Source organism: Micromonospora sp. LOL_021 (assembly GCF_048060215.1).
GTDB lineage: Bacteria > Actinomycetota > Actinomycetes > Mycobacteriales > Micromonosporaceae > Micromonospora_E.
The window spans coordinates 1-51,148 of record NZ_JBHMIN010000048.1 but is presented as its reverse complement, the minus strand read 5'-3'; the positions used below and the strand labels follow the sequence as shown (position 1 = coordinate 51,148).

At 70.3% G+C, this 51,148-nt stretch carries 50 protein-coding genes and 1 pseudogene; 28 read left to right on the top strand and 23 right to left on the bottom strand.

What is annotated here, in order from left to right:
• Positions 1 to 54 precede the first annotated feature (54 nt).
• Both ACFHWT_RS24995 and ACFHWT_RS24990 read left to right on the top strand, forming a co-directional pair.
• A complete protein-coding gene (locus tag ACFHWT_RS24995) occupies positions 55 to 1,353 on the top strand; it encodes a sensor histidine kinase (protein ID WP_416597137.1) in 1,299 nt (432 codons plus the stop codon).
• Positions 1,354 to 1,377: 24 nt separating this feature from the next.
• Positions 1,378 to 2,022 (top strand): response regulator transcription factor, encoded by a 645-nt coding sequence (locus tag ACFHWT_RS24990; protein ID WP_278174643.1) that lies wholly within the window; start codon positions 1,378 to 1,380, stop codon positions 2,020 to 2,022.
• A 57-nt stretch (positions 2,023 to 2,079) separates the two neighbouring features.
• On the opposite strand, the gene ACFHWT_RS24985 is transcribed toward ACFHWT_RS24990, so the two are convergent.
• Together ACFHWT_RS24985 and ACFHWT_RS24980 are read right to left on the bottom strand one after the other, a co-directional pair.
• Positions 2,080 to 2,727 carry an HAD family hydrolase gene (locus ACFHWT_RS24985; protein ID WP_416597132.1) on the bottom strand — a complete coding sequence of 216 codons (648 nt, stop codon included), beginning with the start codon at positions 2,725 to 2,727 and terminating at the stop codon, positions 2,080 to 2,082.
• 83 nt (positions 2,728 to 2,810) lie between these two features.
• Complete coding sequence (locus ACFHWT_RS24980) at positions 2,811 to 3,068, bottom strand: glutaredoxin family protein (protein WP_416597130.1); 258 nt, start codon at positions 3,066 to 3,068, stop codon at positions 2,811 to 2,813.
• Positions 3,069 to 3,275: 207 nt separating this feature from the next.
• On the opposite strand from ACFHWT_RS24980, the gene ACFHWT_RS24975 reads away from it, so the two are divergent.
• The 5 genes and pseudogenes from ACFHWT_RS24975 (at position 3,276) to ACFHWT_RS24955 (ending at position 7,958) form a co-directional block, all read left to right on the top strand.
• Entirely contained in the window at positions 3,276 to 3,443 is a 168-nt protein-coding gene (locus ACFHWT_RS24975) for a hypothetical protein (RefSeq protein WP_416597129.1), read from the top strand.
• Between the two features lie 98 nt (positions 3,444 to 3,541).
• On the top strand, positions 3,542 to 4,378 hold the full coding sequence (locus tag ACFHWT_RS24970) for an ECF subfamily RNA polymerase sigma factor, BldN family (RefSeq protein WP_416597136.1): 837 nt from the start codon (positions 3,542 to 3,544) through the stop codon (positions 4,376 to 4,378).
• Between the two features lie 244 nt (positions 4,379 to 4,622).
• A pseudogene (locus ACFHWT_RS24965) lies at positions 4,623 to 5,507 on the top strand (DUF5667 domain-containing protein); the annotation flags it as partial.
• Positions 5,508 to 5,823: 316 nt separating this feature from the next.
• Positions 5,824 to 6,699: an HAD family hydrolase gene (locus ACFHWT_RS24960; RefSeq protein ID WP_416597128.1), complete on the top strand. Its 876-nt coding sequence runs from the start codon at positions 5,824 to 5,826 to the stop codon at positions 6,697 to 6,699.
• Positions 6,700 to 6,788: 89 nt separating this feature from the next.
• Entirely contained in the window at positions 6,789 to 7,958 is a 1,170-nt protein-coding gene (locus tag ACFHWT_RS24955) for a hypothetical protein (protein ID WP_416597127.1), read from the top strand.
• A 33-nt stretch (positions 7,959 to 7,991) separates the two neighbouring features.
• Here the strand turns inward: ACFHWT_RS24955 and ACFHWT_RS24950 are convergent, their stop codons facing one another.
• From ACFHWT_RS24950 to ACFHWT_RS24925, 6 genes are all read right to left on the bottom strand, one after another.
• Positions 7,992 to 8,855 carry a lysophospholipid acyltransferase family protein gene (locus tag ACFHWT_RS24950; RefSeq protein WP_416597125.1) on the bottom strand — a complete coding sequence of 288 codons (864 nt, stop codon included), beginning with the start codon at positions 8,853 to 8,855 and terminating at the stop codon, positions 7,992 to 7,994.
• Positions 8,852 to 9,919, bottom strand: coding sequence for an NAD-dependent epimerase/dehydratase family protein (locus ACFHWT_RS24945; protein WP_416597124.1), 1,068 nt, complete (start codon positions 9,917 to 9,919; stop codon positions 8,852 to 8,854). The genes ACFHWT_RS24950 and ACFHWT_RS24945 overlap by 4 nt, the downstream gene beginning before the upstream one ends.
• Before the next feature lie 64 nt (positions 9,920 to 9,983).
• Positions 9,984 to 10,085 (bottom strand): 30S ribosomal protein bS22, encoded by a 102-nt coding sequence (locus tag ACFHWT_RS24940; protein WP_007465623.1) that lies wholly within the window; start codon positions 10,083 to 10,085, stop codon positions 9,984 to 9,986.
• Between the two features lie 221 nt (positions 10,086 to 10,306).
• On the bottom strand, positions 10,307 to 10,519 hold the full coding sequence (locus ACFHWT_RS24935; protein WP_123605749.1) for a helix-turn-helix domain-containing protein: 213 nt from the start codon (positions 10,517 to 10,519) through the stop codon (positions 10,307 to 10,309).
• Positions 10,520 to 10,715: 196 nt separating this feature from the next.
• Complete coding sequence (locus ACFHWT_RS24930; RefSeq protein ID WP_416597123.1) at positions 10,716 to 12,374, bottom strand: hypothetical protein; 1,659 nt, start codon at positions 12,372 to 12,374, stop codon at positions 10,716 to 10,718.
• 72 nt (positions 12,375 to 12,446) lie between these two features.
• The gene (locus ACFHWT_RS24925; RefSeq protein WP_416597122.1) at positions 12,447 to 13,367 is read right to left on the bottom strand and encodes a proline dehydrogenase family protein; all 921 of its coding nucleotides are present in this window, start codon (positions 13,365 to 13,367) and stop codon (positions 12,447 to 12,449) included.
• 110 nt (positions 13,368 to 13,477) lie between these two features.
• On the opposite strand from ACFHWT_RS24925, the gene ACFHWT_RS24920 reads away from it, so the two are divergent.
• The 3 genes from ACFHWT_RS24920 to ACFHWT_RS24910 are packed head-to-tail and all read left to right on the top strand — an operon-like array spanning position 13,478 to position 15,522.
• Entirely contained in the window at positions 13,478 to 13,783 is a 306-nt protein-coding gene (locus ACFHWT_RS24920) for a hypothetical protein (RefSeq protein ID WP_416597121.1), read from the top strand.
• 2 nt (positions 13,784 to 13,785) lie between these two features.
• Positions 13,786 to 14,952: a glutathionylspermidine synthase family protein gene (locus tag ACFHWT_RS24915; RefSeq protein ID WP_416597120.1), complete on the top strand. Its 1,167-nt coding sequence runs from the start codon at positions 13,786 to 13,788 to the stop codon at positions 14,950 to 14,952.
• An 18-nt stretch (positions 14,953 to 14,970) separates the two neighbouring features.
• Positions 14,971 to 15,522, top strand: coding sequence for a CGNR zinc finger domain-containing protein (locus ACFHWT_RS24910; protein WP_416597118.1), 552 nt, complete (start codon positions 14,971 to 14,973; stop codon positions 15,520 to 15,522).
• A 62-nt stretch (positions 15,523 to 15,584) separates the two neighbouring features.
• On the opposite strand, the gene ACFHWT_RS24905 is transcribed toward ACFHWT_RS24910, so the two are convergent.
• Both ACFHWT_RS24905 and ACFHWT_RS24900 read right to left on the bottom strand, forming a co-directional pair.
• The gene (locus ACFHWT_RS24905; protein ID WP_416597117.1) at positions 15,585 to 16,424 is read right to left on the bottom strand and encodes a sugar phosphate isomerase/epimerase family protein; all 840 of its coding nucleotides are present in this window, start codon (positions 16,422 to 16,424) and stop codon (positions 15,585 to 15,587) included.
• A gap of 10 nt (positions 16,425 to 16,434) precedes the next feature.
• On the bottom strand, positions 16,435 to 17,433 hold the full coding sequence (locus tag ACFHWT_RS24900; protein WP_416597116.1) for a Ppx/GppA phosphatase family protein: 999 nt from the start codon (positions 17,431 to 17,433) through the stop codon (positions 16,435 to 16,437).
• A gap of 100 nt (positions 17,434 to 17,533) precedes the next feature.
• Between ACFHWT_RS24900 and ACFHWT_RS24895 the strand changes: the two genes are divergently transcribed.
• Positions 17,534 to 18,349: a hypothetical protein gene (locus ACFHWT_RS24895; RefSeq protein ID WP_416597135.1), complete on the top strand. Its 816-nt coding sequence runs from the start codon at positions 17,534 to 17,536 to the stop codon at positions 18,347 to 18,349.
• Positions 18,350 to 18,405: 56 nt separating this feature from the next.
• Here ACFHWT_RS24895 and ACFHWT_RS24890 read toward each other — a convergent pair whose 3' ends face one another.
• A complete protein-coding gene (locus tag ACFHWT_RS24890; RefSeq protein WP_123605755.1) occupies positions 18,406 to 19,089 on the bottom strand; it encodes a response regulator transcription factor in 684 nt (227 codons plus the stop codon).
• Positions 19,090 to 19,123: 34 nt separating this feature from the next.
• The gene (locus tag ACFHWT_RS24885) at positions 19,124 to 20,446 is read right to left on the bottom strand and encodes a sensor histidine kinase (protein ID WP_416597114.1); all 1,323 of its coding nucleotides are present in this window, start codon (positions 20,444 to 20,446) and stop codon (positions 19,124 to 19,126) included.
• 198 nt (positions 20,447 to 20,644) lie between these two features.
• Between ACFHWT_RS24885 and phoU the strand changes: the two genes are divergently transcribed.
• Positions 20,645 to 21,292: a phosphate signaling complex protein PhoU gene (gene phoU / locus ACFHWT_RS24880; protein WP_123605756.1), complete on the top strand. Its 648-nt coding sequence runs from the start codon at positions 20,645 to 20,647 to the stop codon at positions 21,290 to 21,292.
• An 88-nt stretch (positions 21,293 to 21,380) separates the two neighbouring features.
• On the opposite strand, the gene ACFHWT_RS24875 is transcribed toward phoU, so the two are convergent.
• Positions 21,381 to 22,130: a phosphoglyceromutase gene (locus ACFHWT_RS24875; protein WP_233606528.1), complete on the bottom strand. Its 750-nt coding sequence runs from the start codon at positions 22,128 to 22,130 to the stop codon at positions 21,381 to 21,383.
• Positions 22,131 to 22,295: 165 nt separating this feature from the next.
• On the opposite strand from ACFHWT_RS24875, the gene ACFHWT_RS24870 reads away from it, so the two are divergent.
• Positions 22,296 to 23,639 (top strand): MDR family MFS transporter, encoded by a 1,344-nt coding sequence (locus tag ACFHWT_RS24870; RefSeq protein ID WP_416597113.1) that lies wholly within the window; start codon positions 22,296 to 22,298, stop codon positions 23,637 to 23,639.
• 321 nt (positions 23,640 to 23,960) lie between these two features.
• Here the strand turns inward: ACFHWT_RS24870 and ACFHWT_RS24865 are convergent, their stop codons facing one another.
• From ACFHWT_RS24865 to mshA, 3 genes are all read right to left on the bottom strand, one after another.
• A complete protein-coding gene (locus ACFHWT_RS24865) occupies positions 23,961 to 24,983 on the bottom strand; it encodes a hypothetical protein (protein WP_416597112.1) in 1,023 nt (340 codons plus the stop codon).
• An 86-nt stretch (positions 24,984 to 25,069) separates the two neighbouring features.
• Positions 25,070 to 25,585, bottom strand: a complete 516-nt coding sequence (locus tag ACFHWT_RS24860) for a YbjN domain-containing protein (protein ID WP_416597111.1) — start codon at positions 25,583 to 25,585, stop codon at positions 25,070 to 25,072.
• A gap of 11 nt (positions 25,586 to 25,596) precedes the next feature.
• Positions 25,597 to 26,964, bottom strand: coding sequence for a D-inositol-3-phosphate glycosyltransferase (gene mshA / locus ACFHWT_RS24855; RefSeq protein WP_416597110.1), 1,368 nt, complete (start codon positions 26,962 to 26,964; stop codon positions 25,597 to 25,599).
• Between the two features lie 186 nt (positions 26,965 to 27,150).
• Here mshA and ACFHWT_RS24850 point away from each other — a divergent pair, with 186 nt between their 5' ends.
• A complete protein-coding gene (locus ACFHWT_RS24850; protein WP_416597109.1) occupies positions 27,151 to 27,939 on the top strand; it encodes an SDR family oxidoreductase in 789 nt (262 codons plus the stop codon).
• Positions 27,936 to 28,787: a class I SAM-dependent methyltransferase gene (locus ACFHWT_RS24845; protein ID WP_416597108.1), complete on the top strand. Its 852-nt coding sequence runs from the start codon at positions 27,936 to 27,938 to the stop codon at positions 28,785 to 28,787. Before ACFHWT_RS24850 ends, ACFHWT_RS24845 begins: the two co-directional genes overlap by 4 nt.
• A gap of 25 nt (positions 28,788 to 28,812) precedes the next feature.
• Here the strand turns inward: ACFHWT_RS24845 and ACFHWT_RS24840 are convergent, their stop codons facing one another.
• Positions 28,813 to 29,934: a UDP-N-acetylmuramate dehydrogenase gene (locus tag ACFHWT_RS24840; protein WP_416597107.1), complete on the bottom strand. Its 1,122-nt coding sequence runs from the start codon at positions 29,932 to 29,934 to the stop codon at positions 28,813 to 28,815.
• A gap of 69 nt (positions 29,935 to 30,003) precedes the next feature.
• Between ACFHWT_RS24840 and ACFHWT_RS24835 the strand changes: the two genes are divergently transcribed.
• The 10 genes from ACFHWT_RS24835 to ACFHWT_RS24790 all read left to right on the top strand — a co-directional run bounded on the left by ACFHWT_RS24835 (position 30,004) and on the right by ACFHWT_RS24790 (position 41,067).
• Entirely contained in the window at positions 30,004 to 30,765 is a 762-nt protein-coding gene (locus tag ACFHWT_RS24835; protein ID WP_416597106.1) for a maleylpyruvate isomerase N-terminal domain-containing protein, read from the top strand.
• 225 nt (positions 30,766 to 30,990) lie between these two features.
• Positions 30,991 to 32,295 carry an ABC transporter substrate-binding protein gene (locus tag ACFHWT_RS24830; RefSeq protein WP_416597104.1) on the top strand — a complete coding sequence of 435 codons (1,305 nt, stop codon included), beginning with the start codon at positions 30,991 to 30,993 and terminating at the stop codon, positions 32,293 to 32,295.
• Positions 32,296 to 32,306: 11 nt separating this feature from the next.
• A complete protein-coding gene (locus ACFHWT_RS24825; protein WP_416597134.1) occupies positions 32,307 to 33,308 on the top strand; it encodes a carbohydrate ABC transporter permease in 1,002 nt (333 codons plus the stop codon).
• 74 nt (positions 33,309 to 33,382) lie between these two features.
• Positions 33,383 to 34,156 (top strand): carbohydrate ABC transporter permease, encoded by a 774-nt coding sequence (locus ACFHWT_RS24820; RefSeq protein ID WP_123607253.1) that lies wholly within the window; start codon positions 33,383 to 33,385, stop codon positions 34,154 to 34,156.
• Complete coding sequence (locus tag ACFHWT_RS24815; RefSeq protein WP_416597103.1) at positions 34,153 to 35,535, top strand: GH1 family beta-glucosidase; 1,383 nt, start codon at positions 34,153 to 34,155, stop codon at positions 35,533 to 35,535. The genes ACFHWT_RS24820 and ACFHWT_RS24815 overlap by 4 nt, the downstream gene beginning before the upstream one ends.
• A 59-nt stretch (positions 35,536 to 35,594) precedes the next feature.
• Complete coding sequence (locus tag ACFHWT_RS24810) at positions 35,595 to 36,605, top strand: LacI family DNA-binding transcriptional regulator (RefSeq protein ID WP_416597133.1); 1,011 nt, start codon at positions 35,595 to 35,597, stop codon at positions 36,603 to 36,605.
• A 257-nt stretch (positions 36,606 to 36,862) separates the two neighbouring features.
• Positions 36,863 to 37,186 (top strand): hypothetical protein, encoded by a 324-nt coding sequence (locus ACFHWT_RS24805; protein ID WP_416597102.1) that lies wholly within the window; start codon positions 36,863 to 36,865, stop codon positions 37,184 to 37,186.
• Between the two features lie 435 nt (positions 37,187 to 37,621).
• A complete protein-coding gene (locus tag ACFHWT_RS24800; RefSeq protein ID WP_416597101.1) occupies positions 37,622 to 38,314 on the top strand; it encodes a GntR family transcriptional regulator in 693 nt (230 codons plus the stop codon).
• A gap of 183 nt (positions 38,315 to 38,497) precedes the next feature.
• Complete coding sequence (locus tag ACFHWT_RS24795; RefSeq protein ID WP_416597100.1) at positions 38,498 to 39,769, top strand: MFS transporter; 1,272 nt, start codon at positions 38,498 to 38,500, stop codon at positions 39,767 to 39,769.
• On the top strand, positions 39,766 to 41,067 hold the full coding sequence (locus ACFHWT_RS24790; protein WP_416597099.1) for an MFS transporter: 1,302 nt from the start codon (positions 39,766 to 39,768) through the stop codon (positions 41,065 to 41,067). The genes ACFHWT_RS24795 and ACFHWT_RS24790 overlap by 4 nt, the downstream gene beginning before the upstream one ends.
• 25 nt (positions 41,068 to 41,092) lie before the next feature.
• Here ACFHWT_RS24790 and ACFHWT_RS24785 read toward each other — a convergent pair whose 3' ends face one another.
• The 6 genes from ACFHWT_RS24785 to ACFHWT_RS24760 form a co-directional block, all read right to left on the bottom strand.
• Positions 41,093 to 42,958: a dipeptide ABC transporter ATP-binding protein gene (locus tag ACFHWT_RS24785; protein ID WP_416597098.1), complete on the bottom strand. Its 1,866-nt coding sequence runs from the start codon at positions 42,956 to 42,958 to the stop codon at positions 41,093 to 41,095.
• Complete coding sequence (gene speB, locus ACFHWT_RS24780) at positions 42,955 to 43,926, bottom strand: agmatinase (protein WP_416597097.1); 972 nt, start codon at positions 43,924 to 43,926, stop codon at positions 42,955 to 42,957. The genes ACFHWT_RS24785 and speB overlap by 4 nt, the downstream gene beginning before the upstream one ends.
• A 63-nt stretch (positions 43,927 to 43,989) precedes the next feature.
• Complete coding sequence (locus tag ACFHWT_RS24775; RefSeq protein WP_416597096.1) at positions 43,990 to 44,844, bottom strand: ABC transporter permease; 855 nt, start codon at positions 44,842 to 44,844, stop codon at positions 43,990 to 43,992.
• Positions 44,845 to 44,893: 49 nt separating this feature from the next.
• Positions 44,894 to 45,847 (bottom strand): ABC transporter permease, encoded by a 954-nt coding sequence (locus ACFHWT_RS24770; RefSeq protein WP_416597095.1) that lies wholly within the window; start codon positions 45,845 to 45,847, stop codon positions 44,894 to 44,896.
• A gap of 28 nt (positions 45,848 to 45,875) precedes the next feature.
• Positions 45,876 to 47,393: an ABC transporter substrate-binding protein gene (locus ACFHWT_RS24765; RefSeq protein ID WP_416597094.1), complete on the bottom strand. Its 1,518-nt coding sequence runs from the start codon at positions 47,391 to 47,393 to the stop codon at positions 45,876 to 45,878.
• 100 nt (positions 47,394 to 47,493) lie between these two features.
• On the bottom strand, positions 47,494 to 48,468 hold the full coding sequence (locus ACFHWT_RS24760) for a Gfo/Idh/MocA family protein (protein ID WP_416597093.1): 975 nt from the start codon (positions 48,466 to 48,468) through the stop codon (positions 47,494 to 47,496).
• 388 nt (positions 48,469 to 48,856) lie between these two features.
• On the opposite strand from ACFHWT_RS24760, the gene ACFHWT_RS24755 reads away from it, so the two are divergent.
• From ACFHWT_RS24755 to ACFHWT_RS24745, 3 genes are all read left to right on the top strand, one after another.
• On the top strand, positions 48,857 to 49,807 hold the full coding sequence (locus ACFHWT_RS24755; protein ID WP_416597092.1) for an ATP-binding cassette domain-containing protein: 951 nt from the start codon (positions 48,857 to 48,859) through the stop codon (positions 49,805 to 49,807).
• Complete coding sequence (locus tag ACFHWT_RS24750; protein WP_416597091.1) at positions 49,804 to 50,625, top strand: ABC transporter permease; 822 nt, start codon at positions 49,804 to 49,806, stop codon at positions 50,623 to 50,625. Before ACFHWT_RS24755 ends, ACFHWT_RS24750 begins: the two co-directional genes overlap by 4 nt.
• A gap of 108 nt (positions 50,626 to 50,733) precedes the next feature.
• The coding region (locus ACFHWT_RS24745; RefSeq protein WP_416597090.1) for a hypothetical protein at positions 50,734 to 51,148 on the top strand (415 nt) is incomplete at its 3' end.

The window sequence follows — 51,148 nt, the reverse complement described above, 5'->3', positions numbered from 1 at the left end:
GGGGTTCCGTTTCCTCCCCGGCCGCAACGCCGACGTATCCACGGAAGGACTCTGATGACCGCAGTCGGCATTCCGCCCGCCTTCGCACCGGCCAGCAGGCCGACGACGTTGCGCCGGCTCGCCAGCGACTCCCTGTACGTACTCACCAGCCTGCCGCTCGCGCTGGCGAACTTCGTCGTCGGCGTCGTCGGTTTCGCACTCGGCGTCGGCCTGGTGGTCACCGTCGTCGGCCTGCCGGTGCTCAGCGGCACGCTGGCCACCGCCCGCGCGTTCGCCCAACTCGAACGGCACCGGATGGCCGGCGTCCTGGCCGCCGCCCGGGTGCAGCCGCGATACGTGACGCCGGGGCCGGACGCCGGCACCTGGCGACGGGTCCTCGCCCCACTCACCGACCCCCAGTCCTGGCTCGATCTGGCATTCGGTGTGCTGCGCCTGCCGGTGGCCCTGATCGCCGTACCGGTCACCGTCACCTGGTGGACCGGGGCGCTGGCCGGCTCGCTCTACTGGACGTACGACTGGTTGCTGCCCGCCGACCCGGACGGCGGTCTGGCGCCGCTACTCGGCCTCGGCGACGCACCGGGCACCCGGATCGCGTTGTACACCGCGATCGGACTGTTCTTCCTGGTCACCCTGCCGATCGTTGTCCGCGGTTGCGCGTTGCTGCAGGCCGGCTTCGCCCGCGGCCTGCTCACCGGGGTGGCGCAGATGCGCGACCGGATCACCGACCTGGAGGAGCAGCGGCAGGCCGCGGTCAGCGCGGAGGCGACCGCGCTACGCCGGCTGGAACGCGACATCCACGACGGGCCGCAGCAGCGACTCGTCCGGCTCGCGATGGACCTGGGGCGGGCCTGCGAGCAGTTGGCAGCCGACCCGGACGCCGCCCGGCGCACGCTGGACGAGGCGCTGGACCAGACCCGGGAGACGCTGGCCGAGCTACGCGCCCTGTCCCGTGGCATCGCACCGCCGATCCTGGTCGACCGAGGGCTGCCCAGTGCAATCGCCGCCCTGGCCGGACGCGGCGTGATACCGGTCGACCTGTCGGTCGACCCCCGGCTCGGCGCGGCCGCGACGCGGCCCGACCCGGCGGTGGAGAGCAGCGCCTACTTCGTGGTGGCCGAGGCGCTGACCAACATCGCCAAGCACAGCGGGGCGACCAGCTGCAGTGTCGGCGTGCACCGCCGGGACGGCGGGTTGACGATCGTGGTCGCCGACGACGGGACCGGCGGTGCCCACCTCGCCAAAGGGCACGGACTGGCCGGACTCGCCGACCGGGTGCGGGCGCACGGCGGCACCCTCGCGGTGCACAGCCCGCCGGGCGGGCCCACCGAGATCCGTGCCGAACTTCCCGGCTGAGCCGTGATGGTAGACATGGCACCCATGCGAGTGGTGATCGCCGACGACGCCGTACTGCTGCGGGAGGGCCTGGTCCGACTGCTCAGCGAGCACGGCCACCGGGTGGTGGCCGCGGTCGGCGACGGCCCGGCCCTGGTCGAGGCGGTCACCGAACACCGTCCGGACGTCTCGATCGTCGACGTACGCATGCCGCCGACGCACACCGACGAAGGGTTGCGGGCGGCGGTACGGATCCGCGAACTGGTCCCGGGAGCGCCGGTGCTGGTGCTGTCCCAGTACGTCGAGGTGTCGTACGCCGACGATCTGCTCGCCGACCGGGCCGGCGCCGTCGGCTACCTGCTCAAGGACCGGGTCGCCGCGATCGCCGAGTTCCTCGACGCCCTCGCCCGGGTGGCCGCCGGCGGTACGGTGCTCGACCCGGAGGTGGTCGGTCAGCTGCTGGTCCGGCGCCGCCGCGACGACCCGCTGCGCCAGCTCACCCCGCGGGAACGGGAGGTGCTCGGGCTGATGGCCGAGGGGCGGTCCAACACCGCCATCGCCCGGCTGCTGGTGGTCACCGACGGGGCCGTCGAGAAGCACATCCACAACATCTTCAACAAGCTCCAGCTGGCGCCGGACACCGAGCAGCACCGTCGGGTGCTCGCCGTACTGACCTACCTGCGCGGCTGACCGGGCCGAGCCGGCTTGCCGCAGAGCCGACCCGGCTGGGCCGGCTTCCTCAGCGGATCAGTGGTCGGCCGCCAGCCGTACCGCCTCGGTGAGGGACTCCGCGACCGGCACGCCGCGGGCCCGGAGCCGGCCCGGGTCGGTGAAGCCGCCGGTGTACAGGATGCAACTTGCACCTACCGCCTCGGCGGCGTCCGCGTCGTCGATCGAGTCGCCGATCAGCACGGTCCGGGCCGGGTCCACACCCAGCGCGGCCAGGTGCCGGTCGAGATGCCCGGCCTTGCGGTCGCCGCCGACCGCCGTCCGCAGTCCGTCGATGCGCCGGAAGGTACGGGTCAGGCCGTACGTGTCGACCAGCGGGACCAGCTCGTCGTGGAACCACATCGAGAGCAGCGACTGGCTACCCGACCAGCTGAGCAGCGCCCGTTCGGCGTCTTCGGCGAGGGCGCAAGTGGTCAGACCGGCCCGGTACGCGGCGTGGAAGATCTGGTCCAGCCGACCGAACTCCTCAGCGTCGACCGCCCGGCCGAGAACGTCTGCGTAGTAGTCGGCGACCGGCCGGCGGAAGGCCACCCGGTGCTGCTCGGGGGTGAGCACGGGTCCGTCGACGGTGGCGATCGCGTGGTTGGTCGAGGTGACGACCAGCGCCAGGTCATTGAGCAGGGTGCCGTTCCAGTCCCATACCAGATGGGTGTCAAGCGGGTCCACGGCGGCACGATACCGGCCATCGGCACGGCCGGACCAGCAGGTCAGCCGACCGGCCGGCCGCAGCCGCTCGACCGGTCACCAGGTCAGTCGACCGGTCGGCGCAGATCATCGAGCAGCCGCTGCTCCTCGACCCGCCAGTACCCGTGTTCCCGCCCGTCGAGCAGCACCACCGGGAGCCGTTCGCCGTAGTCGCGCTCCAGCTCGATGTCAGCGGTGACGTCCTGCTCCACCCATTCGTCGCCGGTCTGCCCCGCCACCCGGGCGATCGCGACACGGGCGTCGTCGCAGAGGTGGCAGCCAGGGCGGGTGATCAAGGTGATTCTGGGCTGGCGGCGCGACACGCCGGGGAGCTTACCGCTTCCCGACAACCAATGCGTCGGGTAACCGACAGCGGACAGCCAGTGCGACATGGGCACGCCGTCCTGCGGAAATACTTCGTCGTTGTGTAACGGACTCCACACGCGTGGGTGACGTTGGCCCTATCATCGCCTTGGGTCGACTCACCCGTTTTGCCGTGAGTCGCCACCCCTCAGCCCGAGGAGGCCGCCGTGCCCGTTGTCGCACCGCACCAGCACCTCAGGAGGGTGCGCCGGTCCATGGCGCTCACCACCGACCTGCCGGACCGCGCCGGTATCAGCACCCAGCTCACCGACCCAGGTGCCCGGGCCCAGCAACGAGCCGGGTCGCCGCAGGCACGAACGGAGGACGCCCAATGAGTGTCTACTCCCCGCAGATCGTTCTCCCGTCGGCCAGCCGCGAGGTAATTGCCGCCCGGATCGCCCTCGCCGAAGGGTTATCGCTGCTACGCACGTCGATGCATGAGATGCTCAGCATCACGATGCGCGGCGACGGCGGCACCCGAGGAACCAGGCCACGCACCCAGCCCAACGAGGGGCCGAGCCGACGCCAGCCCGGCGCCAACACCAAGCCGATGGGCGGCGCGGTGGCCGCCCCGGCCCGACCCACCATGCCGACCCAGCCGGACGGCAACGAGGCGGAGACCACCGTGCTGCCGGTCATCCCCGACCAGGGCAGCCGGTCCGGCGCACCGCCAGGCGGCTACCCGGACCGGCCGGACCCGTCCGATCCCGCCCGCGAGGTCTGGACGCTGGTGGAACGGGCCCAGGCGGGCGAGACCGAGGCGTTCGGTCTGATCTACGACCGGTACGTGGACACCGTGTTCCGGTTCGTCTATTTCCGGGTGGGCAACCGGCAACTCGCCGAGGACCTCACATCGGACACCTTCCTGCGCGCCCTGAAGCGGATTGGCAGCTTCACCTGGCAGGGCCGTGACCTCGGGGCCTGGCTGGTGACCATCGCCCGCAACCTGGTCGCGGACCACTTCAAGTCGGGGCGGTACCGACTGGAAGTTACTACGGGTGATGTAATGGATGCGGAGCGCGAGGATCGCGGGCCGGAAGGGAGCCCCGAGGCAGCGGTCGTCGACCACATCACCAACGTCGCCCTGCTGACCGCCGTCAAGCAGCTCAACCCGGAGCAGCAGGAGTGCATCGTTCTCCGCTTCCTGCAAGGCTTCTCGGTCGCCGAGACCGCCCGGGCGATGGGCAAGAACGAGGGGGCGATCAAGGCCCTGCAGTACCGGGCAGTACGGGCGCTGGCCCGGCTCCTGCCCGACGGTTTCCAACCGTGATCGCGCCCACACGGACAGCAACAACAGTCACGCGTAGTGATGAATCTCGCCACCGGCCCGTAACCCAACTGACCGCTCAGGCGTTTCTTGGGGTGCGACCGATGGTGCCAGCACCTCGCCAGCCATCAGGCAGCGTGCCAGGACCCGCAACGGGTCACCTCCCCAGCGACCCTGGCCGTGGTCGCACCGGATAGTGGCGACACCCGCCGCTGAAGCCGTGACCTGCGAAGGGAGGTGTCCGCTGATGAGCAAGCTCAATCTCTTCCGCCGACGCGCCGAACGATTCGCACAACTTCTCGACCGTGCCGAGAGCGGAGGGCGGCACCATGTCCGCGATCCGCTGGACGACGAGCTGGCCGGGCTCACGGCACTCGGGCGCCGAATGTCTGAGATGCCGAAGTCACCGGACAGCGGCGTGGACCCGGACTACCGGGCGCACCTGCGCGCTGTGCTGATCGCCACCGCCGAACGGGAAGGCATCGGCGCCAGCGCACCGACAACTCCGTACCGCCGCCTGCCCGAACGGCCCCGGTCCCGCTGGTTCGCCGCCCGGGCGGCGGGGGCCCGCGCGGCGACGGCCGCCGGCCGGGCCCGGACCCGCGCGGTCATCATCGCCACCGTCGCGTTCGGGGCGATCACCGTCTCCGGCATGTCCGCCGCCACCGAGCAGGCGGTGCCGGGCGACACCCTGTACGGAATGAAACGGTCCACCGAACGTGCCCAGCTCGCCCTGGCCCAGTCCGACTCCTCCCGCGGACAGCTGTTCCTCGGCTTCGCGGAGGTACGGATGGGCGAAGCCCTCATCGTGTACGACGAGCCCGCCGCGTTCAGCGCGGTGCTGGACGACATGGACGGCCAGACCCGGGAAGGCGTCCGACTGCTCACCTCCGCCGCCGTTGTCGGCGGTGACGGGGCACCGCTGGACGTGATCGACTCGTTCGTGTCCACGCAGCGTCCCACGTTGCGGCAACTCGCCGACGGGTCGGCGGCGAACCGGGGCCGGATTGGCGAGTCACTCACCCTCCTCGACCGGGTCCGTGCCCGGACCACGGCGTTGCGCAACGAGCTGACCTGCTCGGCTCAGGCCAGCAGCGACAGCGACGAACTCGGCCCGCTGCCGGCCAGCTGCGTATCGGCCGAGCCGGCCGGTAGCATTCGTGTCCCGGGCGGCCTGGTCGGGCCGCCCGCCGGTGAGTCGTCGGTCGACGAGGGGCGCGCCGACGTAGCGCCCGCCCCCGCCGCAGGTGCCGACTCGCCAGTCGACCCGGGGCCCGGCGACCGGCCGTCGACCAGTCCGCAGCAGTCGAGCCTCGCCGAGCCACAGATCGGCGAGGCCACCGAGACGGATCTGCCGGGCCCGCGCCCGGCGGTCAAGGACAACCCGGCCGCTGACCGGTGACCTGACCGGGCCGGTGGCGCCGCCCGACGGGAGAGGTGATGCCGGCGTGCCCCGCACCCGCAAGGTGACCATCAGTACCGACGCTGCCGGTCACACCACGGGTTGGGCGACCACCGGGTTGACCGCCGCGACACCGGCGGACCCCGACCACCGGGCAGCGGCGTTCTTCGACGTCGACAACACCATGCTGCGTGGCGCGTCGATCTACTGGTTGGCGCGCGGCCTGGCCGCCCGCAACTACTTCACCACCACCGACCTTGCCCAGTTCGCCTGGCGGCAGGCACGGTTCCGGCTGCTCGCCGCGGAACACGCCGGGGACATGTCGCACGCCCGGGAGGCGGCCCTGGCGTTCGTCGCCGGCTGGCGGGTCAGCGATGTGGAACGCCTCACCGAGGAAATCTTCGACGAGTTGATGGCGTCGCGGATCTGGCCCGGCAGCCGGGCCCTGGCGCAGGTGCACCTCGATGCCGGACAACGGGTGTGGCTGGTCAGCGCGACTCCGGTCGAGGTCGGCCGGGTGATCGCCCAGCGTCTCGGGTTGACCGGTGCGCTCGGTACCGTCGCCGAGGTCGTCGACGGTACGTACACCGGCCGGCTGGCCGGCGAGCTGATGCACGGCCCGGCGAAGGCGGAGGCAATCGTGCGGCTCGCCGCAGTCGAAGGGCTCGAGCTCGCCTGCTGCAGCGCGTACAGCGACTCCGCCAACGACCTGCCGATGCTCACCGCCGTCGGACACCCGGTCGCGGTCAACCCGGACACCGCGCTGCGCCGCCAGGCACGGGACCAGGGCTGGCAGGTCCGGGACTTCCGGACCGGTCGCAAGGCGGCGCGGATCGCGGTACCGTCGACGGTCGCCGCCGGTTTCCTGGCCGGCGCGGTGGCGGCCGGCCTGGCCATCCGCCGCCGCCGGGCAACCGGCTGACCAGGACAGAGCCATCCGGCTCACCCGGGGGCGGGCAGCCGGCCCACCCGGGGGCGGCAACGCCGGCATCGGATCAGGAAGGCATCGGTGTGACGGTCACCGCACGCCCGGTCGAGTCGACCGGGGCGCCCAGCCACCCACCGGGTCGGCACCGCCGCCACCGTCCGTGGCACCTGGCCGGACTGGCCGGGGCGCTGGCTGCCGCGGTCCTGCTGGTCATGTTGCCGCAGGCCAGCCCGACGACCAGCGCGGACGAGCCGGGCCGGCTGCGTACCGTCGCCGAGGTCTGGCCGGCCGCCGAGATCACCGAGATACCCGCCAACCTCGCCGACGGGCCGGCGTACAGCCCGGTGCTCTTCGTCGACGGCGCCACCTCGGTCGGCACCGCGCCGAGCCCGGACGGCACCGCGCTGCGGCTGGTCGTGCGGGCCGCCGACGGATCGGTACGGGAACTGCGCCGGCTCCCGCTCGGCGCTACCCCGCAGTTCGGTGGGTTCACCACCGACGGGGACACGTTGGCCTGGTCCGAGTCGGTCGCGGACGAGGACGGCCGGGGGCGGACCGAGATGTGGGCCGCCGGCTGGGCCGACGCCGCCGAGCCACACCGGCTCACCACCGACACCGGCGACGTGGTCTTCTTCAACTCCCAGTACGACATGGTGATCAACGAGGGCAGCCTGTACTGGGTCGCCGTGGCACCCGGCACCGAACCGGCGACCGAACTGCGATCGGTCCCGCTGGCCGGCGGCGAGGTGACCGTACGCACCGATCCGGGCGCCTGGGCGTTGTCCCGGTGGCCGACGATGGTCAGCGCCGGCAGCGGCGAGACCGGCCCGATCCGGATCCGTGACCTGGTCGAACGCCGGATCACCGACGTCCCCGCCGGCCCGACCGAACTGGTCACCTGCGGTCCCACCTGGTGCCGGGTGCTGGTGCTGGCGGCGGACGGCCCGGGCCGCATCGACCTGATGCGCCCGGACGGTACGGACCGGCGGCGCATCGGCGACGGCACGGTGACCGCCAGCACCATCGACGTCGCCGTGCTGGACCGGTTCGAGGTGCTGTCGCTGTCGTCGGCACCCACCTCACTGACCAACTCACAGCAGTTGATCATTTACGATCTGCAGCTCGACGAGGCGTTCGTGGTCAGCGACGACGTGGGCATGGTGCTCTGCCGGGGCGGTGTGCTGTGGTGGTCGGTCGGCGACGACAGCTCTGCCGCCTGGCAGGTGCTGGATCTGCGAAGCTTGACGGACTGACCGCTTGCCGGCCGAGCGGCCCGGCTGGCCGGCTCACCGGCCGAACGGGTCCGGCCGGCGCTCCAGCAGCCGGTGCAGGGCCTGCTGGATCGTCTCCCGCACCTGGTCGGCCAGGTTGAACACGACCAGCGGGTCATCGGCGTGGTCGGCGAACTGGGTGGTCGGGATCGGCGGACAGAACTCGATCAGCCACTTGCTCGGCAACGGCACCAGGCCGAGCGGCCCCAGCCACGGAAACGTCGGCGTCACCGGGAAGTACGGCAGGCCGAGGATCCGGGCGAGCGGGGCGATGTTCGCCAGCATCGGATAGGTCTCCTCGGCGCCGACGATCGCCACCGGAACGATCGGCGATCCGGTACGGATGGCCGCCGACACAAACCCACCCCGACCGAACCGTTGCAGTTTGTAGCGCTGCGAGTACGGCTTTCCAACTCCCTTGAAGCCCTCCGGGAAGACCCCGACCAGTTCCCCGCCACCGAGCAACCGCTCGGCGTCCGGGTTGCAGGCGACGGTGCCGCCGAACTTGCGGGTCAGTTCGGACAGGAACGGCAACCGGAAGACCAGGTCGGCGCTGAGCAGCCGCAGGTGCCGGTGCCGCGGATGCTCGTCGTGCAGGATCGCGGTGAGCACGGCCGCGTCCAGCGCGACCGTGCCGGAGTGGTTGCCGACCACGAGTCCGGCACCGTTCACCGGCAGGTGTTCGACCCCGGACACCTCGGTGCGGAACCATTCGCGGTAGAGCGCCCGCAGCACCGGCAGGAACACGCCTTCGGTGAGATCGGGATCGAAGCCGAACTCGTCCACCTCGTACTCGCCGGCCAACCGGCGGCGCAGAAACGACAGGCCGGCGGCCACCCGCTGGTCCCAGACGTCGCCGGGTCGGTCCGGCACGGTCATGCCAGCTCCCGCTGATCGCCGGCGCGGGCAGCGCGGACCCGGCGGATGCCGTCCAGGATCGCCTGTTCGGCGGCGGCCAGTCGGTCGCCGGCGAGCAGCGCCCCGTCCGGGTGGGCGCGCAGGAAATCGTCGAAGGCGGCCTGCGTCGACCGCGGCTCGAACCCGAACTCGCGGACCAACCGGGAGGTGTCGACCACCCGGCCATGGACGAACAGGTCGATCTGGTCGAACCCGTAGCGCCCGACGCCGAAGGCCCGGGTGACGCCGGCGGCACTCGACAGCCCCGGCTCCAGCACCGGTACCGCGACCCGGCCGGCCCGCCGGATCGCCTGGGAGAGGGTGAGCACGCCCGGGCCGGCGACGTTGAACGTGCCGGGACGGTCCTCCACCACGGCCCGGTGCAGCACCTCGAGCGCGTCGTCGACGTGCACGAACTGCAGCCGGGGGTCCCGGCCGAAGACGGTCGGCACCAGCGGCTGGGCGAAGTAGCGGGTCAGACTGGTCTCGGCGGTCGAGCCGATGAACGGGGCGAACCGCAACACGGTGGCAGTGACGTCGGGCCGCCGGCGGCGGAAGCCGCGCACGTACGCCTCGATGTCCAGGATGTCGCGGGCGAACCCGCCGCGCGGCACCTCACGGGGCTCCGTGTCCTCGGTGAAGACCGCCGGATCACGGAACGAGGCACCGTACGCCGCCGTCGACGAGCGCACCACCAGCTTGCGCAGACCGGACGCCCGCTGGCAGGCGGCGAGCAGCTGCATGGTGCCGATGACGTTCTGTTCCTTCATCGCGGCGCGGCCGCCGTACTGCTGGTCCGGTCCGCTGACCACGGCCAGGTGCACGACGGCTGACGCGTCGAGGTCCGCGATGATGCCGCTGGCCGCGGCAGCGTCGGCGCGGACCTGGTCGACGTCGCGCAACAGATCCGCGAAGTCCGGCGCCGGTGTGGCGGTGTCCAGCCCGACGACCCGGCCGACCCGAGGGTCGGCGGCGAGTCGACCGGCGACGCGGGCACCGATGAATCGGCTCGTCCCGGTTACCACCACGGTCGGGGACCTCACCATAGGGCCCTCCAAGTGCCGGCGGGTGACCGGAGCGTTGCTGAGCCGGGCCTGGGCCCGGCCGCGGTCACTTGCCGAGACGTCGACGCTGGACGCGGGTCTTGCGCAGCAGCTTGCGGTGCTTCTTCTTGGCCATACGCTTGCGGCGCTTCTTGACCACCGAGCCCATACGAAAGCCTTTCCAACGAACGTTCGGGTCGGCCCGTGCGCAGCGTGCGGTGTGGCTGACGCGTGGACCGAACTGGACAACCGGCCGGGCCGGCGGGCGGACTCGCCCGCGCATGCGACGGCACGGCCGGCGTCAAGCCTAGCCCGCGCGTGTCATCAGCACCAACGCGGCCCCGGCGCCGGCCGGGGGACGCGTAGGTGCTGGGCGTCTCCGGATACCCGCTAGGCGGTCTCCCGGAAAGCGCCTCGCAGGTACTCGTGCACCGCGTGTTCCGGCACCCGGAACGACCGGCCGACCCGTACCGCGGAGAGTTCACCGGAGTGCACGAGTCGATAGACGGTCATCTTGGACACCCGCATCACCCTCGCCACCTCGGCGACGGTCAGGAACTTGACCTCCGACAGCCTGTCCTCGGACTGTGGTGATCCTGCCATGGTTCACCAATCCATCCCATTTCCCCGGCGCGTGCCGCCCAGCGGGACCCCTTCCGCGCCGCGACGGGCAACGCACGTGTTACCAGTACGGTAACGGGGTCGCTGTGACCGGCGCGATCCGTTCCGTCATTTGATCCCTACAGCGGGGCGGCCGACACCCGTACGGGCTACCGGCACGACGGCTGCGGGTGACGGCTCAGCCGACCGCCCGCCGGACGTAGTCGACGCACGCCGCCTGCAGGCCCTCCCAGGATTCACCGAACTGCGTCTGGGCGGCCTCGTCGAGACCCACACCGTCATGCAGCACGGAACGGAAGAACGCCAGGGTCCGCTCCTCGCCGAACCGGTCGACCAGGTGCCGGACCGCCAGGTAACCCACCCCGTACCCGGCACCGACCTGCCAGTCCTCGGCGTCCGCGGTCGGCTCGACGCTGCTCAGCGGCCCCTGCCAGTCCTGTTCCAGGACCAGCCGGCGGACGTCGTCCAGCCCTTCGTAGCGGACCACCGGCCGGCCGCCGGCCGCCGCGTGCTCCGCCAGTCCTTCGATCAGCCACCAGGCGGCTCGCTCCCGGTTCCCGCCGTCCGGCAGCGACGCGGCGTGGGTCAGCTCGTGACGCAGCAGGTCCGGCCGGACCACGTCGCGCAGGTTCGTGCCGTTGAGCACGACCTCGTAGTGTCCGCCGCCGACCGCCACCGCGTACCCGGCGGTCCAGTCCGGACGGTTCCCGCCGTACCAACTGCCCCATTCGTCGGCGCCGGCGTAGAAGACCCGGTACCGGTCCGGGGCAGTGCCGGAGACCGCGTACCGGTCCGCGACCGCCGCCGCCTCCTCCGCGTCGCGCAGCAGGTCGGGCAGCAGATCCCGGTGCTGCGGGGTGGTTGCCACCAGGGTCCGGTTGCCGGTCGCCACGACCAGTTCGCTGACTTCCCAGGGCCGGGGCCCGTCCTGCAGGGTCAGCGACGGCTCGACCGCGACGAGGCGCAGCCGGCCGCCTTCGGTGCTCCAGCGCTGACCGACCACCACCTCGCTGGTCTCACAGGACGGCACCACGAAGCAGTGCTGATAGCTGACCAGCAGCCGCCATTCGGTGCCGAGCGCCGCCGGGCCGATCGGTGCCGGGCCGGTCGGTGCCGGTGACGGGCTCGCGGTGACCGTCGGCGTGGCAGTCGCCGTCGGCGTGGCAGTCGGCGTGGCAGTCGGGGCGGTGGTGGCCGTCGTCGCCGTCGGCGTGGCCGACCCGGTGGCCGCCGGCGTTGGCGTGGCCGTGGCGGTCGGGTCGAACTCGACCGGCAGCGTACTGACCGACGGGCGCCACGCCGTCACCTGCATCGCGCGCAGGGTCTGGAACTGGCGGGCCAGATCGTCGTGGGCGGCCGAGCCGGGTTCGGCGACCGCGAGGAACCCCCGTTCGTCGCCGGCGATCAGCGCGGCGGCCTGCTGGTCGAGCAGGGCGTTGATCTGAGTACGCAGCCAGGCCTGGGTAGCGGCCGGCGGATCGCCCGGCACCGGGCTGGCCGGCGGGCCGGTCGGCGGGGTGACCGTCGGCTCGATCACCGGCGGTTCCGGGCTGGGCAACCGGTCGATCAGCGCCACCGCACCGACCACCGGCACGGCGCAGAACAACACCGTCGCGACGATGCCGAGCACCGGCCAGAACGACCAGCGCCGCTCCGGCGGCGGGGTCACCGGGACCGGCGCGGGATCCGGCCGCTGCGGCTGGTCCTTCGGCGACGAACCCGGCTGGTCCGATCCGTCGGACTCCGGCCGATCCGCCGAACTGTCCGGCTCTCGCCGATCCGCCGAACTGTCCGGCTCCGGCTGGTCGGTCGGTACGGAGTCCTGCCGGTCGGTCACCCGCCGAATGATACGGGGACCGGAACCATCCCGGTCCAGCCCGGGTTGAGCGGCAGCACAGGGGTGCCGGCGTCAGTCGCGGGAGCGCAGCGCCCGGCCCAGAAACGCCACGTTGGCCGGGCGTTCGGCCAGCCGGCGCATCAGGTAGCCGTACCAGTCGGTGCCGTAGGGCAGATAGACCCGCATGGTGTAGCCCTCCCCCGCGAGCCGGGCCTGTTCGGCCGGTCGGACCCCGTACAGCATCTGGAACTCGAACTCCTCCGGCGCCCGGTCGAACCAACGGGCCCGGTCCTCGGCGATCGCGATCAGACGCGGGTCGTGGGTGGCCAGCATCGGGTAACCGGCGCCGGAGAACAGGATGTTGAGGCACCGCACGAAGGACTTGTCGACGTCGATCGCCGCCTGGTAGGCGACCGACTCCGGCTCGGCGTACGCCCCCTTGCACAGCCGCACCCGGGAACCGGCGGTGGCCAGCTCCCGGCAGTCCGCCTCGGTACGTCGCAGGTACGCCTGCAGCACCGCACCGGTGGACGGATGGTCGGCACGCAACGTCTGCAGGATGTCCAGGGTCGAGTCGGTGGTGGTGTGGTCCTCCATGTCGAGGGTGACGGTGCCGCCGACGGCGGCCGCCGCCGCGCAGATCGCCCGGGCGTGCCCGGTCGCCGCCGGCTCGTCGAACCGCTGTCCGAGCGCGGAGAGCTTCACGCTGACATCGGCGCCGGCGGCGAGACCGGCCCGATCCAGCGCGTCCAGCAGGGCCAGGTACTCCGCCCGCACCGCGCTGGCCTGCTCAGCGGTGGTGGTGTCCTCACCGAGGTGGTCGATGCTGATCACCAGGCCGGTACCGGTGAGCTCGGCCGCGGCGGTCAACGCCTCGTCGATGGTGGTGCCGCCGACGAATCGGCGTACCACGTCACGGCTGAACGGGGCGGCGGCGACCAGCCGTTCGATCGTGGTCGACCGGGACGCGGCGAGGATGACCGAGCGAAGCATGGGGCGAGCGTATCGCCCTTGACCACGACCGGCCCGGCCAGTGGCCGAGGTCCGGTGACGGCCCGGGGCCCGGCCGCTGGCCGAGGTCCGGCGACGCCGGGCGTGCGTCGGTGAGCTACAACAGTGCTGTGGACAAGATCTCCCCGCGCCGGCTCCGGTCGACCAGTGTCCAGCTCGGTGCGCTGACCGCGCTGGCGCTCTCCCTCTCCGGCTGCAACCTGGTTTCGGACGACGACTGCGACGACGACCGGTCGATGGGTGCCGGCTCCGGCGGCGGCACGACGGTGCTGGCGATGGCCGCCGACGGTACCGGGGCGGTCGTCGCCCGTACCGCGCCGGAAGCTCCGGCCGGGACCACCGCGGTCGTGCCTGACCGGGGCGGGTTCGGCACCCACCTCGCCTCCTGCGGCGGCTGACCATGCGACGCGAAACCTGCCGGCCCCGGCCGGACTGGGACGCGACGGTACGGCAGCAGGGCCTGGTGTACGCCGACACCGAACTGCCCAACGGCTCGGTGATGTCCTACTGGGACGAATCCGCCTGCTACGCCTTCGACCTGCCGGAGGTGCTGCGGTTGGAGGAGGCGACCGAGGAGCTGCACCGGATGGCGGTGACGGCGGCCGAGCACGTGGTGACGCACCGGCGGTACGCCGACTTCGGCATCCCAGGATGGGCCGCCGACGCCGTCGCCCGGTCGTTGCGCGAGCGGCCACCGAGTCTGTACGGCCGGTTCGACCTCCGGTACGACGGATCCTGGCCGCCGAAGCTGTTGGAGTACAACGCCGACACCCCCACCGCCCTGGTCGAAGCCGCGATCGTGCAGTGGTACTGGCTGGAGGACACCCGCCCGCAGCTCGACCAGTGGAACAGCCTGCACGAACGGCTGGTGGCGGGCTGGGCGCAGATCAAGGCCGGGATGTACCACCCGACGCTGCACGTCACCTGGTCGAGCGAGGAGGAGACCGGCGAGGATCTGATGACCGCCGGCTACCTCGCCGAGACGGCCCGCCAGGCCGGGCTGACCGCCGAGCTGCTGCCGATGCTTAACGTCGGCTGGGACGGCCGGCGCTTCGTCGACGCCGCCGACCAGCCGATCACCACCTGCTTCAAGCTCTACCCGTGGGAGTGGATGCTGGCCGAGCCGTACGGTCGGTTGGCGCTCGAACCGGGCACCCCGACCACCTGGATCGAGCCGGCGTGGAAGCTGCTGCTGTCGAACAAGGCGCTGCTGGCGGTGCTCTGGGAGCTGTTTCCGGACCACCCGTACCTGCTGCCCGCGTACCTGGACGGACCGCGCGGGATGCCGGAGTACGTCGCCAAGCCGCTGCTCGGCCGGGAAGGCGCGGCGGTGCGGATCGTGACCGCTGCCGGCGAGATCGAGAATTCGGGCGACTACGGCGCCGAAGGCTGGTGTTACCAGGAGTTCCGGGCGTTGCCGGCGTTCGACGGCAACCATCTGGTGCTGGGTAGCTGGGTGGTGGACGGCGAGTCGGCCGGTGCCGGGCTGCGGGAGAGTTCCGGTTTGATAACCGACGGGTACGCCCGGTTTCTACCGCACTACGTGGCCGCCCACCGGGCGATCTGAATCGTCTACGGTTGTCAGGTGGACTTCGACGCCTACGCGCGGACCGCAGTTGATCTGGTCAACTCCCCGTTGGCTGACCTCGACGACCTGAGGGCGCTGTTCCACGGCGACCATGTCTGGATGTGCGACGAGGTCTGTGATCGCGACCTGGCGGTGTTCCGGCGGGCCGGTAGACGCCTGCGGGATGTCTTCGAGTACGGCACCACCGGGCGCGACGCCGAAGCGGTCGCCGAGCTCAACTCGCTGCTCGCGGCGTTTCCGGTGCAGCCGCGAATCTCCGGCCACGACTCCAACGACTGGCACATGCACGTGACCGGCCGGGGCGCCTCGGTCAGCGCCGAGTATCTGGCCGGGGCGGTGTGGGGGCTGTCGGTCTGGCTGTGCGAGTACGGCAGTGCCCGGTTCGGCGTCTGCGCCGACGGCCGCTGCGGCAACGTCTACCTGGACACGTCGTCGAACTGCTGCCGGCGGTTCTGCTCGGAGCGCTGCGCTACCCGCTCGCACGTGGCCGCGCACCGGGCCCGCAAACGCGCCGCGGTCGAGGACAAGCCGCTGCTGCCGGTCAGCTGACCGGTCGTCCCCGGCTCCAGCCGACCGGTCTTTCCTGGCACAGCCGGCCAGTCTTCCCTGGCTCAGCCGGCCGGCTGGTCGGCGGTCGCCGACCGACCAGGGCTGCCGCCGTCGATGGTGGCCAGGTGCCGGCGGGCGAACGCCAACGACTCGCGCAGGTCGGCCTCGCGCACCGTACGGCTGCGGGCGCCCCGGGTGGCGACCTCGACCGCCACCGCACCCTGGAAGCCGCTGCCGGCCAGCGAGCTGAGCAGCTCACCGCACGGCTGGTTGCCCCGGCCGGGGACCAGATGCTCGTCGCGGCCGAGGCCGCTGCCGTCGCCGAGGTGCACGTGCTCCAGCCGGTCGCCCATCGCGTCGGCGAGGGCGAGCGCGTCGGCCCGCGACGCGGCGCAGTGCGACAGGTCAAGGGTGTACGCGTCGTATCCGACCTCGGTTGGATCCCAGCCGGGCTGGTACGGGACGAACTCGCGGCCGGCCATCCGGACCGGGAACATGTTCTCCACCGCGAACCGCACCTGTGGGTGGGCGTCGCGCAGGGTGCGCAGCCCGTCGGCGAAGGTACGGGCGTAGTCGCGTTGCCAGCTGAACGGTGGGTGCACCACGACGGTCGGCGCGCCGAGCGTCTCGGCCAGTACGGCGGAGCGGCGCAGCCGTTCCCACGGGTCGGAGCTCCAGACCCGCTGGGTGACCAGCAGGCAGGGGGCGTGCACAGCGAGTACCGGCACACCGTAGTGCGCGGCGAGCCCGCGCAACGCGCCGGCGTCCTGGCTGACCGCATCGGTCCAGACCATCACCTCGATGCCGTCGTAGCCGAGCGCGGCAGCCAGCTCGAAGGCGGCCGCCGTCGGCTCGGGAAACACCGATGAGCTGGAGAGCAGCACGGGTACCGCGGAGGTCACGTCGCCCAGCCTAGCCCGGCCGGCGCAGACCTGCCGGATCGGTGACCGCGCCCAGGTCACCGGCAGAAGTCAGCTCCAGCTGCGCCATCCGGCGCAGGATCACCCCTTCCCGCAGCGCCCACGGACAGATGTCCAGCGACTCGATGCCCAACTGCCGCATGACCGACTCGGCCACCACCGCCCCCGCCAGCAACTGGTGCCCCCGGCTGGCGCTGACCCCTTCGAGTTCGTGCAACTCGGCGGGCGGGATGTGGCGGATGAACCCGGTCACCTGGCGCAGCCCGCTACGGGTCAGCCGTCGGGGCGCCCACAGCCCGGCGCTGGACGGCGCGGCCCCGGTCAGCCGGGCCAGGGTGCGGAACGTCTTGGAGGTGCCGACCGCCCGGTCCCAGCCCTGCGCCTGCAGCAGCGGGACCATCGTCTGCACCTGGGCGTCGACATACTCCCGCAGGTCGGTGACGAACTGTGCGGCCGGCGGGCTGACGGTGAACGGGGTGACACCGAGCCGTTCCCGGGTCAACCGGCCGGCCCCGAGCGGCAGCGACTGGGCCAGGTGCGGCTCCTCGTCGACCCCGGCGGCCAGCTCCAGGGAGCCGCCCCCGATGTCCAGCACCAGCAGCCGGCCGGCGGACCAGCCGAACCAGCGGCGGACCGCGAGGAAGGTCATCCGGGCCTCGTCGGCGCCGGAGAGCACCTGCAGGTGCACGCCGGTCTCGGCGCGGACCCGGGCCAGCACCGCCGCCGAGTTGGTGGCGTCGCGCACCGCCGAGGTGGCGAACGCGATCAGGTCGCTGGTCTGCCAGTGGTCGGCCGCGGCCCGCGCGGCGGCCACCGCCTCGACCAGGGCGTCCGCCCCGGCCGGGGTGAGCGCGCCGTCCGGTCCGATCTGTTCGGCGAGCCGCAGCAGCGACTTCTCCGAGTGTGCCGGCCACGGGTGGGCGCCGGGGTGTGCGTCCACCACGAGCAGATGCACGGTGTTGGAACCGACGTCGAGCACACCCAGTCGCATGTGATCACCCTAGGCCAACCCGGCGTACCGGCCCGCTTGCCCGGTCCGCCGCAGGTGGCAGGCGTACGCTGGCCGGGTGGCACCCCGTGACGAGCTCCGGATCCTGGTCGAGACCCCGGCCGACCCCCGCGGTCGGGAGGTCGAGCTGGACTTTCCCCGTGAGTGGATCGAGTTCGTCGACCCGGCCGACGCCGCGCATCTGATCCGGGCCGACCTGACCTGGCTGCTGTCCCGCTGGACCTGTGTGTTCGGTGGGTCCTGCCACGGCATCATCGCCGGGCGGGCCGGGGACGGCTGCTGTTCGCACGGTGCCTTCTTCACCGACAGCGACGACGAGAACCGGGTCAAGGCGGCCGCGAAGCGGCTCACCCCGCAGACCTGGCAGCACTACCGGCGCGGGTTCAAGAACTACACCGAGATGGACACCGTCGACGGCAGGAATCCGGCGCGGCGGACCGCCACCCGCAGCGCCGACGGGCCGTGCGTGTTTCACAACGACGCCGACTTCCCTGGCGGCGGCGGCTGTGCGCTGCACGCCCAGGCGCTGCGCGACGGGGTGCATCCGCTGGAGTACAAGCCGGACGTCTGCTGGCAGTTGCCGATCCGCCGGGACCAGGAGTGGACCAAACGCCCGGACGGCAGCAAGGTGCTGGTCTCCACGCTGACCGAGTTCGACCGGCGGGGCTGGGGTGCCGGTGGGCACGACCTGGACTGGTGGTGCACCTCGTCGCCGGAGGCGCACGTCGGGGGCGAGCCGATGTACCGGTCGTACGAGCCGGAGCTGACCGCGCTGGTCGGCAAGGCGGCGTACGCCCGCCTGGCCGAGCTGTGCGCGGCACGGGCCCGGCGCGGCCTGGTGGCGGCCCACCCGGCCACGCCGCGCCGGCGGGCGCCGAACGCCCGCCGGTCGGACTGACACCGACGCGACCGGTGCCACCGGCACCGGCGTAGGCCCCGGCCCCCAACGTTTGGTCAGGACTCGAACTTGTAGCCCAGCCCACGCACGGTAACGATGAAGCGCGGGGCCGACGGCTCCGGTTCGATCTTGGAACGCAGCCGCTTGACGTGTACGTCGAGAGTCTTGGTGTCCCCGACGTAGTCGGCACCCCACACCCGGTCGATCAGTTGCCCCCGGGTGAGCACCCGCCCGGCGTTGCGCAGCAGCAGCTCGAGTAGCTCGAACTCCTTCAGCGGCAGCTGGACCGAGTCACCGTCGACGGTGACCACGTGCCGCTCGACATCCATCCGGACCGGTCCGGCGGTCAGCGTCGCGGTGGACGGCTCGATCACCTCGGTGCTCTGTCGACGCAGCACCGCCCGGATCCGGGCGACCAGTTCCCGCGGCGAGTACGGCTTGGTGACGTAGTCGTCGGCGCCGATCTCCAGACCCACCACCTTGTCGATCTCGCTGTCCCGGGCGGTCACCATGATGATCGGCACCCGGGAGCGTTGCCGCAGTTCACGGCAGACCTCGGTGCCGGACATCTCGGGCAGCATCAGGTCGAGCAGCACGATGTCCGCTCCGGTGCGGTCGAACTCGGTGAGCGCGTCGGTGCCGGTTGGCGCCACCGACACCTCGAACCCCTCTTTGCGCAACATGTAGGAGAGCGCGTCGGAGAAGGACTCCTCGTCCTCCACCACGAGTACCCGGGCCACTTGTCGTTCCTTCCCTGTGTCCGGCCTGATCCGCTCAGACCTGCTCGTGCGCGGCCGGATCGGTATCGATCTCAACCGATTCGGGTAGCGGCAGTGCGGCGTCCGGCGGGCTGGCAGGCAGCCGCAGCGTGAACGTCGACCCTCCACCCAGCGTGCTGGACACCTCGACCCGACCGCCATGGTTGGTGACGATGTGCTTGACGATGGCCAGGCCCAGCCCGGTGCCGCCGGTGCTGCGTGAGCGTGCCTGGTCGGCCCGGTAGAACCGTTCGAAGATCCGGTCGACCTCGTCGGGGGCGATGCCGATGCCCTGGTCCGCGACGGCGATGTCGATGAAACCATCGGCCCGGGAGACGGTCACCGTGACCCGGGTGTCCTCGCCGGAGTAGGCGATCGCGTTCTCCACCAGGTTCGCCAACGCGGTGGCGATCTGGCTGTCGCGACCGTACACGGTCAGCCCGCGTTCGCCCGCCACCGCCACCTCGACCCGGCGGGCCGCTGCCGGGGTACGGGTCCGGTCCACGACCTCGGCGAGCACCCAGTCGACGGCGATCGGGTCGGGGGCCGGCAGCGGCTCGGCCCCTTGCAGCCGGGTGAGTTCGAGCAGCTCGTTGACCAGCCGACCGAGCCGGGTCGACTCGTGCTGGATCCGTTCGGCGAACCGGCGGGCGGCGGCCACGTCCTCGGTCGGGTCGGTGACCGCGCTGTCCGGATCGGTGGCGTCCAGCAACGCCTCGGCGAGCAGCTGCAGGGCACCGATCGGGGTCTTCAGCTCGTGGCTGACGTTGGCGACGAAGTCCCGGCGGACCCGGGCCACCCGGTGCGACTCGGTGACGTCGGCGGCTTCGACCGCCACGTGGTTGTCGCGCAGGCCGACGGCCCGCAGGTGCACCCCGAGCGGGTCCTGGGTGCCGCCTTCGCGGCCCCGGGGCAGGTCGAGCTCCACTTCGCGGCGCACGCCGGTGCGGCGGACCTGCCCGGCCAGGGTACGGATGATCGGGTGCGCGGTGACGCTGCCCGGCGTCGGCCCGGCCCGGAGCATGCCCATCGCCCGGGCCGCCGGGTTGACCAGCACCGGCACGTCGGCGCCGTCGAGCACCACCACGCCGACCCGCAACGAGTCCAGGCTCCGTCGGGCCAGCGACTCGATGAGGCTGCGGTCCGGGGACGGGGGTGCCGCAGCGGCGTCGTTCGCGACGATCGGCGGCCTCCCGTTGCTGGACGTACGCTGCCCGCCCCGGTGTTCGACCGAGGCGGAAGCCAGTTGTCGTGCCCGGGCTCGCGCCAGGAGCAGACCGGCGACGAGCCCGCCGCCAGTGCCGACGGCCGTACCGCCGGCCAGAACCGCCCAATCCACGGGGCGATCGTAGGGTCATTGTTAACCTGGTCAGCCACCCGAACAGGACATATCTCACCGCAATCGCCAGATGTTCATACTGCCGCCCCGCTCTGTTCACCCCTGTTCATCTGGCTGCCGGCAAGCCGCCATACGGTGTGGGCGACACCGGGCGGGACCAGGACCGGAGACCTCCCACCACGACGACGGAAGGCCACCATGCGCGAGGAGTTCCAGGCCGAGCTGCAGGAAATCAGCGAGCTGCTGGTATCGATGGCGGAAGCCGCTCAGACGGCGCTGCGCCGGGCGACCGGCGCGCTGCTCACCGCCGACCGCGAGGCCGGCGAGCTGGTACTGGTCAACGATGCCGAGATCGATGCCCTCTACCGCACGGTGGAGGAGCGGGTGAGCGATCTGCTGGCCCGGCAGGCACCGGTCGCCTCCGACCTGCGGATGGCGATCACCGCGCTGCACGTGGCCTCCGGGTTGGAGCGGATGGGCGACCTCGCCGACCACGTGGCCAAGACCGCGCTGCGGCGACACCCGTCACCGGCGGTCCCGGCCGAGCTACGCGGAGTCTTCTCGGAGATGGCCGAGGTCGCCGACCGTATGATCGCGAAGGTGGTCGGAGTGCTGCGTACCCCGGACGCGAAGACCGCCGCCGAGCTCGACAGCGACGACGACGCGATGGACGAGCTGCACCGCAAGCTGTTCCGGGTGCTGCTGGGCAAGGACTGGCCGTACGGTGCGGAGACCGCCATCGACGGCGCGCTGCTGGGCCGGTTCTACGAGCGGTACGCCGACCACGCGGTCAACGCCGGCCGGCGGGTCGTCTACCACGTGACCGGGGTGAACCCGAACGACTGACCGGCCGCCGGGCAGCGCGGGCCCGGCTTGCCGTGACCAGGGCCAGGGGTACGGGGCGGACAGTGTCCCGTACCCCTGGCCTGCTGACTCAGCGGCCCTGGTTGGCGACCGCGGCGGCGGCTGCCGCGGCGGCGTCCGGGTCCAGGTAGTCACCGCCGACGTTGACCGGCCGCAGCGCGCCGTCCAGGTCGTAGCGCAGCGGGATGCCGGTCGGGATGTTCAGCTTGGCGATCGCCTCGTCGGAAATCCCGTCGAGGTGCTTCACCAGCGCCCGCAGCGAGTTGCCGTGCGCCGCGACCAGTACCTGCTTGCCGGCGAGCAGGTCCGGCACGATCGCGTCGTACCAGTACGGCAGCATCCGCCGCACCACGTCGGCCAGGCATTCGGTCCGGGGCATCAGCTCGGGCGGCAGCTCCCGGTACCGCGGCTCGCCGACCTGCGACCAGTCGTCGTCGTCGGCGATCGGCGGCGGCGGGGTGTCGTAGGATCGGCGCCAGAGCATGAACTGCTCCTCGCCGTACTCCTCCAGGGTCTGCTTCTTGTTCTTGCCCTGCAGCGCGCCGTAGTGGCGCTCGTTGAGCCGCCACGAGCGGCGCACCGGGATCCAGCCCCGGTCCGCGGTGTGCAGCGCCAACTCGCTGGTCCGGATGGCCCGCCGCAGCACGCTGGTGTGCACCACGTCCGGCAGCAGGTTGTGCTGCGCCAGCAGCTCGCCGCCGCGCCGTGCCTCGGCCTCGCCCTTGGCGGTCAGATCCACGTCGACCCAACCGGTGAAGAGGTTCTTCGCGTTCCACTCGCTCTCGCCGTGCCGGAGCAGCACCAGTGTCCCCACAGTCATGTCGTCCATCCTGCCGGACCCGGCGGTCGGAGATTAACCGGCCCGGGGCACCGACCGGCCGGGGTGACGACCACCACGAGGAAATTCACCTGCTCGACACGCCGCCCGACCCCTAGCGTGTAAGGCACCGATCCTGGACTGTTCATTACTGCACGGGGGTGGCCGATGTCGGGCGCGCGGAGATGGCTGCAGCAGACCACCAGCGGCCTGCCCCGGGCCTTCTGGTACCTGTGGACCGGCAGCCTGATCAACCGGCTCGGCTCGTTCGTCGTGATCTTCCTGGCCGTCTACCTGACCGCCGGGCGCGGCCTGTCCGGCTCCCAGGCCGGTCTGGTGCTGGGCGCATGGGGCGCCGGCGGAGCCGTCGGCACCCTGCTCGGCGGGACGCTCGCCGACCGCTGGGGGCGCCGTCCGACGCTGCTCACCGGACAGGTGGGCGCTGCCACCATGCTGATCGTCCTCGGGTTGGCCGACCGGTGGTGGCTGCTGCTGGTGGGTGCCGCACTGCTCGGCATGTTCAACGAGGGCACCCGGCCGGCGTACGGGGCGATGATGATCGACGTGGTCCCGGCCGCCGACCGGCTGCGGGCCTTTTCGCTCAACTACTGGGCCATCAACCTGGGGTACTCGTTCGCGGCGGTGCTCGCCGGACTCGCCGCGCAGGTCGACTACTTCCTGCTGTTCGCGGTGAACGCGAGCACCACCCTGGCCACCGCCGCGCTGGTCTTCGTCAAGGTCGGTGAGACCCGGCCGACGACCCGACCGACGACCCGGACGGCGGCCCAGACGGCGGCACCGCTCGGCCCGACCGCGGTCGCGGCCCGACCGGCCGGGTTGCTGGTTGTCGTCACCGACCGGGTCTTCCTCGGCTTCGTCGGGCTGAACGTGCTGCTGGCCATGGTGTTCATGCAGCACGGCGCGATGTTGCCGATCGCGATGGCCGACGACGGGCTGTCCCCCACCACGTTCGGTGTGGTGATGGCGCTCAACGGCGTCCTCATCGTGGTCGGGCAGCTCTTCGTACCCCGGCTGATCACCGGCCGCAACCGCTCGCACGTGCTGGCTCTGGCGGCGGTGATCGTCGGGGTCGGCTTCGGCCTGACCGCCGTCGCCGACGTGGCCTGGTTGTACGCGGTGACCGTGCTGATCTGGACCGCTGGCGAGATGCTCAACTCGCCGTCGAACGCGACGCTGATCGCCGAGCTGACCCCGGCCGCACTGCGCGGCCGCTACCAGGGTGTCTTCTCGCTGTCCTGGTCGGTCGCCGCCTTCGCCGCGCCGATCACCGGCGGCTTCGTCTGGCAGTACGCGGGAAACACCGCGCTGTGGCTCGGCTGCGCCGCGATCGGCGGGGTGGTCGCGGTGGGTCAGCTGATCGCCGGACCGGCCCGAGAACGGCGGGCCGCCGAGCTGCGGACGGGCGCTTCGGCCATGACCCTGCCGGCCCGGTCCCAGCTGGCGAAGCCGGACGGGTCCCAGCAACCGCTGGCGCGAGCTCATCCGCAGTAGTTGCCAGGCCGGCGGAAACGGATAACCGGCGGCGGGGAGCGACACTCACCCCCGTAAGCGTCGCTCCCCCTCGCCGCCGGTTTCGGGTGGCGCCGTCCCCCAACGGCCCAATGCCACCGGTCCCCCGGCACCCAGCCCGGTCGTTCGGACCGAACCGGTCCGACGGCCCCCAGCCAATCCCGGGCTCGGCGCGTGGCTCAACCGTAGTTCCTGCCACTTCCGATGGACAAGGCGATTCGGTTGTACGCCCAATCACACCATCTGAGGTGCCGGACGGGTTTAAGCCCGCAACAACACCGACGAGTGATGGCGAATACACGCTCAGGCATCCTCGCGGTCGGGAGATTCGAGCCGGAAGAAATTGCTCGGTGTACCGTCCGTGCGCTGTTCCTGGTAGATGAAGTTCAACCGACGCTGGTCAAACGTCCCAAACCACTCGTCCCAGGAGATCTTTCGTAGATTGCCGCCGCCGTAGCCGGGGAAGTCGATCCGCAGCACGCTGGGCCGGCCGTCACGCGGGGCGCTGACGGTCGCCGGTGCACCGCCCCGGGCGTCGGCCCACTGCCGGATCGTCCGGTGATCGGTGGTGACCAGGCTACGCCCGGCACGTTCGGCGTGCTGCTGCGGATCGTCGATACGTTGGGCGTACTTCAGCGACCGGGACGACTTGGCTCCGGACCGGATCTTGGCATCACCGCCGGCCCGTGCGCCGCCGCCCGCGCCAGAGGTGTTCCGCCCCGTCGAACTGGCGCTCTTACTCCTACCGGCCGAACCGGTGCTCCTCCCCGCCGAACCGGTGCTCTTCCTGGCCGAGCTGGCGCTCTTCCGAGCCGAACCGGTGCTCTTGCGGGCGGCACTCGTGCTCTTGCGGGCCGTCGACGATGCGCCGGACCGAGCCGAGCTCGTGCTCTTGCCGGCACTCGTGCTCTTGCCGGCCGGCGATGAACGCCGGGAGGTCGGCGAGCCGGCCTTCGGCCGGGACGCCTGCTTCGCCCGCGCCGGAGTACCCCGCCGCATCGCCCGCGCCAACGACTTGATCAGGTCGGGCTTACGCAGGTTGGACGTGCCGGTCACCCCGTGCTTACGCAGCTGGGCACGCAGTTCGTCGACCCGCAGGTCGGCCAGGTCGCTCTCCCGAACGGTGCCGCCGGCCCGGTCGATGATCGCCGTCGCGCTGCGGGTGCCGGCGCTGCGGTTCGAGCTGCTCCGGGCCGGGCTCGGGTTGCGGGCCGAACCGGACTTGCGGGCCGAGCCGGAGCTACGGGCCGAGGTGGAGCTACGGCCGGCCTTGGACCGTCCGTCCGACGCGGGGCTGCGACGCCGGGTGCTGGTCTGTTGAGGCATGGTCTGCTCACTCCCTTTGACAGTGTCCCTGCGGGGGGCAGCGGGCGACGATTGCGCCACCATGCGAGCAGTACCCTGCTGGCTCCCTACAAACCTGGATCCTCCGGCGTCTTCTCGTCGAAAAGGTGCGCGAAGGCGCGCAGGTTCGCCAGCGATTCACCTCTCTTGACCCGCCATTCCCATTCGCGGCGGATCGCCGAACCGAAGCCGATCTCCAGCATCGCGTCGAATGACTCGTCGGCATAGGTGAGCACCGAGCCGAGTAACCGGTCCAGTTCGTCTTCGGTGATACCGGCCAACCCGACACGACCAGTGAGGTAGATGTCGCCGACCGCGTCGATCGAAAAGGCGACGCCGTACATCCGGGCGTTGCGCCGCAGCAGCCAGGTCCACAACTCGGTACGCCGTTCATCGGGCTGCCGCATCACGAATGCTTCTATTCGCAGCGCCTGCTCGCCGACGATCAGATTGCACACCGTCTTCAGCTTGTGGGTGCCCGGCAAGGTCACCGCGTACGACAGGTCACCGGTTGGTTCCCAGCTCAGCTCACGCTCAGCGCAGACCGCCTCGATCAGCGCCGCCACCTCGGCTCGTCCGCTCATGGCACTCCTGGTCAGCCCACGCTCGCCGACAGGGCGTCGGCGTCCCGGGACATCCCGACGGCGGTCGCCGCCCGGTACGCCCGCACCGCCCCACCGTAAACGTCTAGCAGCCCGGCCGCAGTGCGTGCCCAGGAGAACTGCCGGGCGTGCTCCACCGCGCCCCGACCGAGCCGGTTCCGCAACGCCGGGGCGGCCAGCAGATCGCCGATCGCCCGGCCCCAGTCGTCCGGGTGGTGCCCGTCGACCAGCACTCCGCTGTGCCCGTCGCGGACCGCGGTGACCAGGCCACCGACCGAGGCGGCCAGCACCGGCGTGCCGCAGGCCTGAGCCTCCAGGGCGACCAGACCGAATGATTCGTTGTACGACGGCACCGCGACCAGGTCGGCGGCCCGGAACAGGGCCGGCAGGTCGGTACGGGCCAGCGGCGGCATGAACCGCACCAGGTCGTCCACTCCCAGCGATCTCGCCAGGTCGATCAGTGCTCCCGGCTGGTCAAGGCCGGTTCCGCTGGGGCCACCGGCGACCACCACCGTGAGATCGGCGACCGCATCCGGGTCCCGTCGGCGCAGTGCGGCCACCGCGCGCAGCAGCACGTCGGGTGCCTTCAGCGGCTGGATCCGGCCGACGAATGCCACCAGATGGCCGCGGACCGGCAGGCCGAACCGCCGTCGGGCGGCCGCCCTGGTGGCCTGTTCCCGGCCGGCCGGGCCGGGCCGGAACCGGTCCAGGTCGACGCCCGGTTCGACCACGGACACCCGGTCCGCCCCGGCGCCGTACCAGTCGATCAGCTCGCCGGCCTCGGTCCTGGTGTTCGCCACCAGATGATCCGCCTCGGTGACCACCTGCTCCTCGCCGATGATCCGGGAGGCCGGCTCAGGCCGGTCACCGGCCGCCAGCCGAGCGTTCTTGACCTTGGCGAGAGTGTGCGCGGTGTGCACCAGCGGCACCCCCCAGCGCTCCTTCGCCAGCCACCCGACCTGCCCGGAGAGCCAGTAGTGCGAGTGGATCAGATCGTAGTAGCCAGGGGCCCGGGCGGCCTCCGCCCGCAGCACCCCGGCGGTGAATGCGCAGAGCTGCGCCGGCAGGTCCTCCTTCGGCAGCGGCTCCAGTGGGCCGGAGATCACCTGCCGCACCCGTACACCGGGTGCCATCTCCACCACCGGCGGTACGCCACCCGCTGTCGCCCGGGTGAAGATCTCGACCTCCACGCCGGCCTCGGCCAACCGCCGGGACACCTCGACGATGTAGACGTTCATGCCGCCGGCGTCGCCGGTGCCCGGCGAGTCCAGCGGAGAGGTGTGCACCGACAGTGTCGCGACCCGACGGGGACGCGGCGGCGGCTGGTTGTCACCCGGCCCGGCCTGACCCACCTGCACCACGTCGCTCCCTCCGCTCGCCTGATCGCAGCCAACGCCACCAACCAGGACGACCTGTCACATCTTCCCGGTACCGGCAGCGACGTACCGCACTACAGCCAGTGGAGGTGATCCACCTCTCGCCGGGCGCGACGCCCGGGGCCGACCGGCGGCGACCGTCCCGGGCCGGCAAGCGGCGACAATGGCCTGATGACACCGATCGCCATCGTCACCGGAGCGTCCAGCGGGATCGGCGCGGCCACCGCCCGCCGGCTCGCCGCCGAGGGCTTCCATGTGGTCGCCGCCGCCCGCCGCGCCGACCGGCTCGCCGACCTGGTCGCCTCGATCTCCGACAGTGGCGGTGCCGCCACCGCAGTGACCTGCGACGTCACCGACGACGGGTCGGTGGCCGGGCTGGCGCAGGCGGTCACCGGGCTGGCCGAGCAGGGTGACCCACCCGGACGGGTCACCCTGCTGGTGAACAACGCCGGCGGAGCGCGTGGGCTGGACCCGGTCGAGGCCGCGCCGGTGGCCGACTGGCGGTGGATGTACGAGGTGAACGTGCTCGGCACGCTGCGGGTCACCCAGGCCCTGCTGCCGGCGCTGACCGCCAGCGGGGCCGGCACCGTCGTGGTGATCGGCTCCACCGCCGGGCAGGTCGTCTACGAGGGTGGTGGCGGCTATACCGCCGCCAAGCACGGCCAGGCCGCGCTGACCGAGACGCTGCGGCTGGAGTTGTGCGGCCGGCCGGTCCGGGTGGTCGAGATCGATCCGGGCATGGTGCGTACCGACGAGTTCAGTGTGAACCGGTTCGGCGGGGACACCGCGCGGGCCGACGCGGTCTACGCCGGGGTGGCCGAGCCGCTGGTCGCCGACGACATCGCGGACTGCGTCGTCTGGTGCGCCACCCGGCCGCAGCACGTCAACGTGGACCGGCTGGTGGTCCGCCCGTTGGCCCAGGCCGCGCAGCACAAGGTGCACCGGGTGCTGCCCGGGTGAGCAGGGGTCGGGCGGCCCGGCCGGTCGGAGCACGCGCGCCCGACGCGACCCGGCCGGTCGGCGAGGTCACCCGGGGCACCACCGCGCCGAACCGGCTGCGCCGGGCCGACCGGTGGATCGCGTACCGCTGCGGGTCGGCGCTGACGGACGCGGCCGGGCCACCGCTGGTGGTCGACCTGGGTTTCGGTGCCCACCCGGTGACCACCGTCGAGCTGGCCGCCCGGCTGCGGGCGGTACGGCCGGACGTACGGGTGGTCGGGCTGGAGATCGACCCGGACCGGGTCGCGGCGGCGGCTCCGGCTGCCGCGCCGCCACAACTGGCCTTCGGCCGGGGTGGATTCGAGCTGGCCGGGCTCCGGCCGGTGCTGGTCCGGGCGTTCAACGTGCTGCGCCAGTACGCCGAGTCCGACGTCGCGGCGGCGTGGGCGACGATGCGCGCCGCGCTGGCCCCCGGAGGGTTGCTGGTCGAGGGGACCTGTGACGAACCGGGTCGAATCTGCTCCTGGGTGCTGCTCGACGCCACCGGGCCGCTCTCGCTGACCCTGGCTGGCCGGTTGGCCACGCTGGCCGGCCCGGCCGGTGGTGGGCCGGCGGTGCTCGCCGAACGGCTACCGAAGGCCCTGATCCACCGCAACGTGCCGGGCGAGCGGGTGCACGCCCTGCTGCGGGCGCTCGACGACAGCTGGCGGGCGGCGGCCGGCTACGCGCCGTACGGGCCACGGCAGCGCTGGCTGCGCACGGTGTCGGCGCTGCGGGACGGCGGCTGGCCGGTGCTGGACCGACCGGCGCGGTGGCGGCTCGGCGAGTTGACCGTGCCCTGGTCGGCGGTGGCCCCGCCCGAGGGCTGAGCGGTGGCCCCGCCCGGCGGGTCGGCTAGTCGAACGAACAGTTGACCAGGACCGGCTCCGGGTGCAGGGCGACGCCGAACCGGTCGCGGACCCCGTCCCTGATGGTGCCGGCCAGGTCGAGCAAGGCGGCGGTGCTGCCGCCGCCCCGATGGGTGAGCGCCAGGGTGTGCTTGCCGGAGATGGCGACCGGCGCGTCGCCGCCCGGGTAGCCCTTGCCGTACCCGGCCTTGTCGATCAGCCAGGCTGCGCTGACCTTGACCGCGTCGCCACCGGCGACCGGCCAGGTCGCCGGCTCGCCCGTTCCGGCGGCGGCGACCCGGGCGTGGAACCGCCGCGCGGCGGCGGCGTCCAGCACCGGGTTGGTGAAGAACGAGCCCACCGAGCGGGTGTCCGGGTCAGTGGCGTCGAGCACCATCCCCTTGCCGGCCCGTAGCCGCAGCACCGCGGCACGGGCGTCGGCCAGCGGCACCCGGTCACCGACGGCGACACCGAGGCTGCGGGCCAGCTCGGCGTAACGCACCGGGGTGGACAGCTCGCTGCGGGCCAGTTGGAAGTCCACCGCCAGAACCAGGTAGCGGTCGTTGCGTTTGAACAGGCTGTCCCGGTAGGCGAACCGGCAGTCGGCGGCGGGCAACGCGTACCGCTCGTCGGTGAGCCGGTCGTGCACGTGTACGGCCCGCACGGTCTCGGCAACCTCCTGACCGTAGGCGCCGACGTTCTGGATCGGGGTGGCGCCGGCCGCGCCCGGGATACCGGACAGGCACTCCACGCCGGACCAGCCGGCGGCGACGGTGGCCGCGACCAGATCGTCCCACGGCTCGCCGGCCTCGACCCGGATGGTGACGGTGGCCGGATGGCCGGCCGCCGCCCGTTCCTCGGCAACCACCTGGAACCCGGTGGAGCGGACCAGGATCACCGTGCCGGGGAACCCGTCGTCGCCGATCACCACGTTGCTGCCGCCACTGAGCAGCAAAATCTGTTCCCCGCGCCGACCGGCGTCCCGGACCGCCTCGGTCAACTCGTCGGCGGTGGTCGCGGTGACCAGCCGGTCGGCCGGGCCGCCGAGGGCGAGCGTGGTATAGCGTGCCAACGGCGCAAGGGCCGTCGGGTCTTCAGCAGATGGCGCGTGGGCACTAACGTCAGGCACGCCCCTCACCCTAGGCTGGAATCCACCCGCGCCACGCCACTGGCTGTCGGCTCGACCCGGAGGATCATGATGAGCAGGCTGCACGGCTCCAAGGACTTCTGGCTCGGCGCACTGCGGGCGGACGGTCCGGCGTTCCGGGCCGCGGTCGGCCAGGTGCCGCTGGACGCGCCGGTGCCGTCCTGCCCGGACTGGACGGTCGTCGACCTGGTGCACCATCTCGGCGCGGTGTACGCCTGGGTGCGCGAGCACGTGGTACGCGGAGTGGTCGATCCGCCGACCGTGCGGTCCGAGATGACCGGCCGGCCCGGCGGCGACGAGGCGCTCGTCTGGTGGCAGCAGGAGTTCGACGCGCTGGTCAATCTGCTCGACGGGATCGACCCGGAGCTGCCGGCGTGGAACTGGGCTCCGCAGGCGAAGAAGGCGGCGTTCTGGCCACGCCGGATCGCGCACGAGACCGCGGTGCACCGCTGGGACGCGCAGACGGCGATCGCCGGGGTGGAGCCGGTGGAGGCGAAGCTGGCCGCCGACGGGATCAGCGAGGTGCTGGACTCCTGGCTGCCGGCGGGGCGGCGGCGCAGCCACCAGCTGGCGTACGGGGTGGCGCATCTGGTGGCGACCGACGCCGAGCAGGAGTGGTACGTCCGGTTGCGGGGCGAGGGCCTGGCGCTGCTGGACACCGACACGATCCTCGACTCCGACGATCACCACACTCGGACCCTGGCCACCGGCACCGCGAGCGACCTGCTCCTCGGGCTCTGGGGTCGGGTGCAGTTCGACGTGCTGGACGTCTCCGGCGACGCGGCACTGCTGGACGCGCTGCGGGTCGGCTGACCACTGCCCGCTCTTTCGTCCGTCGGCACCGGTGTAGGTAACGCGCCGGCAACGTTCTGAGAACGCTCTCTTGACAGGGGAGTGATTGACGTCCCACTCTCGTGAGAGCGCTCTCACCAGGCCTTGCCGGACCACCCGGCCAGGTCGTCAGGGTCGACAGGGAGCCAGCCAGCAAACACGCAGTTTCCGCACCCCACCATGCCTGGACCTGAGAGGGGTCAATCCATGGGCGTCAATTCACGCCGTCGGCTGGTCACCGCGACCGCCGCCGCGGTCACCGTACTCGCCGCAGCCACCGGCTGCGGCGGCGACGAAGCCGCCGACGACGGCACCATCACCCTGACCGTCGACGTCTTCGGCCAGTTCGGCTACGAGGAGCTGTACAAGCAGTACGAGGCCGAGAACCCCGGCATCAAGATCGTCGAACGGGGCACCGGTACCAACCTCGACGAGTACTCCCCCAAGCTGACCCAGTGGCTGGCCGCCGGCAAGGGCGCCGGTGACATCGTCGCCATCGAGGAGGGCCTGCTGATCGAGTACAAGGCCAACCCGCAGAACTTCGTGAACCTGCTCGACCACGGCGCCGCCGAGCTCGAAGGCAACTTCATGCCGTGGAAGTGGGACCAGGCGCTGACCGCCGACGGCAGCCAGCTGATCGGGCTCGGCACCGACGTCGGCGGCATGGCTATGTGCTACCGCACCGACCTGTTCGAGGCCGCCGGGCTGCCGACCGACCGCGACGAGGTCTCCGCGCTCTGGCCGACCTGGCAGGACTACATCTCCGTCGGCGAGCAGTTCGTCGAGGCCGACACCGGCGCGTCGTTCCTGGACGCGGCGACCCAGACGTTCAACACGATCGTGCTGCAGACCGCCGGTGCCGCCGAGGGCTACCACTACTACGACCTCGACGACAACCTCGTCGTCGACACCAACCCGGCCGTCAAGCAGGCCTGGGACATCACCATGGACATCATCGACTCCGACCTGAGCGGCAAGTACGGCGCCTGGTCCGACGAGTGGGTGGCCGCGTTCAAGCAGGCCAAGTTCGCCACCATCGCCTGCCCCGCCTGGATGACCGGCGTGATCGAGGGCAACGCCGGCCCGGAGGCGGCCGGCAAGTGGGACATCGCCACGGTGCCCGGCGACGGCGGCAACTGGGGCGGATCGCACCTGGCGGTACCGGCGCAGAGCGAGCACCAGGAGGAAGCCGTCAAGCTGGTCAAGTTCCTGACCAGCCCGGAGGGGCACATCGGGGCGTTCAAGGCCAAGGGGCCGCTGCCGTCGTCGCCGCAGGCGCTCGACGACCCGGCGATCCTGGAGGCGACCAGCGAGTACTTCAACGACGCCCCGATCGGGCAGATCTTCGGTGAAGGCGCCAAGAACCTCAAGCCGGTCTACATGGGGCCGAAAAACCAGGCGGTCCGCACCGAGGTGGAGAACGCCGTCCGTACGGTCGAGCTGGGTCAGCGTACGCCCGACGAGGGCTGGACCGACGCGGTGAACAACGCCAAGACGGCGGCTGAGAAGTGACCGCGGGCCGGGTGGCGCAGGTCGAGCCGGAGCAGCCGGCCGCCGACGCCACCCGGCCGGCCCGGCGACCGCCCGAGCCGCCGCACCGGCGGCCCCGGCTGTGGCTGGCCCGGCTGGACACCAAAGCGTCTCCGTACCTGTACATCGCGCCGTTCTTCGTGCTGTTCGCGATCTTCGGCGCCTACCCGCTGGGCTACACGTTCTGGGTGTCGCTGCACGACTGGGACCTGCTCGCCGCCGAGCACCCGTTCGTCGGCTTCGACAACTACAGCCGGCTGCTCGGCGACGGCGACTTCTGGAACTCGGTGCTCAACACGTTGGGCATCTTCGTCATCTCCACCGTGCCGCAACTGCTGCTGGCGCTCTGGCTGGCCCACCTGCTGAACCGGCAGCTGCGGGCCCGTACGTCGTTCCGGATGAGCATCCTGATCCCGAACATCACCTCGACGGCGGCGGTGGCGATCGTCTTCGGTCAGCTGTTCAGCCGCGAGTTCGGCATGATCAACTGGGCGCTGGACCTGGTCGGCATCGACGCCATCGACTGGCGCAACACCCGGTTCGGCGCCTGGGTGGCCATCTCGACGATGGTCGACTGGCGGTGGACCGGCTACAACGCGCTGATCTTCCTGGCCGCGATGCAGTCCATCCCGAGGGACCTGTACGAATCGGCGGCGATCGACGGTGCCAGCCCGGTCCGGCAGTTCTGGTCGATCACCGTGCCGATGCTGCGGCCGACGATCGTCTTCTGCGTCATCATCTCCACCATCGGTGGACTGCAGCTGTTCACCGAGCCGCTGCTGTTCAACTCCGGACCCAACCCGATCCGGGGCGGGCCGCTGCGCGAGTCGCAGACGATGACCATGTACATGTTCGAGAACGCCTTCGCGCCGCACTTCAACTTCGGCTACGGCTCGGCGATCGCCTGGATGCTGTTCGCCCTGATCGTCGTCATCTCGCTGATCAACGTGCTGGTGATCCGCCGGCTCGGCAACAGCACCCGGAAGCAGGGGTGAGCACCGTGAAAGCCAGTCAGCACCTGTGGAGCGCCAGCAGACTGACCTACGCGACGCTGATCGTCGCCGGGCTGATGTCGATCTTCCCGATCTACTGGATGTTCGTGGTCGCCACCCGGTCCAGCGACGCGATGGGGCAGATCCCGCCGCCGCTCACCCCGGGTGGCAACCTGCCGGGCAACATCGAGCGGCTGTTCAACAACCCGGACGCGTACTTCCTCACCGGCATGATCAACTCGGCGATCGTCGCCGGCACCGTCACCTTCTCGGTGGTGCTGTTCTCGTCGCTGGCCGGGTTCGCCTTCGCCAAACTGCGGTTCAAGGGTTCCAACGCCCTGCTGCTGGTGATCATCGCGACGATGATGGTGCCGACCCAGCTCGGCGTCATCCCGCTGTACATGCTGATGAGCCAGCTGGACTGGAACGACCGGCTCGCCGCGGTCATCGTGCCGGCGCTGGTCACCGGCTTCGGGGTGTTCCTGATGCGCCAGTACGCCAGCCAGGCGGTCAGCACCGAGCTGATCGAGGCGGCCCGGGTCGACGGCTGCTCCACGCTACGGATCTACTGGAACGTGGTATTGCCGGCGTTACGCCCGGCCGCCGCCGTGCTCGGCCTGCTCACCTTCATGACCATGTGGAACGACTTCCTCTGGCCGTACGCGGTGCTCAACGACCCGGAGAACCCGACCGTCCAGCTGTCGCTGAGGGCGCTGTCGAACGGCTACTACAACGACATGTCGCAGGTCTTCACGGGTACGGCGCTCGCTACGCTGCCACTACTGATCGTGTTCATCATTTTCGGCCGTCAGATCATCGGCGGCATCATGGAAGGTGCTGTCAAGGCGTGACGAACTCCAACGAGCCCGTACGGTTCCCCGACTCGTTCATCTGGGGCGCGGCGACCGCCTCGTACCAGATCGAAGGCGCCGCCCGCTCCGACGGTCGCGGCCCGTCGATCTGGGACACGTTCAGCCGTGCGCCGGGCAAGGTGCACGCCGGGCACACCGGGGACGTGGCCTGCGACCACTACCACCGCTACCGCGACGACGTGGCGTTGATGGCCGAACTCGGACTGCACACCTACCGGTTCTCGATCGCCTGGCCGCGCGTGCAGCCGGACGGCACCGGCCCGGTGAACCCGCACGGGCTGGACTTCTACGACCGGCTCGTCGACGAGTTGCGCGGGCGCGGCATCGAGCCGATCATCACCCTCTACCACTGGGATCTGCCGCAGACCCTGGAGGACCGGGGCGGCTGGACCAACCGGGAGACGGCCGAGGCCTTCGCCGAGTACGCGCGGGCCGTCTACGCCCGGCTCGGCGACCGGGTCCAGACCTGGACCACGCTCAACGAGCCGTGGTGCTCGGCGTACCTCGGCTACGGTGCCGGGATACACGCTCCGGGCCGTACCGACCCGGCCGCCACCTTTCAGACCGTGCACCACCTGCTGCTCGGCCACGGGCTGGCCAACCAGGCGCTACGCGCCGCTGGCGCGTCCACCGTCGGGCTCACGGTCAACCCGACGTCGGCGTTCCCCGCCGACCCGGCCAGCGAAGCCGACGCCAAGGCGGTCGAGCTGGTCGAGGACCTGCAGAACCGGATCTTCCTCGACCCGATCCTGCGCGGTGGCTACCCGCAGCGAATTCTCGACCACGTCAGCCGGTTCACCGGGCTGGACCACATCCGCGACGGCGACGAAAAGATCGTCAGCGAACCGATCGACCTGCTCGGCATCAACTACTACTCCCCCACCTACCTGGCCGCTCGCGACGGCGCCCCCGGTGGCGGCGGGGCCTTCCCCGGTACCGAGGGCATCGAGTTCATCGCCCCGGAACCGCCGCTGACCGACATGGGCTGGCAGATCCAGCCGTCCGGGCTGACCGCGCTGCTGAGCAAGCTGGGGCGGGACTACCCGGGCGTACCGATGATCATCACCGAAAACGGCGCCGCCTTCCCCGACCAGCTTGACCCCGACGGCGAACGAGTCGACGACAGCGACCGGGTCGCCTACCTGGACGGGCATCTGCGGGCCGCGCACGCCGCGATCGCCGCCGGGGTCGACCTGCGCGGCTACCTGGTGTGGTCACTGCTGGACAACTTCGAGTGGTCGTACGGCTACGACAAGCGATTTGGCATCGTGTACGTGGACTACCTGACCCAGCGGCGGGTGCCGAAGGCCAGCGCACGGTGGTACCAAGAGGTGATCCGCCGCAACGGCATCGGCTGAGCCGCTGGCGTTTTCCTAGGTGGCGGGAGCTTTTACAGACGGGGAGCGCAGGCGTGAGCATGGCCAGGGAACGTCCGACGCTGGAGGCGGTGGCCCGCCGGGCCGGTGTGTCCCGGGCCACCGTGTCGCGCGTGGTGAACGGCTCCACCACCGTTGCCGAACCGATTCAGGACGCGGTCCGTCGGGCGGTCCAGGAGCTGGGGTACGTCCCCAACCTGGCCGCCCGCAGCCTGGTCACCCAGCGCACCGACTCGATGGGGCTGATCCTGCCGGAGACCGCCACCCGGGTCTTCTCCGACGACCAGGTATTCCCCGGCATCATCCACGGCGTCAGCCAGGAGCTGGAGGCGGCCGACAAGCAGCTGGTGCTGATGATGGCCGGCTCGGCGAGCAGCCATGACCGGGTCGAGCGGTACGCCCTGGGCCGACACGTCGACGGTGTCATGTTCGCCTCGATCCACGGCGTCGACCCGATGCCCGGCACGCTGGCCCGCAGCGGCCTGCCGGTGGTGTGCAGCGGCCGACCGATGGGCCAGGTCAGCGCCGGGGTGCCGTACGTTGACGTGGAGAACGAGGCCGGTGCCGAGCGGGCGGTCCGCTACCTGCTCGAGTCCGGCCGGCAGCGGGTGGCGACGATCGCCGGCCCACAGGACATGATCGCCGGGGTGGACCGGCTGGCCGGCTACCGTACGGTGATCCGGGAGACCGGTGGGCGGTCGCTGGTCGCCGCCGGCGACTTCACCCGCGAGTCGGGTGCGGTCGCGATGCGTCAGCTGCTCGAGGACGACCCGGCGTTGGATGCGGTCTTCGTCGCCTCCGACCTGATGGCCCACGGTGCCATCCGCACGCTGCGGGAAGCCGGCCGCCGGGTGCCCGACGACGTCGCGATCATCGGCTTCGACGACATCGAGATGGCCGGCTACATGGACCCGGCGCTGACCACTGTCCGCCAGCCGATCCAGGAGATCGGCCGGACGCTGGCCCGGCTGCTGCTGCGGCTGGCCGACGGCGAGGCCGTCGAGCCGGCCGTGGTGCTGCCCACCGAGCTCGTCCGGCGCGACTCCGCCTGAAGGCCCGGCTCCCGGTCCCGCTCTGACCCTGACTGACCCTGCCTGACCTCGCCTGACTGGGTACGCGCGGTTTGCGAGATCATGCAGATAAATGCAGTCGGCAAAACCACTGGTCAGCCGCAATTCAATTTCGGCTTTCTGTTATCGCCGCAGGTCGGCACACACTCGCCGGCGCGAGCAAGATATTGACATGGCATTGCTGAGTACGAATGCCGATGTTACGGTGAGATCAAATCCGCAACAGGAAGGGGACATCCGTGCGTACTCTCGCAAGAGTCGCCGTCACCGCGGCGATGGTCATGGGCGCGATGGCCGCCACCGGGACCGCGGCGGTCGCCGCCGAGTCGTCGTCCAACGCCCAGGCCAGCACGTCCGCCAGCACGGCTGCGGTCGACTACTACTATGGCTACGGCAGCGGAAGCAGCGCGAGCAGCGCCACCCTCAGCGCCAGGTTCCAGGCCGAGACGTGGGCGCAGATCGATGGCTACAACCCCTTCATCGACTGCTTTGTCGTCAACTCGTACGTGACCCAGATCAGCGACTACTACTACACCGCCAACGTCACCCTGCTCTGCTACTGACCCGCATTTCCGAGGACCGCAACAAGTGCGCCGGCCCACCTCGAAGTGGGCCGGCGCACCACTGGGTGCAGCGTCCCGCCAGCACCGTCAAGAAGGGTGTTTAACTGGCATTTGCCTTCTAATCTCAATAGTTGGAACGATCTCCCCGAAAAGGAACGGGTCGAGAATCGGCAGGCGGTCGAAGTGCGGTACCGGACGGCTACGAGACGGCCACCGGCGCGAAACCCTTGACGACCGCCCGTAGCGCCGACGCATCCGGTCCGTACACTAGGCTGTAGATTGTGCATAGGTGCTTGGCGGGCGGTGCGGGTCGGGCCCGGTGAGCCGCTGGGACATCCTTGATAGACAGGCACGGTGCCAGCTGGCAACCGCCGCAGGCGAACAGGAGGTCGGGCGATAGCCACGCCAGTCAAGCAACGCAATCAGCCGACCGTCGTGCGGTCGGCAAAGACCGCGCAGTCCTGGGCAACGGATGTGCTTCGCGAGCGGATCCTGTTGGGTCTGATCCAGCCGGGTGACCGGCTGCGCCAGGTCGAGATCGCCGCTGAGCTCGGCCTGTCCACGACACCGGTGCGGGAGTCCTTCCGTTCACTGGCGACCGAGGGGCTGGTCGCGATCGACGAGCATCGTGGCGTCGCGGTCCGGAAACTGACCATCGCCGAGTGCATCGAGATGCAGGAACTGATCGCACTCGTCGAACCGGACAATCTGCGGCATGCGGTGCCGTTGATGGACGAGGCGACGCTGGCCGAGGCTGACGCGTTGTGCCGCAAGATGAGCCGCGCCGACGTCGGAAACAGCTACGCGTTGCTCAACCGCGAGCTCCATCTGACCTTGGCCCGAGCGTCGGGTCGCCACCGGGCGATTGCCCTGTTGGCCGAGCTGCTCACGCTCAGTGCACTGCACGTGCCGTCCGACAGTGCCCGTCTGCCCGGCCGGCGCGCCCAGTCGCAGCGTGAACACCGGGCACTGGTCGACGCCGCTCGCGCCGGTGACGGCGAGGAGGCCGCGCGGCTGGCCTACGAGCACTGCCAGCCGATTCTGCGCCTGCTCCGCAACGATCTGGAGCGTGACCGCGACGGTGACGTCGGTCGGGTCCCAGGCCGGTCATCAGGAACGCATCTGTAAGCATCGTGTTTCGCCCCTTGTCGGATCACCTTCGGGTGGTGGATGCTCAAGATTATGCACAATCTATAGTACGTAGCGCCACCACGCCGACCGGACGAGGGAGACAAAGAGGCACCATGTCGCCGGATTCATCCAATGTAGATGTGGTGTCACGGGTGGGGACACGCGTTGAAATCACGTGAAGTGATCGCACCGCAATCGCAGGTCGATCCCGCATCGGCGGCGACCCGAACCTCGGTGTCGGTGTGGGCGATCGCCCTCATCGTGATCTGCCAGAGCACGCAGGGCTTCTCGCTCGGCGGCATCGCCCTGTTCCTGCCGCTGATCCGAGACGACGTCGGGCTGACCTTCGGCCAGGCCGGCACCCTCGGCGCGGTCTCCCTGCTGGTGTTCGCCGCCATGCAGGTGCCGGCGGGATACCTGGCGGACCGGTTCGGCCCCAAGCGGCTGTTCGTGCTGGGGCTGGTCGGTCTCAACCTCTGCTCCCTCACCTTCGCCCTGGTGGACTCCTTCACCCTCCTTCTCGTCAACCAGGCACTCTCCGGCCTGGCCCGGGCGTTCGTCTTCGCCCCCGGACTGCTGCTCATCACCCATGAGTTCCCGGCGCACCGGCGAGCCACCGCGCTCGGGCTCTACGTGGCCGGCGGCTTTTCCTCGAACATCCTGCTGAGCTTGGCGGGTCCCGCGCTGGTGGGCCACGTCGGGTGGCGATGGATCTTCGTGGGCTTCTCCCTGCTCGGCCTCGGGGTCACCGCGCTGTACTGGCGCGCCGGTAGTCCCGGCCCGACCCGACAACGCGACTCCTACGTACGGCTGCGGGAGTTGCCCGGCCTGCTCGCCCACCCGGTGATGTGGGTAGCCGGCGGGGTGCAGTTCGTCCGCTACTCGGTGGTCAACGGCCTGAGTTTCTGGCTGCCCACGTACCTCATCGCGGAAAAGGGATTCTCCCTGCACACGGCGGGCCTATTGGTTGCCGCGGCGGCGGTCGTGACCGCGCCGTCGAACTTCCTCGGCGGGCACGTCTCGGACCGGTTGCGGCGCCCCGCCCTGGTGATCGGTTTCTCGCTGGCAGTGCTCACCGCGACCATCGTGGCCCTGGTCTCGGCGCGCTCGCTGCCCGTCGTCGTCGTGGTGGTCCTGGTACAGGCGATCTTCCTCCAGTTCTACTTCGGACCACTGTTCGAGATCCCGATCAGGGTGCTCGGCGTGCGCACCGCCGGCCTGACCAGCGGCTGGTCCAACCTCTGCGCCAACATCGGCGGCCTGAGCTTCGCCTTCGGGCTCGGGCAGGTCAAGGACGTGACCGGTTCGTTCGCCATCGGGATGTACGCGATGGTCGGCCTCTGCCTGCTCGGCCTGGTCGGTGCGTACGGGCTGTCGGTCCTGCTCGCCCGGGCCGCCCCTGCGGCGAGAGAACCGGCACTCCCCGCCACCGACCCGAAGCGAACCTGGTGAACTGGCCCGGCCCACGGCTGGTGCTGCCCGGCAGACGGCAGACGGCCCGCACCCAGACGGACAGCGGGCCCGGCCCGTTCGCCGCGCTGTCCGTCCCGGTGTTCCGGGCGCTGTGGCTCGCCGAGTTCGCCGGCGACATGGGCAACTGGATGCACACCGTCGGTGCACAGTGGGTGATCGTCGGACATGCCAACGCCGTACTGCTCGCGGCGCTGGTGGTGGCGGCGGCGCGGATGCCGGTGCTGGTGCTGTCGGTGCCCATCGGCGCGATCGCCGACTTCGTCGACCGGCGCTGGCTCCTGCTCGCGTCCCAGGCGTTCCAGACCCTGGTGGGTCTGGCGCTCGCGGTCACCAGCCTGCTCGGCTGGCTCAGCCCCACCGCCCTACTGGTCTACACCTTGCTGCTCGGTCTCGGATCGGCGCTGTCGACGGTCGCCTTCCAGGCCCTGGTGCCGCAACTCGTCACCCCGCCCCTGCTGCATTCCGCCGTCGCCCTCGCCCAGGTGAACCTCAACATCGCCCGGGTGCTGGGCCCGGTGCTCGGTGGTTTGCTCGTCGCCCTGACCGGACCGTCGACGGTGTTCGTGCTCGACGCGTTCTCCTACCTGGTCTTCGTCGTCGTGCTCTGCTTCTACAAGGTCCCCGGCCAACCGGCCAGAACCCGCCCGGCTCTGCGGCGCGCGCTCGTCGAAGGCATGGTCTTCGTCCGGCGCTCCGCGCTGGTCCGCCGAATCCTGGTGCACTCGTTGCTGATCGGCATCCCGTCGAGCGCCGTCTGGGCGTTGCTGCCCTCGGTGTCGACCCTGCGCCTCGGCGTCGACGCCACCGGGTACGGACTGCTCCTCGCGGCCGCCGGTGCCGGCAGCGTATTCGGCGCCCTGCTCCTGACCGGCATCCGCCGGCGGGCGAGTGACAACACGAGTCTGCTGGTCGGCGGGGCGGCCTCGGCGGGTGCGCTCGGCGCACTGGGACTGGTCCAGGACCTGATCGGCGCCGCGGTGGCTCTGTTCGTCTTCGGCGTCACCTGGATGGTCATACAGACACCACTGGCGGCCACCATGGCCCTGACGGCGCCAGATCCGATCCGAGGGCGGATCATGGCCCTGTACCAGACCGTACGCATGGGCAGCCAGTCGGTCGGCGCCGTCGGCTGGGGCCTCACGGCGACCGGCCTCGGCATCGTGCCGGCCCTCGTGCTCTCCGCCGTGGCCATGGCGCTCGCGGGGCTGGCCACCCTGTGCCTGCCGGTCGGACCGAGGCGACGTACGCCGGGGTGGCCGCCGGTCGCCAGTGACTGACGATCGGCCGTACGCCGAATGGAACTTACCCGCAGACCGCGGTGGTACCGCCGGCCTCCAGGCTGGCGGTCTCGGGCATGACGAGGGTGTCGCGGAGCAGCATCTCGGTGTACGGGTGCTGCGGGCTTTCCAGGACCTGGTCGGCCGAGCCGACCTCGACGACCACACCGTTCTGCAGCACGACGACCGAGTCCGCGATGGCGCGCACGACACCGATGTGGTGTGTGATGAACAGCAGGCTGAGGTTCTCCTCGACCCGCAATCTCACCAGTAGTTCGAGTACCGACGCCTGGATCGAGACGTCCAGGGCGGAGGTGATCTCGTCGCAGATCAACACCCGGGGCCGGGCAGCGAGCGCGCGGGCGATCGCGACGCGCTGCCGCTCACCGCCGCTGAGTTGCGCCGGGTAGCGCGTCTCGTAGTCGGCGGGAAGGGAGACCTGGGCAAGCAGCCGGCGCACCTCCTCGCGCTGTCGCGCCGCCCCCTTGACTATCCCGAAGGTCTCCAGCGGCCGGGTAATGATCCGGCCGATCGTGTGGCGCGGGTTCAGCGAGCCGTACGGGTTCTGGAAGATGTACTGGATCTCGCGGCGGGCGGCCTTCGTCCGGGATCCGGATGGCCACGGCATACGCTGGCCGTCGTAGTGGAGCCGGCCGTCGACAGCTTCCTTGTGCAGGCCGCTGACCGCGCGGGCCAGGGTGGTCTTGCCACTGCCGGACTCGCCCACGAGCGCGACACACTCGCCCTCGCGCACGGTCAGGTCGACACCGAACAGCACCCGGTTCTCGTCGTAGCGCCTGCCGTAGCTGATGTCGACATTGCGGACGAAGAGCAGCCCGGGCTCGCGGCGTTCCGGTGGTGTCCACTGCGGACCAGTGTCCTCGGGGCGGGCGTAGCTGGCCGCCAGCACAACGTCCGACCGCCAGCACCGCGACGTGTGTCGGAGCCCGACCGCTACGGGCTCGGGCGTCGCCACGAGGCATTCGTCGACGACCAAATCGCAGCGGGCCGCGAACGGGCAGCCGGTGCCGCGCTCCTTCGGGTTCAGTGGCGTCCCCGCGATCCCGACCAGCTTGCGGCGCTGGTCGACCGTTGGCGTGGCGAGGATGAGTCGGCGGGCGTAGGGGTGCGCCGAGGCGGTGAGCATCTCGTCCGCCGGGCCGTCCTCGACGACCAGTCCGGAGTACATGACGGCGATCCTGGTGGCGATCGTGCCGACGACCGTGAGGTCGTGCGTCACGTAGACGGCGGCGACCCCCTCCTCAGCGATGACATCGCGGATCGTGTCGAGTACGGCTGCCTGCGTCGTGACGTCGAGGCCCGTGGTCGGTTCGTCGAAGACGATGGCCTTCGGCCGGTTGAGCATCGCCATCGCGATGGTGACCCGCTGCAGCTGTCCGCCGGAGAGTTGGTGTGGAAACCTCCGCAGGAACTCTTTTGTGGCCGGCAGCTTGACCCGCTCGAGCAGGTGCCGGATCCGGTCCCAGTCGGCCGATCTGCGGAGCCAGCGCGACTCGCCCATGGTCTCGGCCAGCTGCGTGCCGATCCGCAGCGCCGGGTTCAGGGCCGACATCGGATCCTGCGGTACGTAGGAGATCACCCGCCCACGGGCGCTTCGCCTCGCCGATTCGGTGGCCGTGACCATCTCGACGCCGGCCACCTTGACCGAGCCGGACAGGATCAGATTGTCCCGTGCGAAGCCGAGTAGCGACAGCGCCAGCGTCGTCTTGCCCGAGCCGGATTCGCCCACCAGGCCGAGAACCTCACCGGCCCGCAGTCCGAAGTCGACTTCCCGCACGATGTCGTACGGCTCGCGGGCGTCGACCGTGACGGTCAGGCCACGGACGTCGAGTACGTGGTCGCCGGTGCCAGCGGGCATCTCGTCGGTCATGGCTTGGCCTTCGCGAACATCGCCAGGAGTTCGAAAGCGGCTACCGCAGCGGCCATCGACGTCAGCTCCGCGTGGTCGTACGCCGGTGACACCTCGACGATGTCGGCGCCGACGATGTTCAGGCCGACCAGCCCGTGGAGGATGAGCTGAAGCTCCCGGGTGGTCAGGCCACCCGGCTCCGGCGTGCCGGTCCCCGGGGCGTGTGCGGGATCCAGGACGTCGATGTCGATGCTGACGTAGACGGGATGGCCGCCTACCCGGTCGCGTACGCGGTCGATCGCGTCGTCGACGCCACGGCGCGCGATGTCCAGCGTCGATACGATGGCGAAGCCCAGCCGCCGATCCTCGCTGAAGTCGTGTGGGCTGTAGACGTAGTTGCGGATTCCCACGTGCGCGGAGCTGTCCAGGGCGAGGATGCCCTCCTCTGCGGCCCGCCGGAACGGTGTGCCGTGCGTGTACCTCGCGCCGAAGTAGCTTTCCCAGGTGTCCAGATGCGCGTCGAAGTGCACCAGCGAGATCGGCCCGTGCTGGGCGTGCGCCGCGCGCAGCAACGGTAGCGCGATCGTGTGGTCGCCACCGATCGTGACGATCTTGGATACCTGGTGGTAGAGCGCCGTCGCAGCGACCTGTACCTCGGCCACGGCCTCCTCGATGTCGAACGGGTTGACCGCCACGTCTCCGGCGTCGGCGAGCTGCAGCACCTTCCACGGTTCGACGTCGAGCGCCGGATGGTAGCTGCGCAGCAACTTGGAGCCCGCACGGATCGCCTGCGGCCCGAAACGGGCGCCGGGACGGTACGAGACGCCGCTGTCGAACGGCACGCCGAGGATCGCCACGTCGGCGCGGGAGACGTCCTGCAGACGAGGCAGCCGGGCGAAGGTGTCCGGTCCGGCGTAGCGCGGGACCCTGGTCGCGTCGGGCGGGCCGATGGGCAGGTCCGACCCGTCGGACCGTGACTCGTCGCTCATTGCCCCACTCCCTTCCACATGCTGCCGCTGGGACTCACTGCTGCATTCCTTTCCACGCGCCGCTCACCGGCCGTCGGCGCCAGCCGCAGCCACCGCGAGGCCGTCGCTCACCAGGTTGGCACCGACGGTGACGACGATGATCGCGATGACCGGCAGCAGCACCGCCATCGGCGTCGTGAGCAGGCCGGCCTGGTTTTCCTGGATCATCAGGCCCCAGTCCGCGGCCGGCGGCTTGACGCCGAGACCGAGGTAGTTCAGGCCGGCGACGGAGCCGAGCGAGAGGGTGTAGCGCTGCCCGGTCTCGACCGACAACGGCACGAGGATGTTCGGCAGGATCTCGGAGAAGAGGATACGGCGGGTGGGTGTGCCCGTCGCCTCGCTGTACCGGACGTAGTCGGACTCGGCGACACCGACCGTCGCGGAGCGCACCACCCGCGCGGTATGCGGGAACAGGCCGACGCCGACGGCGACGACGAGGACCCAGGTCTGGGCACCGGCGACCGTGATGACCAGCAGTGAGAAGGCCAACCCGGGGAAGGCCATCATCAGGTCGACGAAGCGCATCAGGGTCTCGTCGACGACCTTCTTGGTGTAGCCGGCGACAAGTCCGATGATGGTGCCCACGGCGACGCCCAGGAGCGTCGCGAACGCGCTGACGACGAGCAGGTCGCGACCGCCCGAGAGGAAGCGCGTCCAGACGTCGCGGCCGATCCGGTCGGTACCGAAGAGCGCTTCGCCGCCGGGCCCGGAGAACGGTATGCCGACGAACTCGGTGGTCGAGAACGGGGCGAAGTACGGCCCGACGATCGCGAAGAGAACCACCGCGAGTACGGCCGCGATACCTACCCGGGTCCGTCCGAGTTTCAGTGCCCGCCGGATGAATCCGCGCTGGCGTGCTGCCGGCGGTCGCGCATCCACCGCAATTGGGGTAGCGGGCGGATCGACAACTTCTGTCGTCATCGGTTCCTCACATTCTCGTCCTGAGGCGAGGGGTGACGATCATGACGGCCAGGTCCGTCAACAGGTTCAACACGATGGTGAAGAAGGCCAGGATCACGACGAGGGTCTGGATGACCGGAAAGTCGCGCCGGCCGACCCCCTGAATCAGTTCGTACCCGACCCCGGGATACGAGAACACCGTCTCGACGATGATCGTGCCTCCGGAGAGAAACACGAGCGTCAGCCCGAAAGCCTGCACGATCGGGCCGAGGCACATGCGCAGCGCATGCCGGAAGATCACGGTGCGTTCGGGTAGTCCCTTGAGGCGGGCGACCATGACGGCGTCGCTCTCCAGCGCCTCGATCATGGCGGCACGCACCATCCTGATCGGGTACGGGATCAGCCCGAGCACCGAGGCGAGGACGGGAAGCGCGAAGAGTTCGAGCTGACTCCAGACGGAGACGTTAGGGTCGAAGATGCTCGACCCTGGGAATATCCGGAAAACGTTCGTGGCGAGGAAGTAGATCGTCAGAACGGCGATGGCGAATCCTGGCATTGCGGCGAGGCTCAGCGTCAGGAAGGAAGCGACGTTGTCCGCCAGGCGACCGGAGTGTACGGCGCTGTACACTCCGATCACCGTGGCTATCGGAATCACCAGGATCATCACGAAAAACGTGAGCAGCGCGGTGTAGTAGACGGCGCTGCCGAGCAGCTCAGAGATCGGGTACGGCGACATGAGGGAATTGCCCCAGTCGAAGGTGATCAGTCCCTTGAGCCAACTTCCGTACTGGGTGAGCAGCGGCTGATCCAACTGCATCTCGCGCGTCATCGCGTCCCACTGCTCCTGCGTGTACTCGTCGCCGAGCGCGATCAGGCGCGGGTCGCCAGGGAGGACGTGCAGCACCGCGAAGATCACGACGGAGATCAACCAGAGGGTGATCACTCCGCTGATCAGTCGCCGAAGCAGGATCGATCGGATCATGACGCCGCCCGTCAAAGGAGGAGTTCTACTAGCCTTCGAGCCACATGAGGCGGTAGCGCCAGCTGCCGAGGTTCCAGCCGTTCGACTCCATCGGAATCACGCCCTTGAGCTTGTCGGTGGTCAGGTCGACGTTGCTCTTGAAGGAGTGGATGATGTCCGGTCCCGACTCGTAGAGCTTCGACAGCAACTGGCCGGAGTACTCGGCCTGCTTCGCTTCGTCGGTGGTGCTCAGCAGCTGGTTGTAGATCTCGTCGCCCTCCGCGTCCTGCCACAGGCTCTCGTTGGAACGACCGCCCTCGCTCCACCGCTGCGACCAGGACCCGCCGACCAGGCCGGCCGCCCAGTAGTTCTGCTTGAACTGGTCTTCCTTGTGATTGGCGCTCCACGTCGCGGCGTCCTGGATGTTGATGTTCACCGTGACACCGGCGGCCTTGGCCTGCTCGGCGTAGACCTGCGCGGAGTTGACCATGCCGCCGTTCTGGGCGCTCGTGTTGAGCGTGATCGTCAGCCCTTCGTAGCCGGCGTTCTTCAGCAGGCTCTTCGCCTGCTCGATGTCCTGCTCGCGCTGTGGCAGGTCGGGGTAGCCCGGGTCGCCGGGGCAGGGCATGTCGTTGGCGATCTCACCCAGGCCGCTGTACGCCTGCTGCACCATCTGCTCGCGGTCGACGAGCAGCTTCATGGCGAGGCGGACGTTCGGGTCGTTGAACGGCGCGGAGTCCACGCGCATGGTGATCGGTTGGTAGAAGCCCGACTTCGTGATGACCGTGGTGAACCCGGTGGGGGGCAGTTGGGGGATCAGGGTGGAGTCGACACCGTCGATCGCGTCGACCTGGCCGGCGAGAAGCGCGGCCATCCGCGGGGTGTTGTCGGCGAAGTCGATGATCTCGAGTTCGTCGAGGTACGGCTGTCCCTCGCGCCAGTAGTTCGGGAAGGCCTTGTACGTGGAGCGGGCGCCGGCCTGGAAGCTCTGCATGACCCACGGCCCGGTGCCGACCGGCTTGGCCGGGTCGAAGTCGGTGGGGAGGATAGACGTCTGCGACGATCCCCAGCGGGTGGGCAGCAGCGAGTCCGGGGTCTTCAGGGTGAGTTCGACCGTGAGGTTGTCGAGCTTCTTGATGGCGTTGGGGTCGATCGACGCCAGCGAGGACGCCGCCCGGCCCGGGTTGTCCGGGTCCAGGATGCGCTGCAGCGAGAAGATGAGATCGTCGGCGGTCAGCGATTTGCCGTGGTGGAACTCGACCCCGCTGCGCAGCCGGATCGTCGCCACCGTGGCGTCGGCGTTCATCTCGAACGACTCGGCCAACGCCAGCTCGGCGCGGTACGGCAGATCCGGGGCGAGAAGGGCGAGGCTGTCGGCGATCTGCTGGCCACGGCCCTGGTCCGTGTCCGACGACGTGAAGTGCGGGTCGTAGATGTTGCCGGAACTGCCGATCACGCCGACGCGCAGCTTGCCACCCCGTCTGGGCGTCCCCGGCGAGGCGCCCGGGGAGGCCGAGGGCGAGGGCGAGTCGGCACCGCAGGCGGCGGTGGCCGCCAGACCGACCATGCCGACACCCGCTCCCAGTATTGAACGTCGACTGAGTCGTGGACTCATGTGACACCTTCCTATGTGGGTAGTAGTAGGTGAGACCGCAGAAGGTTCGGAGTCAGGCCGGGGCGATCTGTTCTAGAACGTCCAGATTTCGGGCTCCGTCTTCGCCCGTCGCGTAGGCGACGTCCTCGCCCAGGATCGCGGCTGTCACCGTTGCCAGCTGCGCCTGCGCGGAGTGGGGGGTCTCACCGGTGATGTCTTCGGTGCCGCCATCGGCGTGATGCAACACGACCCGGCCCTGCCCGGTCGGGGACGTGTCGGTGGCGACGAGAGCCCCCTGCGTACCGATCACCTCGACGACGGTGGTCGGCTGGTAGTAGCTCGCCGTCGCGGTCAGGGTCGCCAGCACGTCGCCGGAGAACCGGAGCGCCGCGACGGCCAGATCCTCGGTCTCGTACCCACGTTGGGCGGCGGTGAGGCCGATGGCGGACTCGACCTCGCCGAGCATCATCCGGAGCAGGTCGAGGTGGTGGGTACCGATGTCGGCCAGCACCCCCCAGCGGGCGGTCTCCTTGTGTCCGCGCCACGTCTTCGGCGCCGAGTCCCGCCGCATGCCGTAGAGGCTCCGAGCGGTCACGATCCGCCCGATCGCACCGGCGGTAACAAGCTCCCGCATCCTGATGTGGCCGGGGACGTAGCGTGCCTGGTAGCCGGTGGCGAGTTTGACCCCCGAGGCCTGGGCCAGCTTGACCAGCTCCCAGCCCTCGTTGGCGGTGAGTGCCAACGGCTTCTCCAACAGAACGTGTTTGCCGTGCCGGATCGCCCGGGTGGCGTGTTCGAAGTGCAGGTAGCTACTGGAGGCGATCCAGACGGCGTCGAGGTTGGGGTTGGCCAGGAGAGCGTCGATGTCACCGTAGCCGCAAGGAATCCCCGCGTCGGCCGCGAAGGTCGCTGCCCGCTCCTGGCTGCTGCTGGCGACCGCGAGCAGACGCGCGGTCGGAGTCTCGGTGACCGCTGGAACGCAGACCCGCGCGGCGTAGCCGGACGTGCCGACCAGGCCCCACCCGAGGTTCGGCGTTGGTGCTGCCATCTCCGCCTCCAACGTTGTGCATAATCGATTGCGCCGATCCTGGGTGCGTACCAGCACGTCGCGCAAGGCGTGTAACGCACTACTAACCTGGCGGCCAGGTTGTTAACGTGATCGACTTTTTTCACAGCTCCGACACGGAGGCGGACCGGCGGCGGTGGCGTCGACCGCCTCGCCGCTCAGCCGTCGACGCCGCCACCGCCGCCCGTCGAACCACCGGCCAAGTGCCTCGTGACCTGGCACGTCGTCCCTCACCGGGTGCGGCGACGACCGGTCGTCGAGCCCGCCGATCACCCTTGCGCGGCGACACGGCGCCTGTGCATACTGTGCCCACCGATAATGCATAATCGACAAAGGGTCGTCGGCGGCCGCGTTGCTCGCGAGGGAGATCATGCAAGAGGGCGTCTTCACCGAAGATCTATGCAAGCGGTTCGGTGACTTCCGGGCCCTCGACGGCGTCAACCTCGTCGCACCAGCGGGAACCATCGGCTCGATCCTGGGACCCAACGGCGCCGGCAAGACCACCACCATCCGGATCCTCACCACGCTGACCACTGCCGACTCCGGGCGTGCCTTCGTCGGCGGCCACGACGTTCACGCCCGGCCACACCAGGTACGGTCGGTCATCGGGCTCACCGGTCAGTTCGCCGCGATCGACGGCGCCCTCAGCGCACGCGAGAACCTGATCCTGATCGCTCGCCTGCACAGACAACCCCGCCGGGTCGCCAAGGCGAAGGCCGACGAACTCCTGGAACGATTCGAGTTGACCTCGGCCGCCAGTCGACATGCCCGGACCTTCTCCGGTGGGATGCGTCGGCGTCTCGACCTCGCCATGAGCCTGATCACCTCACCGCAGGTGCTCTTCCTCGACGAACCCACCACGGGCCTGGACCCGCCGAGCCGGGAACGCCTGTGGGAAGTGGTCGAAGACCTCCGCGACAACGGCACCTGCGTCATCCTCACCACGCAGTACCTCGAAGAGGCCGACCGTCTCGCCGACAACATCACCGTGATCAACCATGGCAGGACCGTCGCTGTCGGAACCCCGCCCGAACTCAAGCTGGCCTACGGCGGCGAAATCGTGGAGGTCCATGCCGCAAGTGACGCCGACGCGCGTCGGGCCGCGAAGTCCCTCGCCCTCACCGCCGGCCTCGACGACTCAACCGTCACGGTGAACGGCGGCTCCGCCCGGGCCCGGTTCCGGGTCGAGTCCGGCACCTTCACGGTAGCGGCGGCCGTGCGTGCCCTGGACGCCGAAGGGTTGGATTTCATCGACATCAACGTTCACCGCGCGACCCTGGACGAAGTCTTCGACGTCGTCACCGCGGCGGAGCATCCATGAGTCCCGTCCGCAGCCGGTCCACGGACAGCGGCGTCACAATACGGCGCTACGTCACCCTGCCGCACGCGATCGAGAACATCGGAACCATCGCTCGCCGCAACCTGCTGAGCTTCTGGCGGAACCGGCAGCTGATGGCACTGTCACTGATCCAGCCGCTGACGAACATGGTTCTGTTCGCGTACGTCCTCGATCAGGTCGCGACCGTCTCGGGCATGCCCTACCGGCAGTACGTCATCCCGGGAGTGCTCACCCAGGCGGTGATGGTCCAGGCGATGAGGACCGGTGTCGCGGTCTCCCACGACGCGGACGCTGGCATCAACGACCGGTTCCGTACCTTGCCGATCGCGCGATCGGCGGTCCTCCTCGGACGGACGCTGGGTGACACGGCCAAGAGTGCCATTCAGATCACCATCCTCATGATCGTCGCCGTCACGGTCATCGGCTTCCGTTTCGAGACCGGCTTCCTGCGTGGGGTCGCGGCGACCGCGGTCATCGCGCTCTGGGCCCTGGCCGTGACCTCGTTCTCGACCTGGGTCGGGCTGGCGGTACGCGACGGCGAGACAGCGCAGACCTGGCTGATCACTCCGACGTTGCCGCTCGTCTTCGGGAGCTCCGGATTCGCGCCCATCGCCAGCATGCCCGACTGGCTGGCGTCCTTCGCCCGGGTCAATCCGGTGTCGGCCGTCGTCGACACCGCCCGCGCCCTGACCCACGGGGGTCCGCTGCTCCCGTCGTTCCTGCAGTACCTGGCCTGGACCGTGGGACTCACCGTCGTCTTCACGGCCCTGGCGGTGCGACATTTCGCTCGCGACAAGTGAAGCCTTCCGGCTGGGGGAACCGCTCTCCGAAAAGATGCGTGACCCCTGCACCAGTTGCACCGGGTGTCGGACAACCCAAGCCTCCGCAAATTCGACAAGGAGTAGCCGATGCGGCCAAAGATCTTCGTCTCCCAACCGATTCCCCAACCCGCGCTCGACCTGATGGCCGAGGTCGCCGACCTCGAGGTCTTCCCCTGGGCGCATCGAGAAGTGAGCATCGATGAACTGGAAAGCGCCGCACAACGCAGCGACTACTTCTTCATCATGCACACGGTGCCGATCCGGGCCCGGTATTTTGGCCCCGGTAACCGGCTCAAGGGCATCGGCATGCAGTTGGCCCGCGAGGACCTGCACGACCTGGCGGCGATGAAAGCCGCCGGCGTGAAGCAGATTATGTCCACGCCGATCGTGCCGACGAACGATCCGGACGACTACAGCCTGGACGGCTACGGCCTCAATCCTCGCGCCACCGGGCAGTTGATGGTGGCGCTGCTACTCAACTGCGCGTACCGGGTGAACGAGT

Bases quoted from the DNA above. Each gene is read 5' to 3' on its own strand.
- ACFHWT_RS24995 (WP_416597137.1), top strand. From the start codon at position 55: ATGACCGCAGTCGGCATTCCGCCCGCCTTCGCACCGGCCAGCAGGCCG.
- ACFHWT_RS24990 (WP_278174643.1), top strand. From the start codon at position 1,378: ATGCGAGTGGTGATCGCCGACGACGCCGTACTGCTGCGGGAGGGCCTG.
- ACFHWT_RS24970 (WP_416597136.1), top strand. From the start codon at position 3,542: ATGCATGAGATGCTCAGCATCACGATGCGCGGCGACGGCGGCACCCGA.
- ACFHWT_RS24950 (WP_416597125.1), bottom strand. From the start codon at position 8,855: ATGACCGTGCCGGACCGACCCGGCGACGTCTGGGACCAGCGGGTGGCC.
- ACFHWT_RS24945 (WP_416597124.1), bottom strand. From the start codon at position 9,919: ATGGTGAGGTCCCCGACCGTGGTGGTAACCGGGACGAGCCGATTCATC.
- ACFHWT_RS24940 (WP_007465623.1), bottom strand. From the start codon at position 10,085: ATGGGCTCGGTGGTCAAGAAGCGCCGCAAGCGTATGGCCAAGAAGAAG.
- ACFHWT_RS24935 (WP_123605749.1), bottom strand. From the start codon at position 10,519: ATGGCAGGATCACCACAGTCCGAGGACAGGCTGTCGGAGGTCAAGTTC.
- ACFHWT_RS24925 (WP_416597122.1), bottom strand. From the start codon at position 13,367: ATGCTTCGCTCGGTCATCCTCGCCGCGTCCCGGTCGACCACGATCGAA.
- ACFHWT_RS24915 (WP_416597120.1), top strand. From the start codon at position 13,786: ATGCGACGCGAAACCTGCCGGCCCCGGCCGGACTGGGACGCGACGGTA.
- ACFHWT_RS24900 (WP_416597116.1), bottom strand. From the start codon at position 17,433: ATGCGACTGGGTGTGCTCGACGTCGGTTCCAACACCGTGCATCTGCTC.
- phoU (WP_123605756.1), top strand. From the start codon at position 20,645: ATGCGCGAGGAGTTCCAGGCCGAGCTGCAGGAAATCAGCGAGCTGCTG.
- ACFHWT_RS24875 (WP_233606528.1), bottom strand. From the start codon at position 22,130: ATGACTGTGGGGACACTGGTGCTGCTCCGGCACGGCGAGAGCGAGTGG.
- ACFHWT_RS24870 (WP_416597113.1), top strand. From the start codon at position 22,296: ATGTCGGGCGCGCGGAGATGGCTGCAGCAGACCACCAGCGGCCTGCCC.
- ACFHWT_RS24865 (WP_416597112.1), bottom strand. From the start codon at position 24,983: ATGCCTCAACAGACCAGCACCCGGCGTCGCAGCCCCGCGTCGGACGGA.
- ACFHWT_RS24860 (WP_416597111.1), bottom strand. From the start codon at position 25,585: ATGAGCGGACGAGCCGAGGTGGCGGCGCTGATCGAGGCGGTCTGCGCT.
- ACFHWT_RS24850 (WP_416597109.1), top strand. From the start codon at position 27,151: ATGACACCGATCGCCATCGTCACCGGAGCGTCCAGCGGGATCGGCGCG.
- ACFHWT_RS24835 (WP_416597106.1), top strand. From the start codon at position 30,004: ATGAGCAGGCTGCACGGCTCCAAGGACTTCTGGCTCGGCGCACTGCGG.
- ACFHWT_RS24830 (WP_416597104.1), top strand. From the start codon at position 30,991: ATGGGCGTCAATTCACGCCGTCGGCTGGTCACCGCGACCGCCGCCGCG.
- ACFHWT_RS24820 (WP_123607253.1), top strand. From the start codon at position 33,383: ATGTCGATCTTCCCGATCTACTGGATGTTCGTGGTCGCCACCCGGTCC.
- ACFHWT_RS24810 (WP_416597133.1), top strand. From the start codon at position 35,595: ATGGCCAGGGAACGTCCGACGCTGGAGGCGGTGGCCCGCCGGGCCGGT.
- ACFHWT_RS24785 (WP_416597098.1), bottom strand. From the start codon at position 42,958: ATGACCGACGAGATGCCCGCTGGCACCGGCGACCACGTACTCGACGTC.
- speB (WP_416597097.1), bottom strand. From the start codon at position 43,926: ATGAGCGACGAGTCACGGTCCGACGGGTCGGACCTGCCCATCGGCCCG.
- ACFHWT_RS24770 (WP_416597095.1), bottom strand. From the start codon at position 45,847: ATGATCCGATCGATCCTGCTTCGGCGACTGATCAGCGGAGTGATCACC.
- ACFHWT_RS24765 (WP_416597094.1), bottom strand. From the start codon at position 47,393: ATGGTCGGTCTGGCGGCCACCGCCGCCTGCGGTGCCGACTCGCCCTCG.
- ACFHWT_RS24760 (WP_416597093.1), bottom strand. From the start codon at position 48,468: ATGGCAGCACCAACGCCGAACCTCGGGTGGGGCCTGGTCGGCACGTCC.
- ACFHWT_RS24755 (WP_416597092.1), top strand. From the start codon at position 48,857: ATGCAAGAGGGCGTCTTCACCGAAGATCTATGCAAGCGGTTCGGTGAC.
- ACFHWT_RS24750 (WP_416597091.1), top strand. From the start codon at position 49,804: ATGAGTCCCGTCCGCAGCCGGTCCACGGACAGCGGCGTCACAATACGG.